This window comes from Streptomyces sp. NPDC020422 (genome assembly GCF_044386705.1).
Taxonomy (GTDB): Bacteria; Actinomycetota; Actinomycetes; order Streptomycetales; family Streptomycetaceae; genus Streptomyces.
Genome location: NZ_JBIRVJ010000009.1, coordinates 336,459 through 393,638, shown reverse-complemented (window position 1 = coordinate 393,638; position 57,180 = coordinate 336,459). Strand labels below are relative to the sequence as shown.

Annotated in this window: 51 protein-coding genes and 1 riboswitch (2 of these 52 running past the window's edge); of the genes, 8 read left to right on the top strand and 43 right to left on the bottom strand. The window is 72.3% G+C overall.

Features of this window, described 5'->3' with window-relative positions:
* Positions 1–431, bottom strand: the 5' portion of a protein-coding gene (locus ACH414_RS25935; protein ID WP_382548146.1) for a riboflavin synthase. It extends 178 nt beyond the left edge of the window; only the first 431 of its 609 coding nucleotides appear in the window; the start codon lies at positions 429–431; its stop codon lies off the left edge, out of view.
* Between the two features lie 2 nt (positions 432–433).
* Positions 434–1,516, bottom strand: coding sequence for a bifunctional diaminohydroxyphosphoribosylaminopyrimidine deaminase/5-amino-6-(5-phosphoribosylamino)uracil reductase RibD (gene ribD / locus ACH414_RS25930; RefSeq protein ID WP_398943509.1), 1,083 nt, complete (start codon positions 1,514–1,516; stop codon positions 434–436).
* A gap of 172 nt (positions 1,517–1,688) precedes the next feature.
* Positions 1,689–1,818: riboswitch (FMN riboswitch) on the bottom strand.
* Between the two features lie 254 nt (positions 1,819–2,072).
* Here ribD and ACH414_RS25925 point away from each other — a divergent pair.
* Positions 2,073–4,454: a chitinase C-terminal domain-containing protein gene (locus ACH414_RS25925; protein WP_382548150.1), complete on the top strand. Its 2,382-nt coding sequence runs from the start codon at positions 2,073–2,075 to the stop codon at positions 4,452–4,454.
* 125 nt (positions 4,455–4,579) lie between these two features.
* Here the strand turns inward: ACH414_RS25925 and ACH414_RS25920 are convergent, their stop codons facing one another.
* Positions 4,580–5,704 carry an ROK family transcriptional regulator gene (locus ACH414_RS25920; RefSeq protein WP_382548152.1) on the bottom strand — a complete coding sequence of 375 codons (1,125 nt, stop codon included), beginning with the start codon at positions 5,702–5,704 and terminating at the stop codon, positions 4,580–4,582.
* Between the two features lie 109 nt (positions 5,705–5,813).
* On the opposite strand from ACH414_RS25920, the gene ACH414_RS25915 reads away from it, so the two are divergent.
* From ACH414_RS25915 to ACH414_RS25905, 3 genes are all read left to right on the top strand, one after another.
* A complete protein-coding gene (locus ACH414_RS25915; RefSeq protein ID WP_382548154.1) occupies positions 5,814–7,013 on the top strand; it encodes an MFS transporter in 1,200 nt (399 codons plus the stop codon).
* A 78-nt stretch (positions 7,014–7,091) separates the two neighbouring features.
* Positions 7,092–8,492 (top strand): uracil-xanthine permease family protein, encoded by a 1,401-nt coding sequence (locus tag ACH414_RS25910; protein WP_386568617.1) that lies wholly within the window; start codon positions 7,092–7,094, stop codon positions 8,490–8,492.
* A 73-nt stretch (positions 8,493–8,565) separates the two neighbouring features.
* Positions 8,566–9,267, top strand: a complete 702-nt coding sequence (locus ACH414_RS25905) for a DUF5995 family protein (RefSeq protein WP_382548158.1) — start codon at positions 8,566–8,568, stop codon at positions 9,265–9,267.
* A gap of 12 nt (positions 9,268–9,279) precedes the next feature.
* Here ACH414_RS25905 and ACH414_RS25900 read toward each other — a convergent pair whose 3' ends face one another.
* The 4 genes from ACH414_RS25900 to ACH414_RS25885 form a co-directional block, all read right to left on the bottom strand.
* Positions 9,280–10,974 (bottom strand): flavin monoamine oxidase family protein, encoded by a 1,695-nt coding sequence (locus ACH414_RS25900; protein WP_382548160.1) that lies wholly within the window; start codon positions 10,972–10,974, stop codon positions 9,280–9,282.
* Between the two features lie 68 nt (positions 10,975–11,042).
* The gene (locus ACH414_RS25895) at positions 11,043–11,849 is read right to left on the bottom strand and encodes a carbon-nitrogen hydrolase family protein (RefSeq protein WP_398943506.1); all 807 of its coding nucleotides are present in this window, start codon (positions 11,847–11,849) and stop codon (positions 11,043–11,045) included.
* A gap of 648 nt (positions 11,850–12,497) precedes the next feature.
* The gene (locus tag ACH414_RS25890; RefSeq protein ID WP_030691274.1) at positions 12,498–12,953 is read right to left on the bottom strand and encodes an Lrp/AsnC family transcriptional regulator; all 456 of its coding nucleotides are present in this window, start codon (positions 12,951–12,953) and stop codon (positions 12,498–12,500) included.
* A gap of 10 nt (positions 12,954–12,963) precedes the next feature.
* On the bottom strand, positions 12,964–14,427 hold the full coding sequence (locus ACH414_RS25885) for an amino acid permease (protein WP_382548164.1): 1,464 nt from the start codon (positions 14,425–14,427) through the stop codon (positions 12,964–12,966).
* Between the two features lie 334 nt (positions 14,428–14,761).
* On the opposite strand from ACH414_RS25885, the gene ACH414_RS25880 reads away from it, so the two are divergent.
* Entirely contained in the window at positions 14,762–15,808 is a 1,047-nt protein-coding gene (locus tag ACH414_RS25880; RefSeq protein ID WP_398943503.1) for a GDSL-type esterase/lipase family protein, read from the top strand.
* 14 nt (positions 15,809–15,822) lie between these two features.
* Here ACH414_RS25880 and ACH414_RS25875 read toward each other — a convergent pair whose 3' ends face one another.
* The 7 genes from ACH414_RS25875 to fmt form a co-directional block, all read right to left on the bottom strand.
* Positions 15,823–17,265, bottom strand: coding sequence for a GuaB1 family IMP dehydrogenase-related protein (locus ACH414_RS25875; protein ID WP_382548168.1), 1,443 nt, complete (start codon positions 17,263–17,265; stop codon positions 15,823–15,825).
* Positions 17,266–17,330: 65 nt separating this feature from the next.
* Complete coding sequence (locus ACH414_RS25870; protein ID WP_382548170.1) at positions 17,331–17,711, bottom strand: barstar family protein; 381 nt, start codon at positions 17,709–17,711, stop codon at positions 17,331–17,333.
* Entirely contained in the window at positions 17,698–18,159 is a 462-nt protein-coding gene (locus tag ACH414_RS25865; protein WP_382548172.1) for a ribonuclease domain-containing protein, read from the bottom strand. The genes ACH414_RS25870 and ACH414_RS25865 overlap by 14 nt, the downstream gene beginning before the upstream one ends.
* A 79-nt stretch (positions 18,160–18,238) precedes the next feature.
* Positions 18,239–19,288, bottom strand: a complete 1,050-nt coding sequence (locus ACH414_RS25860; protein WP_382548174.1) for a sugar-binding transcriptional regulator — start codon at positions 19,286–19,288, stop codon at positions 18,239–18,241.
* Positions 19,289–19,475: 187 nt separating this feature from the next.
* On the bottom strand, positions 19,476–20,159 hold the full coding sequence (gene rpe / locus ACH414_RS25855) for a ribulose-phosphate 3-epimerase (RefSeq protein WP_382548176.1): 684 nt from the start codon (positions 20,157–20,159) through the stop codon (positions 19,476–19,478).
* Between the two features lie 118 nt (positions 20,160–20,277).
* Positions 20,278–21,693, bottom strand: a complete 1,416-nt coding sequence (locus tag ACH414_RS25850; protein ID WP_398943500.1) for an RsmB/NOP family class I SAM-dependent RNA methyltransferase — start codon at positions 21,691–21,693, stop codon at positions 20,278–20,280.
* A 108-nt stretch (positions 21,694–21,801) separates the two neighbouring features.
* On the bottom strand, positions 21,802–22,734 hold the full coding sequence (gene fmt, locus ACH414_RS25845) for a methionyl-tRNA formyltransferase (RefSeq protein ID WP_382548180.1): 933 nt from the start codon (positions 22,732–22,734) through the stop codon (positions 21,802–21,804).
* Positions 22,735–23,030: 296 nt separating this feature from the next.
* Here fmt and ACH414_RS25840 point away from each other — a divergent pair, with 296 nt between their 5' ends.
* Positions 23,031–23,549, top strand: a complete 519-nt coding sequence (locus ACH414_RS25840; RefSeq protein WP_382548182.1) for a hypothetical protein — start codon at positions 23,031–23,033, stop codon at positions 23,547–23,549.
* A 79-nt stretch (positions 23,550–23,628) separates the two neighbouring features.
* Here ACH414_RS25840 and ACH414_RS25835 read toward each other — a convergent pair whose 3' ends face one another.
* The 14 genes from ACH414_RS25835 to pyrR form a co-directional block, all read right to left on the bottom strand.
* On the bottom strand, positions 23,629–25,767 hold the full coding sequence (locus tag ACH414_RS25835; RefSeq protein WP_391769966.1) for a primosomal protein N': 2,139 nt from the start codon (positions 25,765–25,767) through the stop codon (positions 23,629–23,631).
* A 104-nt stretch (positions 25,768–25,871) separates the two neighbouring features.
* Positions 25,872–27,080: a methionine adenosyltransferase gene (gene metK / locus ACH414_RS25830; protein WP_382548186.1), complete on the bottom strand. Its 1,209-nt coding sequence runs from the start codon at positions 27,078–27,080 to the stop codon at positions 25,872–25,874.
* 339 nt (positions 27,081–27,419) lie between these two features.
* Entirely contained in the window at positions 27,420–28,637 is a 1,218-nt protein-coding gene (coaBC, locus tag ACH414_RS25825; RefSeq protein WP_398943497.1) for a bifunctional phosphopantothenoylcysteine decarboxylase/phosphopantothenate--cysteine ligase CoaBC, read from the bottom strand.
* Between the two features lie 107 nt (positions 28,638–28,744).
* Positions 28,745–29,017 (bottom strand): DNA-directed RNA polymerase subunit omega, encoded by a 273-nt coding sequence (rpoZ, locus tag ACH414_RS25820; RefSeq protein ID WP_132914500.1) that lies wholly within the window; start codon positions 29,015–29,017, stop codon positions 28,745–28,747.
* Positions 29,018–29,045: 28 nt separating this feature from the next.
* Positions 29,046–29,609 carry a guanylate kinase gene (gmk, locus tag ACH414_RS25815; RefSeq protein WP_382548189.1) on the bottom strand — a complete coding sequence of 188 codons (564 nt, stop codon included), beginning with the start codon at positions 29,607–29,609 and terminating at the stop codon, positions 29,046–29,048.
* A gap of 61 nt (positions 29,610–29,670) precedes the next feature.
* Positions 29,671–29,994: an integration host factor gene (locus ACH414_RS25810; protein ID WP_030693098.1), complete on the bottom strand. Its 324-nt coding sequence runs from the start codon at positions 29,992–29,994 to the stop codon at positions 29,671–29,673.
* 303 nt (positions 29,995–30,297) lie between these two features.
* Entirely contained in the window at positions 30,298–31,158 is an 861-nt protein-coding gene (gene pyrF, locus ACH414_RS25805) for an orotidine-5'-phosphate decarboxylase (protein WP_386568590.1), read from the bottom strand.
* Positions 31,155–32,264 (bottom strand): quinone-dependent dihydroorotate dehydrogenase, encoded by a 1,110-nt coding sequence (locus ACH414_RS25800; RefSeq protein ID WP_382548194.1) that lies wholly within the window; start codon positions 32,262–32,264, stop codon positions 31,155–31,157. The genes pyrF and ACH414_RS25800 overlap by 4 nt, the downstream gene beginning before the upstream one ends.
* Before the next feature lie 80 nt (positions 32,265–32,344).
* Positions 32,345–35,653, bottom strand: coding sequence for a carbamoyl-phosphate synthase large subunit (gene carB / locus ACH414_RS25795; protein WP_382548196.1), 3,309 nt, complete (start codon positions 35,651–35,653; stop codon positions 32,345–32,347).
* On the bottom strand, positions 35,646–36,788 hold the full coding sequence (gene carA / locus ACH414_RS25790; RefSeq protein WP_398943493.1) for a glutamine-hydrolyzing carbamoyl-phosphate synthase small subunit: 1,143 nt from the start codon (positions 36,786–36,788) through the stop codon (positions 35,646–35,648). Before carA ends, carB begins: the two co-directional genes overlap by 8 nt.
* Complete coding sequence (locus tag ACH414_RS25785; RefSeq protein ID WP_382548200.1) at positions 36,785–37,354, bottom strand: hypothetical protein; 570 nt, start codon at positions 37,352–37,354, stop codon at positions 36,785–36,787. The genes carA and ACH414_RS25785 overlap by 4 nt, the downstream gene beginning before the upstream one ends.
* Positions 37,351–38,637 (bottom strand): dihydroorotase, encoded by a 1,287-nt coding sequence (locus ACH414_RS25780; RefSeq protein WP_382548202.1) that lies wholly within the window; start codon positions 38,635–38,637, stop codon positions 37,351–37,353. The genes ACH414_RS25785 and ACH414_RS25780 overlap by 4 nt, the downstream gene beginning before the upstream one ends.
* A gap of 5 nt (positions 38,638–38,642) precedes the next feature.
* Positions 38,643–39,623 carry an aspartate carbamoyltransferase catalytic subunit gene (locus tag ACH414_RS25775; RefSeq protein ID WP_382548204.1) on the bottom strand — a complete coding sequence of 327 codons (981 nt, stop codon included), beginning with the start codon at positions 39,621–39,623 and terminating at the stop codon, positions 38,643–38,645.
* A gap of 81 nt (positions 39,624–39,704) precedes the next feature.
* Positions 39,705–40,277 (bottom strand): bifunctional pyr operon transcriptional regulator/uracil phosphoribosyltransferase PyrR, encoded by a 573-nt coding sequence (gene pyrR, locus ACH414_RS25770; protein WP_382548205.1) that lies wholly within the window; start codon positions 40,275–40,277, stop codon positions 39,705–39,707.
* Positions 40,278–40,522: 245 nt separating this feature from the next.
* Here pyrR and bldD point away from each other — a divergent pair, with 245 nt between their 5' ends.
* Positions 40,523–41,023, top strand: a complete 501-nt coding sequence (bldD, locus tag ACH414_RS25765) for a transcriptional regulator BldD (RefSeq protein ID WP_064068023.1) — start codon at positions 40,523–40,525, stop codon at positions 41,021–41,023.
* A 184-nt stretch (positions 41,024–41,207) separates the two neighbouring features.
* Here bldD and nusB read toward each other — a convergent pair whose 3' ends face one another.
* The 14 genes from nusB to ACH414_RS25695 form a co-directional block, all read right to left on the bottom strand.
* Positions 41,208–41,645, bottom strand: a complete 438-nt coding sequence (gene nusB, locus ACH414_RS25760; RefSeq protein WP_382548406.1) for a transcription antitermination factor NusB — start codon at positions 41,643–41,645, stop codon at positions 41,208–41,210.
* Between the two features lie 2 nt (positions 41,646–41,647).
* Complete coding sequence (gene efp / locus ACH414_RS25755) at positions 41,648–42,214, bottom strand: elongation factor P (RefSeq protein ID WP_382548408.1); 567 nt, start codon at positions 42,212–42,214, stop codon at positions 41,648–41,650.
* 48 nt (positions 42,215–42,262) lie between these two features.
* Positions 42,263–43,366 carry an aminopeptidase P family protein gene (locus ACH414_RS25750; RefSeq protein WP_398943490.1) on the bottom strand — a complete coding sequence of 368 codons (1,104 nt, stop codon included), beginning with the start codon at positions 43,364–43,366 and terminating at the stop codon, positions 42,263–42,265.
* A 256-nt stretch (positions 43,367–43,622) separates the two neighbouring features.
* Positions 43,623–44,435 (bottom strand): AAA family ATPase, encoded by an 813-nt coding sequence (locus ACH414_RS25745; RefSeq protein ID WP_382548412.1) that lies wholly within the window; start codon positions 44,433–44,435, stop codon positions 43,623–43,625.
* Positions 44,436–44,547: 112 nt separating this feature from the next.
* Positions 44,548–44,994 carry a type II 3-dehydroquinate dehydratase gene (gene aroQ / locus ACH414_RS25740; protein ID WP_382548414.1) on the bottom strand — a complete coding sequence of 149 codons (447 nt, stop codon included), beginning with the start codon at positions 44,992–44,994 and terminating at the stop codon, positions 44,548–44,550.
* A complete protein-coding gene (gene aroB, locus ACH414_RS25735; RefSeq protein WP_382548416.1) occupies positions 44,991–46,085 on the bottom strand; it encodes a 3-dehydroquinate synthase in 1,095 nt (364 codons plus the stop codon). The genes aroQ and aroB overlap by 4 nt, the downstream gene beginning before the upstream one ends.
* Positions 46,082–46,600 carry a shikimate kinase gene (locus ACH414_RS25730; protein WP_382548418.1) on the bottom strand — a complete coding sequence of 173 codons (519 nt, stop codon included), beginning with the start codon at positions 46,598–46,600 and terminating at the stop codon, positions 46,082–46,084. The genes aroB and ACH414_RS25730 overlap by 4 nt, the downstream gene beginning before the upstream one ends.
* Positions 46,597–47,781, bottom strand: a complete 1,185-nt coding sequence (gene aroC, locus ACH414_RS25725; RefSeq protein ID WP_391769963.1) for a chorismate synthase — start codon at positions 47,779–47,781, stop codon at positions 46,597–46,599. Before aroC ends, ACH414_RS25730 begins: the two co-directional genes overlap by 4 nt.
* Positions 47,782–47,961: 180 nt before the next feature.
* A complete protein-coding gene (locus ACH414_RS25720; protein WP_382548421.1) occupies positions 47,962–48,789 on the bottom strand; it encodes a shikimate dehydrogenase in 828 nt (275 codons plus the stop codon).
* Position 48,790: 1 nt separating this feature from the next.
* Positions 48,791–50,572 carry an endolytic transglycosylase MltG gene (gene mltG, locus ACH414_RS25715; protein ID WP_382548423.1) on the bottom strand — a complete coding sequence of 594 codons (1,782 nt, stop codon included), beginning with the start codon at positions 50,570–50,572 and terminating at the stop codon, positions 48,791–48,793.
* A gap of 101 nt (positions 50,573–50,673) precedes the next feature.
* Positions 50,674–51,138, bottom strand: coding sequence for a Holliday junction resolvase RuvX (ruvX, locus tag ACH414_RS25710; protein WP_382548571.1), 465 nt, complete (start codon positions 51,136–51,138; stop codon positions 50,674–50,676).
* A 2-nt stretch (positions 51,139–51,140) separates the two neighbouring features.
* On the bottom strand, positions 51,141–53,810 hold the full coding sequence (gene alaS / locus ACH414_RS25705; protein WP_382548425.1) for an alanine--tRNA ligase: 2,670 nt from the start codon (positions 53,808–53,810) through the stop codon (positions 51,141–51,143).
* Positions 53,810–54,154, bottom strand: a complete 345-nt coding sequence (locus ACH414_RS25700) for a DUF6167 family protein (protein WP_382548427.1) — start codon at positions 54,152–54,154, stop codon at positions 53,810–53,812. Before ACH414_RS25700 ends, alaS begins: the two co-directional genes overlap by 1 nt.
* A gap of 5 nt (positions 54,155–54,159) precedes the next feature.
* Positions 54,160–54,591 carry a DUF948 domain-containing protein gene (locus ACH414_RS25695; RefSeq protein WP_386568570.1) on the bottom strand — a complete coding sequence of 144 codons (432 nt, stop codon included), beginning with the start codon at positions 54,589–54,591 and terminating at the stop codon, positions 54,160–54,162.
* 186 nt (positions 54,592–54,777) lie between these two features.
* Between ACH414_RS25695 and ACH414_RS25690 the strand changes: the two genes are divergently transcribed.
* Positions 54,778–56,958: an ATP-binding protein gene (locus tag ACH414_RS25690; protein WP_398943486.1), complete on the top strand. Its 2,181-nt coding sequence runs from the start codon at positions 54,778–54,780 to the stop codon at positions 56,956–56,958.
* 34 nt (positions 56,959–56,992) lie between these two features.
* Here ACH414_RS25690 and rpsD read toward each other — a convergent pair whose 3' ends face one another.
* Positions 56,993–57,180, bottom strand: the final stretch of a protein-coding gene (gene rpsD, locus ACH414_RS25685; protein WP_046907488.1) for a 30S ribosomal protein S4. Its footprint extends 427 nt past the window's final position; 188 of the gene's 615 nt are visible here — the last part of the coding sequence; its start codon lies off the right edge, out of view; it ends in the stop codon at positions 56,993–56,995.

Genomic DNA, 57,180 nt, shown 5'->3' with positions numbered 1-57,180 from the left:
CTGACGCCGTCGACCGTGATGGAGCCCTTCTCGACGACGTAGCGGGAGAGGTGGGCGGGCAGCCCGACCTTGACGATCTCCCAGTGCTCGGAGGGGGTGCGCTCCAGGACGGTGCCGGTGCCGTCGACGTGGCCCTGGACGATGTGGCCGCCGAGGCGGTCGCCGACGGCCATGGGGCGCTCCAGGTTGACCCGGGAGCCGACCTCCAGGGCGCCGAGCGAGGAGCGCTTGAGGGTCTCGGCCATCACGTCGGCGGTGAACTCGCCGTCGCCGTGCTCGACGACGGTGAGACAGACGCCGTTGACCGCGATGGAGTCGCCGTGCTTGGCGTCCTGCGTGACCAGGGGGCCGCGCAGCCGGAAGCGGGAGGCGTCCGCCAGCTGCTCGACGGCGACGACCTCGCCCAGCTCTTCGACGATTCCGGTGAACACGGTCAGGCTCCCTTGGTGGTGGGGACGGCGGTGATGCGGAGGTCGGATCCGATGCGCGCGGTGTCGGTGACGTGGAGCCGCAACGCTTCGGCGATGGTGCCGATTCCGGCGTCGGCGAGGGCCGCGGGGCCCGCGCCGAGGAGGACCGGGGCGAGATAGCCGACGACCTGGTCGACGGCGCCCGCGGCGACGAAGGCGCCCGCGAGGGTGGGGCCGCCTTCGAGGAGGACGGAGCGGACGCCCCGGGTGTGGAGGGCGTCCAGGAGGGCGTCGACGGCCAGGCCGCCTCCGGCCGCCCTGGGCAGCCGGAGGACGTCCGGGAGGCTGGTCTCGGCGTCCTCGGCGACGGCGATCAGGGTGGGCGCGGCGGCGTCCAGGACCCGGGCGCCGAGCTTGACGGCGGTGGCCTCGGTGTCGACGACGACCCGCAGCGGCTGCTCGGCGCCTTCGATGCCGCGTACGGCCAGATGGGGGTCGTCGGCGCGGGCGGTGCCGGAGCCGACGACGACGGCGTCCGCCTCGGCGCGCAGCCGGTGGACGTCGGCGCGGGACTCGGGGGAGCTGATCCAGCGGGAGGTGCCGTCGGCGGCGGCGATCCGGCCGTCGAGGGTGGCGGCGTACTTCCAGCGGACGAAGGGGCGGCCGAGGCGCACGGAGGTGAGCCAGGCGATGTTCCCGGCTTCGGCCTCGTCTTCCAGCAGGCCCTGCCGGACCTCGACGCCGGCCTGCCGGAGGGTGTCGGCACCGCCGGTGGCCTGCGGGTTCGGGTCGCCGACCGCGTACACGACCCGGCTGATCCCGGCCTCGATCAGCGCCTGGGCGCAGGGGCCGGTGCGGCCGGTGTGGTTGCAGGGTTCGAGGGTGACGTAGGCGGTGCCGCCGCGGGCGAGGGCGCCTGCCTGGCGCAGGGCGTGGACCTCGGCGTGCGGGCCGCCGGCGCGCTGGTGCCAGCCCTCGCCGACCTGGTGGCCGGAGGCGTCGGTGATGACGCAGCCGACGACGGGGTTGGGGCTGGTGGAGCCGAGACCGCGGGCGGCCAGCGCGAGGGCGCGCCGCATGGCGGTGATGTCGGCGGGCGTGGCCACCGGGTCCTCCTGCCTCTTCGGGCACGGACTCCGGGGCCTGTCGATGACGACAGAGAGCGGGTAGGACGCCTCGCGCAGGGTGCGCCGAGGCCGGATCCCCGGTACGCCGATCTGTCGATACGGCGACCAGCGGACGTACGGCCGGCACACCCCTCGTCCGAGGGGTCACCCGCCGCGCACTGCCTCCCATCCGGACTTTCACCGTCGGTCCAGGAATTTCACCTGGTCAACCGGCCGCTGGCTGCGGACGGGTCGCGGACTATACCGCCGGTTCGGAATTACACCGACCCCGGAGTGCGCTGCTGCTGATACAGGGCCAGTGTGCCACGGCCGGGATCCGGCCAGAAGACCGGGCCCTGTGGGCTGACTCACAACCTGGCATGAGCATCCCACGGAATCCTTCGTTGGTCCAGACCTATTGACGCACTGGTCTAGTCCTCTTAATCTCCGTGTCACCTCCGAGGTACGGCCCGCCGGCAGTGCGCACTCCACGGGCCCAACACGACCCACCCCCTTGTTCGTTGTGTTTCTTGAACCTCCCCAGGAGGAACCGATCGTGTTGTCCCCCACGAAGAAGAGGGCCTCGCTGCTCGCTTCCGGCGCCGCCGTCGCCGGACTGCTGATCAGCTCCCTCGCCTCCGGCGGCGTCTCGTACGCGGCCGACAACGAGTCCTGTCGCCCCGACGGCCTCTACAAGACGCCCGGCGTCGACGTCCCGTACTGCTCGGTCTACGACACCGAGGGCCGCGAGAAGATGGGCGCGGACCACCAGCGCCGGGTCATCGGCTACTTCACCGGCTGGCGCACCGGGAAGAACGGCGAGCCCGCGTACCTCGCCAAGGACATCCCGTGGGACAAGATCACCCACATCAACTACGCCTTCGGCCACATCGGCAGCGACAACAAACTGTCCGTCGGCACGGACGGGCCGAACAACGCGGCCACCGGGATGACCTGGCCCGGTGTCGCGGGCGCCGAGATGGACCCGGCGTACGCCTACAAGGGCCACTTCAACCTCCTCAACAAGTTCAAGAAGCAGCACCCGAACGTCAAGACGCTGATCTCGGTCGGCGGCTGGGCGGAGACCGGCGGCTACTTCGACGACAGCGGCGCCCGGGTGAACTCCGGCGGCTTCTACTCGATGGCCACCAACGCCGACGGGTCGGTCAACCAGGCCGGGATCGACACGTTCGCGAACTCCGCCGTCGACTTCATCCGGAAGTACGGCTTCAACGGCGTCGACATCGACTACGAGTACCCGACGACGATGAAGGACGCCGGCAACCCGCTCGACTGGCAGCTCTCCAACGGGCGCCGCGCGGGCCTCGTCCAGGGTTACGCCGCGCTGATGAAGTCCCTGCGCGAGAAGCTCGACCGGGCCGGCGCCACCGACGGCAAGCACTACATGCTGACCGTCGCCGCGCCCTCCTCGGGCTATCTGCTGCGCGGCATGGAGACGTTCCAGATGCAGAAGTACCTGGACTACGTCAACATCATGTCCTACGACCTGCACGGCGCCTGGAACGAGTACGTCGGCCCCAACGCCTCGCTCTTCGACGACGGCAAGGACGCCGAGCTGGCCGCCGCCAACGTCTACGGCTCCTCGCAGTACGGCTCCATCGGCTACCTCAACACCGACTGGGCCTACCACTACTTCCGCGGCTCGATGCCGGCCGGCCGGATCAACATCGGCCTGCCCTACTACACCCGCGGCCACAAGAACGTGCAGGGCGGCACCGACGGTCTGTGGGGCAAGGCCTCCGCGACCACCTGCCCGGCCGGCTCCGGCCTGACCAAGTGCGGTGACGGCGCCTCCGGCATCGACAACCTGTGGCACGACAAGGACACCAACGGGCAGGAGTCGCCCGCCGGTTCCAACCCCATGTGGCACGCCAAGAACCTGGAGAAGGGGATCGTCGGCGACTACGTCACCTCGTACGGCTTCCCCGCGAACACCACGCTGACCGGCACCTACGCCCGCAAGTACGACTCCACGCTGGTCGCCCCGTGGCTGTGGAACGCCCAGAAGAAGGTCTTCCTCTCGACCGAGGACGAGCAGTCCGTGGCCGCCAAGGCCGACTACGTGGTCAGCCGCGGCATCGGCGGCACCATGGTCTGGGAGATGGCGGGCGACTACGCCTGGAACGCCGGCAAGGGCCAGTACGAGATGGGCTCCACGCTCACCTCGCTGATGTACGACAAGTTCAAGGCGGCGACCCCGTACGGCGCGAAGAAGTCCAACGCCGCGCTGCCGACCAAGGCCGTCAACGTGGGCGTGGAGTTCACCGAGTTCAAACTGGGCGACTCCAACTACCCGATCACGCCGAAGGTCAAGATCACCAACAACACGCAGACGACGCTGCCGGGCGGCACGGAGTTCCAGTTCGACTACGCGACCTCGGCTCCGAACAACGCCTCCGACCAGTCCGGCTTCGGCACCAAGGTGATCAGCAGCGACCACACGGGCAGCAACGTGGGCGGCCTGAAGGGCGACTTCCACCGGGTCTCCCTGAAGCTTCCGGCCTGGCAGTCGCTGGCCCCCGGCGCGACCGTGGACGTGGCGTTCAACTACTACCTGCCGGTCTCGACCCCGTCGAACTGGACGGTGAACATCAACGGCACCGCGTACGCCCTCGCCGGCGACCTGGCGCGCGGCACGACCGTCGTGGAGCCCGGCGGCTCGACGCCGACGCCGACCCCGACGCCGACCACGCCCACGCCGACGCCGACCCCGACCGGCACCACGTCGCCGACTCCGACCCCGACCCCCACGGGCGGCACCTGCACCGCCCCGGCGTACGTGGCCGGCACGGTCTACAACGCGGGCAACCTCGTCTCCCACAAGGGACACACGTGGAAGGCCCAGTGGTGGACGCAGAACGAGGAGCCGGGCACGACCGGCGAGTGGGGCGTCTGGAAGGACCAGGGCGCCTGCTAGCCGGCACCCCCTGCCCCCCCGATAAACCCCCGGCGGCGCGCTCACGGCCCTTGCCGCCGCCGGGCCTCCCGCCCGCGCCGCGTCCCCCTGTCCGGGGCGCGGCGCCGGCGCGTTCCCAGGGGCCGCTACGGGAAGAGCACGTCCTGGGCCGCGTCGCGGGCCCGCAGGAGGGCGCCCCGCAGGACCGCCGTGTCCCCGAGCGCGGTGGCACGCACCTCGGTGCGCAGCGGCGAGAGCGTGCCGAGCGCGGCCTCGACGCGGGCGGCGAGCTCCGGGCCGCCCTGATGGCCGGTCTCGCCGGCCAGGACCACACAGCCCGGGTCGAGGACGGAGGCCACGGCCGCCGCGCCGATCGCGAGGCGGTGGGCGAGGGCGTCGAGGAAGGGGCCGTGTCCCGAGGCGAGCGCCGTCGCCGGGTCGAGGCCGTGGGCCACGGCCAGGGCCTCGACGGCGGCGACACACGCCAGCTCGTGGAAGCCGCCGTCGCAGCCGAAGGCCGACGGCAGCCCCGAGGTGCCGGGCACGGGCAGGAAGCCGATCTCCCCGGCGCCGCCGGAGGCCCCGCGGCGCAGCCTGCCGTCCAGGACGACCGCGGCGCCGACCCCCTGGCCGAGCCAGAGCAGGACGAAGTCGTCGCGGTCGCGGGCCGCGCCCTCGCGCAGTTCGGCGACGGCCGCGAGGTTGGTCTCGTTCTCGACCAGGACCTCGGCGGGGAGCCGCTCCTGGAGGGTGTCGATGAGGCGGCGGTGCCAGGCGGGCAGTCCGGTGGAGTCGCGCAGTTCGCCGGTGGCCGGGTCGATGAGGCCGGGCGCGCCGACGGCGACGGTGTGGAGCCGGTCGGCGCCGGCCTCCTTCGCGGTCCGCTCCAGGAGCGTGACGGCCTTCTCCACGGCGTGACCCGTGCCGACGTGGTCGCCCACGGGCGCGGCGGCCTCGGCCAGCGTGGCGCCGAGCAGATCGGTGACGGTGACCGCCACGGACCGGGTGCGCACGTCGAGGGCGGCGAGATGGGCGCGGTCGGCCACGATCCCGTACAGCTTGGCGTTGGGGCCGCGGCGCTCGGCGCCCGCCTCGCCGACGACCTGGACGAGTCCGGAGCCGCTGAGCCGTTCGACGAGGTCGGCGACGGTGGGGCGGGAGAGTCCGGTGAGAGTCTTGAGCTGGGTCGCCGTCAACGGGCCCTCGTCCTGGAGCAGGCGCAGGGCGAGCCGGTCGTTGATGGCCCGGGCGGTGCTCGGGGATGCGGCCATGCGGTGATCCTCTCAGATGCCTGCCGGGGGCCGATCGCCGTTCACTATTTATCAGGCAGGGTTCCTGATAGTTTACGGCGCAGACACGAACCCCGGGGAGGGAACAGGAATGGAAGCACTCGGCACGGAACGGCTGCGGCGCGCCCGCTTCGCCGTCGCCGCCGTCTTCTGCGTGCACGGCGCGGTCACCGGCAGCTTCGCCACCCGCATCCCCTGGATCCAGGAGCACAGCGGCGTCAGCGCGGGACAGCTCGGGCTCGCCCTCGCCTTCCCCGCGATCGGCGCCTCCCTGGCGATGCCGCTGGCCGGGGCGATCAGCCACCGCTTCGGCGCCCGCACCGCACTGCGCGGGCTGCTCACCCTGTGGACGCTCTCCCTGACCCTGCCCTCGCTCGCCCCGAACGTCTACGGGCTGTGCGCCGCGCTCCTCGTCTACGGGGCCACCGCGGGCATGTCCGACGTGGCCATGAACGCCCTCGGCGTCGAGGTCGAGACCCGGCTCGGCCGCTCGATCATGTCGAGCCTGCACGGCATGTGGAGCGCGGGCGCCCTGCTCGGCTCCGCGGCCGGCACCCTCGCCGCCCACCTCGGCGGCGACGCGCGGCTGCACCACCTGATCGCCGCCCTGGTCCTCACCGCCCTCGGCCTGTTCTTCTGCCAGGGCGTCCTCGACCTGCGCAGCGCCCCCGAGGAGGAGGCGCCCCCGCGCTTCGCACTGCCCCCCAGGTCCGCCCTGGTGATCGGCGCCATCGGCTTCTGCGCGGTCTTCGCCGAAGGGGCCAGCCTCGACTGGTCCGCGGTCTACCTCAAGGACGAGCTGGGCACATCGGCCGGCCTGGCCGCCGCCTCCACCACCGCCTTCGCGCTGACCATGGCCGTCGCGCGACTGGCCGGCGACCGGGTCGTGGACCGTTTCGGCGCGGTGCGCACCGTACGGGCCGGGGGTCTCGCCGCCACGCTCGGCGGGCTGCTCGTGGTCACCGCCCCGCACGCGGCCCTGGCGATGGCGGGATTCGGACTGATCGGGCTCGGCGTCGCGGTGGTCGTCCCGCTCGCCTTCGCCGCCGCCGGGCGCAGCGGCCCGAACCCCAGCCAGGCCATCGCGGGCGTCGCCACCATCACGTACACCTCGGGGCTCATCGCCCCCTCGGCGATCGGCGGCATCGCGAACGCCACCTCCCTGGTCCTCTCCTTCGGCCTCGTCACCCTGCTGGCGTTCGGTCTGGTCCTCGGCGCCGGGGTGCTGCGGACGGGGACCCGGACCAGGGCCGGGGCGGCGCAGGCCGACGCCACGGAAGGGGTCCGCTGACCTGCGGCCCACTACCATGACGGCTGATATTCGACGGCCTCGAATCGGCCACGGCCCCATGAGAACGGGAGCGACCACATGAGTCTCGGCGTGCGCTGGACCCTGCACGGCGACGGGAGGACCCCCGCTCCGGGGGCCGTCGTCCGGCCGGACGAGCGGCTGTCGTGGCCCAGGACGGTCGGGCTCGGCGCCCAGCACGTGGTCGCGATGTTCGGCGCCTCGTTCGTGGCGCCGGTGCTCATGGGGCTCGACCCGAACCTCGCGATCATGATGTCCGGCGTCGCGACCGTGATCTTCCTGCTCGCCACCCGGGGCACCGTCCCCTCGTACCTCGGCTGCTCGCTCTCCTTCGTGGGCGTCGCCGCCGCGATCCGGGCCTCCGGCGGCACCAGCGCCACCGTGACCGGCGCGGTGTTCGTGGTCGGCGCGGTGCTGTTCCTGGCGGGCCTCGCGGTGCGCAGGTTCGGCGCGCGGATCATCCACGCGGCGATGCCCCCGGTGGTCACCGGCGCCGTGGTCATGCTGATCGGCTTCAACCTGGCCCCGGTCACGGCCTCCACGTACTGGCCGCAGGACCAGTGGACGGCCCTGCTCGTGATGCTCTTCACCGGCCTCGCGGTGGTCTGTCTGCGCGGCTTCTGGTCGCGGATCGCGATCTTCCTCGGCCTGATCTTCGGCTATGCGATCTCCTGGGTCTTCGACCTGGTCTTCGGCAAGATCCACTCGGTGTCCCCGAGCGGCCAGGTGACCGACCACTGGCGGCTCGACCTCTCCGGCGTCTCCCAGGCCGACTGGATCGGCCTGCCCACCCTCCACGGCCCCAGCTTCGAGTGGTCCGCGATCCTCGTGGCCCTGCCGGTGGTCATCGCGCTGATCGCCGAGAACGCCGGACACGTCAAGGCCGTCGGCGAGATGACCGGCGACTCGCTGGACGACAAGCTCGGCACCGCGATCGCCGCGGACGGCGCCGCCTCCATGCTCTCCACCGCCGTCGGCGGCCCGCCGAACACCACGTACTCCGAGAACATCGGCGTCATGGCAGCCACCCGCGTCTACTCCACCGCCGCCTACTGGGCCGCGGCCGGCTTCGCGCTGCTCTTCGGCCTGTGCCCCAAGTTCGGCGCGGTCGTGGCCGCGATCCCCGGCGGTGTCCTCGGCGGCATCACCGTGATCCTCTACGGCATGATCGGCCTGCTCGGCGCCCAGATCTGGATCAACGCCAAGGTCGACCTGCGCAACCCGCTCAACCTGGTGCCCGCCGCGGCCGGCATCATCATCGGCGTCGGCGGGGTGAAGCTCACCTTCACCGACACCTTCGAGCTCGGCGGGATCGCCCTGGGCACGATCGTCGTCATCACCGGCTACCACGTGCTGCGCGCCTTCGCCCCGGCCCACCTCAAGCAGCAGGAGCCGCTCCTCGACTCCGGCACCAGCTCCTACGAGGGCACGTCCGGCGACGAGAAGGCCGCCAAGCAGTAGCCGATTCGCCCGTTCTGGGGAAGCCGGGCGGCGGAACGCCCCCGTCCGGTCCCCCGGCTGCCACGCTGCACCCATGGCGCAGACGCAGCAGCTCCCCGTCGGGCCCTTCACCGCCGTCGACCCCGTGGTGGACCGGATGCGGGCCTTCCGCGCGGCCTGGCACCCGGCCGACGGGGTCGCGGTGTTCAACCGGGTCTATCTGACCGTCACCGAGGAGATCGGCCACGCCATCGAGGCGGGCACCTTCGCCGACCGGCGGGCCGCCGCCACCCTGGACGTACGGTTCGCCCAGCGCTATCTCGCGGTCGTCGAGGCCGTCGCCGCCGGCGCCCGGGCCCCCGCCTGCTGGCGCCCGCTCTTCCACTACCGCCGCCACCCCGGCGTACGGCCCCTGCAGTTCGCGCTCGCCGGCATCAACGCGCACATCGGCCACGACCTGGCCCTCGCCGTGGTCGACACCTGCCGGACCCTGGAGTGCGCGCCCGCGGACCTGGAGGACGAGTTCGACCGGGTCGGCGACATCCTCGTACTGCTCGAGGAGCGCATCCGGGAGGAACTGATGCCGGGCCCGGACCTCCTGGAGGTCGCGGACCCGCTGACGCATCTGCTCGGCTGCTGGAGCCTGGACCGGGCCCGCGACGGGGCCTGGCTCGCCGCCCGCTCGCTGTGGCAGCTGCGGCGGCTGCCCGACCTGGCCGAGGAGTTCACCGAACGCCTCGACCGGTCGGTGGGCCTGGTCGGGCGGATGCTGCTCACCCCGCTCGACCGGCCCTGATCACCGGGGAGCTCAGTCCTCCGGCAGCTCGATCGGGGCGATCTCGTCGTACACGTCGCCCGGACCCGGGTTGGTGGCGTCGGTCGCGCCGCCGAAGTGGTGCATCACGCCCCAGACCGCGTTGAGCGCCGTCTGCACCGCGCCCTCGGCCCAGCCGGCCGTCCAGGAGATGTCGTCGCCTGCGAGGAAGATGCCCCGCTTGTCCTCGGGCAGCCGGTCCTGCATGAAGTGGGTGAACAGGCGCCGCTGGTAGCGGTAGTGGCCCGGCAGGTTGGCCTTGAACGCGCCCATGAAGTAGGGCTCGTTCTCCCAGGACACGGTCACCGGGTTGCCGATGATGTGCTTGCGGATGTCGACGTTCGGGTAGATCTCGCCGAGCGACTTCAGCATGACCTCCATCCGCTCGTTGGCGGAGAGCGGCAGCCACTTGAGGCTGTCGTCGCACCACGTGTACGAGAGGCAGATGACGGCCGGCTTGTCCGGGCCGTCGTCCAGGAGGTAGGTGCCGCGGGTCATCCGGTCGGTGAGCGTCATCGACATGACGTCACGGCCGGTCGTCTCGTCCTTGTCGAGCCAGAACGGGCGGTCGACGGGGACGAAGAGCTTGGACGACTCCATGTAGTGGGTGCGCTCGATCGCCGTCCAGTGGTCGATCGGGAAGAGCGTGTCGTCGCAGGAGATCTTGGAGAGCAGCATCCAGGACTGGGCGGTGAAGATCGCCGCCCGGTACGTGCGGATGTCGCCGGACGCGTCGGTGACCGTGATCCGGTTGCCGGCGGTGCGGTGCAGCCGGGTGACGGCCGGCTTGGGCTCGCCGTCGTGCAGGGACTTCAGCGAGGTGCCCGGCGCCCAGTGGACGATCTTCTCCGGCTCGCGCTCCCACAGGCGCAGCGGCAGCTGCTGCGAGCCGCCGACGATGCCGCGGTGGTGGTCGTCGGCCTCGGTGTAGACGACCCGGAGGATCTCGAGGATGGAGTTGGGGAAGTCGGTGTCCCAGCCACCGGTGCCGAAGCCGACCTGGCCGAAGATCTCGCGGTGCCGGAAGGACTTGAAGGACTCCGACTCGCACAGGAAGCCGTAGAAGGTCTGGTTGTCGAGCTTCTCGACGAGCTTCGCCCAGATCTCGCGGATCCGCGGGACGTCGCGCTCGCGCATGGCGCGGTTCATGTCGGAGAAGTCGGCGCCCTCCTCCAGACAGGCGTTCCACGCGTTCATCACGTCGCGGTAGACCTGCGGCAGGTCGTCGACGGTGGTGGCGTAGTGCGACTCGCCCTTGAGGTCGACGACGGTCGACGGGGTGTCGGGCGCCAGCGGGTTCGGGAAGGGCTTGGTCTCCAGGCCGACCAGGTCGATGTAGTGCTGGAAGGCCGTGGAGGACGGCGGGAAGCGCATCGCGCCCATCTCGGCGGTCAGCTCGTCGGTGCCGGTGCCCTCGAAACCGACGGTGCGCAGCCGCCCGCCGATCTGGTCGGCCTCGTAGACGACGGGCTTGAGGCCCATCTTCATCAGCTCGTACGCGGCGATGATGCCGGACAGACCGCCGCCGATGACGGCGACCTCGGTGCCGTGCTCGGTCGCGGGTACCTGGCCGAGCCCGGCCGGGTGGGCCAGGAAGTCGTCGTAGGCGTACGGGAAGTCCGGACCGAACATGGTGATCGGCGGCTGCGCGTCGGTGTGCTGGACGGCGTTGGGCACCGTGGACGTCATGGGGTACGGACTCCTTGCACGGAAAAGGGTGAGGCAGACGGGACGGGCGGGGGGGCTCGGGGCTCAGGTCACACGAGGGAGCCGTAGAGGCCCGGCCGCCGGTCCCGGAGGTAGGGGTTGAGCTCGCGGGAGGCCGCCAGGGCGGCGGGGTCGACGTCGCCGAAGACCAGGTCCTCGCCGTGTCCGGCGCGCACCCGGGCGGTGCCGTCGGGGGCGGCGAGCGTGGACAGGCCGACGAACTCGAAGTCTCCCTCGGGGCCGGTCCGGTTGGCGTACGCGATGTAGAGCTGGTTCTCGAAGGCGCGCACCGGGACGACGGACAGCGGGACGACCTCTGCGGGGTGCATCAGCGCGGTCGGCACGAGGAGGAGGTCCGTGCCGGCCAGGGCCTGCGCCCGTACGTTCTCGGGGAACTCGACGTCGTAGCAGATCATCAGGCCGACCGTGAGACCGCCGAGCCGGGCCTGGACGACGGCCCGGTCGCCGGGCGTGAACCACTGGAGCTCGAAGTCGCCGAAGAGGTGGGTCTTGCGGTAGTGCGCGAGCACGGCCCCGTCGGCGCCGATGAGCTGGGCGGAGTTGTACAGGACCCCGTGCTGCTCGGTGTCGCGCTCCGGGTAGCCGTAGCCGACGGCCAGGCCGTGGCGGGCGGCGATCTCGGCGACGGCCTTCGCGGAGGGGCCGTCGGCCGGCTCGGCCAGCCGGGCGATGGCGTCGCCGATGGCGTAGCCGGTGAGGAAGAGCTCGGGGGCGAGCAGCACGTCGGCGCCGGCGGCGGCCGCGCGGGCGGCGGCCTCGTCGAGGAGCTTGAGGTTGGCGGCCACGTCACCGAGCTCACCGGAGCTCTGGAGCAGGGCGGTGCGCAGCGCGGCCATCAGCGATCCTCTGGGGTCGGAATACAAGGGGAAGACGTCAAAAACGGTACGGTTTCGCGCTCGCCGCGGACAAGGCGAGACCGTTGCGGACCGACCGTCGAAGCGTTGCGCGATCGGCGGGTGCGGCGACGATTCGTTGCGCGGCCCCGCGACCGCGGGCGTACGGCTCCCCCGAGGCGCGACGCAGGGCCACCCCGGCGCGTGGCGCGGGGCAGGGGCGTGGGGGCGGCCCCGGCGTGTGGGGCGGCCCCGGCGCGTGGGGCCGGGCGGAAGGGGGGCGGCCCCGGCGCGTGGGGCGGGCCCGCGCGTGGGGCGGGGCGGAAGGGGGCGGGGCGGAAGGGCGGGGCGGAAGGGCGGCGGGCGTCCGGTCGACCTGCCGAAAGCCTTCGGCTTCATGGTCACGGACGGGAAGGTGACGGGGGTGACTCCGTCCACGGCACCGCGCGGGGCAGGGACCGGCCGGGCCCCGTCGGCCCGGCCTGATCCGGCGGACACGCCCCTGGGCCGCGTCCGGAACGTAGCGCCGTCTGCCCGGAGGGCAGGGCCGGGCCGGGCGGGACCTTCAGGACACCGCCTACGGCTGAGCGGCCTCGGACGACCCGCTGGAGGGCCAGGTGGCGAAGCGCACCGGCCGATCCGCCGGACGGGTCACGCGGGTGAGCCAGAGGAGAAGCGCCGCAGCAGCGGCGAGAGCACCAGGACGGACTTGGTGCGCTCCACGAAGGGCTCGCCCGCGATGCGCTCCAGGACGCGCTCGAAGTGGCGCATGTCGGAGGCGAAGACCTGGACGACGGCGTCCGCGTCACCGGTGACGGTCGACGCGGACACCACCTCCGGATACCGCTCCAACCCCCGCCGGATGTCCTCCGGCGAGGTGTTGTGGCGGCAGTAGATCTCGACGAACCCCTCCGTCTCCCAGCCGAGCGCCGCCGGGTCCACCCGTACGGTGAAGCCGGTGATGGCGCCCTCGGCCCGGAGCCGGTCCACCCGTCGCTTGACCGCGGGGGCCGACAGACCGACCAGCGAGCCGATGTCGGCGTAGCTGCGGCGGGCGTCTTCCGCGAGGGCGTGGACGATGCGTTCGTCGAGGTCGTTGAGTCGCACTACGGGTGGATCACTTCTCTGCTGATGCCAGTCGGGAGCGGCGCATGCCGTACAGGAAGTAGAACACGAGTCCCGCGGCCATCCAGCAACCGAAGACCACCCAGGTGATGGCGTCGAGGCTGAACATGTTGTACGCGCAGAAGACGAAGCCGAGCACCGGGAAGACCGGGCCGAGCGCCACCTTGAAGGTGCGCGGCATGTCGGGGCGGGTGTAGCGGAGCACGATGACCGCGATGTTGACGAGGCCGAAGGCGAAGAGGGTGCCGATGCTGGTCGCGTCGACGAGCTTGCCGAGCGGGATGACGGAGGCGAGGGCGGCGCAGAACAGGGAGACGATCACCGTGTTGACGCGCGGGGTGCCCGTCTTCGCGCTGACCTTGCCGAAGGCCTTCGGGACGAGGCCGTCGCGGGACATCGCGAAGAGGATGCGGGTCTGGCCGTAGAGCACGGTCAGGACGACGCTGGCGATGGAGATGACGGCGCCGAGGGCGAGCATCGTGCCCCAGAAGGTCTGGCCCGTGACGTCGTTCATGATCGCCGCGAGGGTGGCCTCGGAGCCCTCGAAGTCCTTCCAGTGCCAGGCGCCGACCGCGATCGCGGCGACGAGGACGTAGAGGACGGTGACGATGAGCAGCGAGAGCATGATCGCCCGCGGCAGGTCGCGCTTGGGGTCCTTGGCCTCCTCGCCGGCCGTGGAGGCGGCGTCGAAGCCGATGTAGGAGAAGAACAGGCTGGCGCTGGCGGCGCCGACGCCACCGATGCCGAGCGGCATGAAGTCCTTGTAGTTGCCGGACTTGAAGCCCATGAAGCCGATGGCGCAGAAGAGCACCAGCGCGGCGATCTTCACCACGACCATGATCGTGTTGACCACGGCGGACTCACGGGCGCCGCCGAGCAGGAACACCATGGCGAGCAGCACGACGATCAGGCCGGGCAGGTTGATCAGGCCGCCCTCGCCGGGGGCCGAGGACAGCACGTCGGGGATGGTGACGCCGATGGTGCCGTCGAGCAGCTCGTTGAGGTACTCGCCCCAGCCGACCGCCACGGCGGCCACGGACACGCCGTACTCCAGGACCAGGCACCAGCCGCAGACCCAGGCGACGAGTTCGCCCATGGTTGCGTACGCGTACGAGTACGAGGAACCGGCGACCGGTATGGAGCCGGCCAGCTCGGCGTACGAGAGGGCCGAGAAGAGCGCCGTGAGACCGGCGATCACGAAGGACAGCGTGACGGCGGGACCGGCCTTGGGGACCGCGGAGCCGAGCACGACGAAGATGCCGGTGCCGAGCGTCGCACCGATGCTGATCATCGTCAGCTGCCACATGCCGAGCGAGCGGCGGAGCGAGCCGCCCTCACCCTGACCACCCTCGGCGACCAGGCTTTCCACCGGCTTGCGACGGATGAGGGCGGAGAGCCCGGAGGTCTTGCGGACGGTCGATTCCTCGACCGGGGGGGCTGCGCCATGGTCCAGCACTGCGGGGGCTCCTTATCGCTGCCTGACGATGAGGCGGGGACCGCGGCGGTGCGCGGGCATGCCGAGACAGCCCACGGGGGAAGGGGGAACCGCCGAGCAGGCGGTCGCCGCCACTCCTGGTACGGGGCATGAGCCTAAGGCTTGGAGCTTCGCACTCGTAATGCAGGGTTGTTGCGCAGTGCCGGATGATCATTGCGCGCTTCCGTGGCAGACGGGGAAACATTGCGCTCCCCCGCATGAATCGACACATCGGGGGCATCCGCCGACTCCGTGCGCGTGCCTTGACTCCTCGGGCCGGATGACCCACGCTGCACCCGCCTGAACGGAGGTTCTCGTGAGCTGGCTGGAGCCCGCCCCCTTCCTTCGCGGTACGGCCTGGCTGGACGGCGACCGGCCGGTGCGCGCCGACCCCGGGGACCTGCAACGGCTCCCCTGGGACATCACCGAGCGGGCCGCGCTGCCCATCGGGGTGCGGGTCGAGTTCACGGCGGCGCCCGGCACCCGGGCGGTGGAACTGCGCTACCGGGCCGCGGTCCCGCGCCCCGGGGACGAGTTGCGGGCGCTGCGGCACGGCTTCGCGCTGTGGCAGGGGCGGCGCTGCCTCGCCGAGGTCTTCGCGGAGCCGGCCGCGGAGAGCTCCGTACGGATCGGCCTCCCGCCTCGGGGCGGCGAGTTCGCGGTCCACCTGCCGGAGGGCCAGGCCCCGGTCGTGCGCGGTCTGCGGCCGCTCGGCGGCGCGCTGGCGCCCGCGCCCCGGCGCCCCCGCTGGCTGGTCCACGGCGACTCCATCACCGAGGGCTGGTGGTCGACCCGCCCCGCGCACTCCTGGCCCGCGACGGCCGGCCGGGCCCTCGGCCTCGACCCGGTCAACCTCGGCTTCGCGGGCGGCGCGCGCGGCGAGCTCCCCCTCGCCGAGCACCTCGCCCGTCTCCCCGGCGAACTGATCACCCTCGCCTTCGGCACCAACTGCTGGGCCGCCGTGCCCTGTTCGGCCCCGCTTCTCTACGAGACCACCCGCGCCTTCGTCACCCTGGTCCGCCGCGGCCATCCCGGTACTCCGCTGCTGCTCCTCTCCCCCGTGCTGCGCCCGGCGGCCGAGCGGACGGGGAACGCCCTGGGCGCCACCCTCGCCGAGCTGCGGACGGCGATGGAGGAGGCCGTACGCGACCTCGTGGCGGCCGGCGACGCCCGGCTGGCCCTGCTGCCCGGCCGGCCGCTGCTGGGCCCCGAGGACCTCGCCGACGGCCTCCACCCCAACGACCGGGGCCACCGGAGGATCGCGGCGGCGGTGGCGCGGGCGCTGCGGGCGGCGGGTTTCGTGGGCCGGGGAACGCCGCGGGCCCCCGGGAGAGTCCTCCCGGGGGCCCGCGGCCGGCTCTGAGGAGCCGGGGAGCATCAGCTCCAGCTGGCGTGCAGCGGCTTGCCCTCGGCGTAGCCGGCGGCGGACTGGATGCCGACGGTGGCCTTCTCCTCGAACTCGGCCAGCGAGCTGGCACCGGCGTAGGTGCAGGAGGAGCGGACACCCGCGATGATCGAGTCGATCAGGTCCTCGACGCCCGGACGCTGCGGGTCGAGGAACATGCGCGAGGTGGAGATGCCCTCCTCGAACAGCGCCTTGCGGGCGCGGTCGTAGGCGGACTCGTCGCTCGTGCGGTTCCGGACGGCGCGGGCCGAGGCCATGCCGAAGGACTCCTTGTACGCGCGGCCCTTGGCGTCGTGCTGGAGGTCGCCCGGGGACTCGTAGGTCCCGGCGAACCAGGAGCCGATCATGACGTTGGAGGCACCGGCGGCGAGCGCCATGGCGACGTCGCGCGGGTGCCGGACACCGCCGTCGGCCCAGACGTGCTTGCCGTACTTCTTCGCCTCGGCGGCGCACTCCAGGACGGCGGAGAACTGCGGGCGGCCCACGCCGGTCATCATGCGGGTGGTGCACATGGCGCCGGGACCCACACCGACCTTGATGATGTCCGCGCCGGCCTCGATGAGGTCCCTGACGCCCTCGGCGGCGACGATGTTGCCGGCCACGATCGGGACCTGCGGGTCGAGCGCCCGGACGGTCTTGATCGCGCTGATCATCGACTCCTGGTGGCCGTGCGCGGTGTCGATGACGAGCGTGTCCACGCCCGCGTCGAGCAGCTGCTTGGCCTTGCCCGCCACGTCGCCGTTGATGCCGACGGCGGCGGCGATCCGCAGGCCGCCCTTGGCGTCGACGGCCGGGGTGTAGAGGGTCGCGCGCAGGGCGCCCTTGCGGGTCAGGATGCCGACCAGCTTGCCCTCGCGGTCGACGGCCGGGGCGTAGCGGCGGTTGGCGGCGTCGAGGGTGTTGAAGGCCTCGCGCGGCTCGATGTCGGCGTCGAGGAGCAGCAGGTCCTTCGACATGACCTCGGACAGCTGGGTGAAGCGGTCCACGCCGGAGAGGTCCGCGTCGGTGACGACACCGATCGGGCGCCGGTCCTCGTCGACGACGACACCGGCGTCGTGCGCCCGCTTGGGCAGCAGCGACAGGGCGTCGGCGACGGTCTGGTGGGGCTCCAGGACGATCGGGGTGTCCAGGACGTGGTGGCGGCTCTTGACCCAGCCGATGACGTCGGTGACGACCTCGATGGGGATGTCCTGGGGGATGACGACCAGGCCGCCCCGGCGGGCGACGGTCTCGGCCATGCGGCGGCCGGCGATGGCGGTCATGTTGGCGACGACCAGCGGGATCGTCGTACCGGTCCCGTCGGGCGAGGAGAGGTCCACGGCCTGGCGGGAACCCACGGCCGAGCGGCTCGGCACCATGAACACATCGTCGTACGTGAGGTCGTACGGCGGCTTGACGTCATTGAGGAAACGCACGTGCTGACATCCCAGTCGTTCGGATCGGCCCCTAGGCATTTCAGCCAGGGGAAAAAGCACGTAGTTCATTCTCCCACGGCGGGGGCCGCGGGCGCTGCGGGCGGATCGTCCGAGCCTTGCGCGGGGCGGTCTGTCCGATCCTCCAAAAGGGCGGGGTCGCCGCCCAGCGAGAGGAGGACCGTGAGGCCGGCGGAGCTGGCGCGGGCCGCCGCCGAGAACACTTCCTGGGCGGTCGACCACTCGTCCGGTTCGGCCTCGGCATAAGCGTGCCAGTGGACGACCACGATCGCCATGGGTGCGCGCATATCGGCCAGGCAGTCGGCGAGGGCGTCCCAGTTGCGCCCGAACCAGACCGGCAGCGGGAGGGTGCGCACACAGCGGTTCATGAAGGCCGTCTTGTCGGTCACCCCGTGCAGGTCGAGGACGACGGCGTCATCGATCCTCATCGCTGACCACCTCCCGGAAGCTCTGGTAGTGGTCGTCCGTGTAGTACGTCTCCCCCCGTTGCCCGGTGACGATGCGCCGCGCGCCGCGGTCGCGTTCGCCCGGGGTCCTGACCGTGTACTCGTGGTAGTACCCGCGCTTGCGCTGGGGCAGCACGCGCTCGAAGTTCGAGAAGACCGCGCCGTCCTTGGCGTACGGGAAGGGCCCGCCGCTCCTGATCAGGACGAGGGTCTGCCGGGCCTCGCGGGGCAGCTCGGCCTCGCGGACGGTGGGGAGGCCGGAGGAGGGCGCGGTGCGCGTCGGGGCGGCGGTGGAGGCCGCGGTGCGGGAGGAGGGCGGGGCGTCGCCGCCCGGGGCGGTACGGTCGCCGGAGCATCCCGTCAGCCCCGTGAGGAGCAGCGAGAGCCCGGCCAGGAGGGCGAGCCCGAGCCGGGCGAAGCGGTGGATCATGCCCCGATGCTGCCACCGCCCTGCCCGGGCCGCCGCGCGGGCGCGCCCGGCGGGCGCCGCCCGCCGCCGCCCGTCCGCGTCAGATGCCGTCCGGGTCCGCGCGGTCCAGGGCCGGGCGGGGGCCGGGGCTGGACTCGGTGAGCAGGTAGTCGGCCGCCGAGCGGTCCGTCACCAGGCTGGTGACGAGCCCCGAGCGGAGCACCGCGCCGATCGCCGCCGCCTTGCGCTGGCCGCCGGCGATGGCGACGACCTCGGGGATCCGGCGCAGCCGGTCCGCCTCGACGGTGATGCAGCGCTCGCCCAGGTCGCGGCCGACCCGGCGCCCGTCCTTGTCGAAGAGGTGCGCGGACATCTCCGCCGCGACGCCCAGCGAGGCGTAGTGGGCGCGCTCCTCGTCGGAGAGCATGTCGTGGACGGTCGAGATGCCCGGCTCCCAGGAGCCGATGGAGACGCAGGCGACCGTCACCTTGTCGAAGTACTCGAAGGCCCGCGCGATCCCGGTCTGGCTGCGCAGCGCGGCCGCGGTGGCCGGGTCGGGCAGCAGCATCGGCGCGTAGATCGGGTGCGCCTCGCCGCCGGACACCTGGGCGGCACGCCGGACCGCCTCGACCGAGCCGCGCTCGGCCGTCCCCGCGTCGTACACGCCGGTGAGCTGGACGACGGTGCAGGGCGGCAGCCGGTCGAGGGCGGCCGCCATGTGGATGGTGGAGCGGCCCCAGGCCAGGCCCAGGACGTCCCCCTCGGTGACCAGCTCGCCGAGCAGGTCCGCCGCGACCTCGCCGAGGTTCTCCGGGTCGGGCGACTCGTCCTCGCCCTCCGCCGGCGACTCGACGACGACGGCGTGGCGGAGCCCGTAGCGGGCGCGGAGCGCGTCGGAGCGCTCGGCGTCCAGCTCCGCCGGTACGCGGATCTCGATGCGCACGAGGTCGCGCTCCAGGGCGGTCTCCAGGACCCGGGCCACCTTGAAGCGGCTCACGCCGAACTCCTCGGCGATCTGGATCTTGGACTTGCCCTCGAGGTAGAAGCGGCGGGCCATGGCCGCCGCCTGCACGAGCTCCGCGGGTCCCATCCGCAGGGCTGACCGTCCCGCCGACATACCCGCCACCGCGATCTCCTCACTGCTGTTCACGTACGGCTGCTCACGTGCTGCTCTTCGTTGCTGCCACTGCTTCTACTGCCGGCGCACAGCCGCTGTGCCGTGCCCGCTGCCGTTCACATCCGGACTCACCGTTCATCCTGTCAGATCCGGTGGGTCCTGTTCGGTTCTGTCGGCGGCCCGACGGACCGCGTTCATGTGCCGGAGGCCCCGCGGCGGCTCAGTGGCCACACGCCCAGGCCGCCGAGGCCGTCGCCGCGTCCGCCTTGGCGCGCAGCGAGCGCACCGCCGCGGCCGGGTCGGCGGCGCCGTAGACGGCGGAACCGGCGACGAAGACGTCCGCTCCGGCCTCGGCACACCGCTCGATCGTGGACTCCGCGACGCCGCCGTCGACCTGGAGCCACAGCTCCAGACCGTGCTTGGAGATCAGCTCACGGGTGCGGCGGATCTTCGGCAGCATGATGTCGAGGAAGGCCTGACCGCCGAAGCCGGGCTCGACCGTCATGATCAGCAGCATGTCCAGCTCGGGCAGCAGGTCCTCGTACGGCTCGATGGGCGTGGCCGGCTTGAGCGCCATCGACGCCCTGGCCCCCTTGGCCCGGATCTCCCGCGCCAGCCGCACCGGCGCGGCGGCCGCCTCGACGTGGAAGGTGACGGACCCGGCGCCGGCCTCCACGTACTGCGGGGCCCAGCGGTCCGGGTCCTCGATCATGAGGTGGCAGTCCAGCGGGGTGTCCGTCGCCCGGCTGAGCGACTCGACCACCGGCACGCCCAGGGTCAGGTTGGGCACGAAGTGGTTGTCCATCACGTCGACGTGCAGCCAGTCGGCCCCGTCGACCGCCTTCGCCTCCTCGGCGAGGCGGGCGAAGTCCGCGGACAGGATGCTGGGATTGATCTGCGCCATGTGCCAAGCCTGCCATGTTCTTGAGCACTTCTTTGCCGCGAAGGGGCCAGGTTCCGATTCCCGGCCCGAGGACGGGGTCCCGTACTGGTACAGACCAGGCGATTTCGCCGTCCGGCCGTCAGGCGGTGCGGCGGATCAGCGCCAGATACATGGCGTCCGTACCGTGCAGATGCGGCCACAGCTGTACGTCGGGACCGTCGCCGAGCTCCGGAACGCCGGGCAGCAGCGGCCGGGCGTCGACGAGCTCGGCGCCGCCCACCTTCTTCAGCACGTCGTCGACGACGACCCGGGTCTCGGCCAGGTGCGGCGAGCAGGTCGCGTACCCCACGACACCGCCGACGCGCACGGCCCGCAGCGCCTCGGTCAGCAGTCCGCGCTGGAGCGGGGCGAAGCCGTCCAGATCGGAGGGGCGGCGCCGCCAGCGCGCCTCGGGACGACGGCGCAGCGCTCCGAGCCCGGAGCACGGCACGTCCATCAGGACCCGGTCGAAGACGCCCTCGCCCCACGGCGGGCGGGTGCCGTCGGCGGCGATGACCTGGTACGGGCCGGGGTTGCCGGCCAGCGCCCGCTCCACCAGCCGGGCCCGGTGCGGCTGCTTCTCGGAGGCGAGCAGGGCGGCACCGCGCTCGGCGGCCAGGGCGCCGAGCAGGGCCGCCTTGCCGCCGGGGCCGGCACAGCCGTCGAGCCAGCGGGCGTCGGGGCCTTCGAGGGGCGCGTTGGCGAGGGCGATGGCGACGAGCTGGCTGCCCTCGTCCTGCACGCCCGCGCGACCCTCCGCCACGGCCTGGAGGGCACCGGGCTCGCCGCCCTCGGCGAGCCGGACCGCGTACGGCGACCAGCGCCCGGGCTCGGTCTCCGCCGCGGCGGCCAGCTCCTCGGTGGTGGACCGGCCGGGCCGGGCGACGAGGGTGACCTCGGGCCGCTCGTTGTCGGCCGCCAGGAGCTCCTCGATGCCGGCGCGCCCGCCGCCGAGGGCGTCCCACAGGGCGGAGACCACCCAGCGGGGGTGCGAGTGGACGACGGCGAGGTGGTCCTCGGCGTCCTCCTCGTACGGCGGCGCGACCCGCTGCACCCAGGTGTCGAAGTCGTCCTGCGCGATCTTGCGGAGCACCGCGTTGACGAACTTGGCCCGGCCGTCGCCGAGCACCACCCGGGCCAGCTCGACGCTGGCGGAGACGGCGGCGTGGCTCGGGATCCGGGTCCCGAGCAGCTGGTGCGCCCCGAGCGAGAGCACGTCGAGCACGGGCGGGTCGACCTCGCGCAGCGGCCGGTCGATGCAGGCGGCGATGATCGCGTCGTACGAGCCCTGGCGGCGCAGCGTCCCGTAGACGAGCTCGGTGGCGAGCGCGGCGTCCCGCCCGTCGAAGCCCTCGTTCTTCTCGCGGGCCTTCTTCAGCAGCGGCGGCAGCACGAGGTTCGCGTACGCGTCCCGCTCGTCCACCGCCCGCAGCGCCTCGAAGGCCAGGATCCGGACGGGGTCCTTCTTGGGGCGCCGGTAGGGCTTGGGGGTACGGGGACGTGCCTGGTCGCTCAAAGGTGCTCCGCGTGAGAAACGAACTGGTGGAGAAGGTGAGACGGGGTGCGGCCGAGGACCACGGGAGGGCCGTCCCGGCCCTCCCAGCCTACGTCCGCCGGGCGCGAGCTACGCGCCCACCCGCTCCCCGGGCGCGATGCGGACGCCGCGCGCCCAGTCGGCGGCCTTCATCGGCTTCTTGCCCTGCGGCTGCACCCACAGCAGCTCGACCGCGTGCGAGCCGGTGCCGGCGTACACGTTGTTCTTGGCGGCGGCGAGCTCGCCCGGGGCCAGGTCGGTGCGGTCCGGGACCAGCGCGACCTGGATCAGCTTGAGGCGCTCGCCGCGGAAGAGGGTCCAGGCGCCGGGGGCGGGGGTGCAGCCGCGGACGACCCGGTCGACACGGAGCGCGGGCGCCGCGAAGTCGACGTGCGCGTCCTCGACCTGGATCTTCGGAGCGAGGGTGATGCCCTCGGCGGGCTGCGGCACCGCCTTGAGGGTGCCGTCCTCGATGCCGTCCATGGTCGCCGCGAGCAGCCCGGCACCGGCGAAGGCGAGCCGGGTGAGCAGATCGCCGCTGGTGTCGGTGGGGCGCACGTCCTCGGTGACCACGCCGTAGACGGGGCCGGAGTCGAGGCCCTCCTCGATCTGGAAGGTCGAGGCGCCGGTCACCTGGTCGCCGGACATCACCGCGTGCTGCACCGGCGCCGCGCCGCGCCACGCGGGCAGCAGCGAGAAGTGCAGGTTGACCCAGCCGTGGACCGGGATGTCGAGGGCCACGCGGGGCAGCAGCGCGCCGTACGCGACGACCGGGCAGCAGTCCGGCGCGATCTCCCGCAGCCGGGCGAGGAACGCCTCGTCGCGCGGTCGCTCCGGCTTGAGCACCTCGATGCCGGCCTCCTCCGCCCGCTCGGCGACGGGGCTGGCGACGAGCCGCCGCCCACGGCCCGCGGGCGCGTCGGGGCGGGTGACGACGGCGGCCACCTCGTGCCGCCCGGAGGCGAGCAGGGCGTCCAGGGCGGGTACGGCGACCTCGGGGGTGCCAGCGAAGACGAGCTTCACGCGGGAAAACCTCGCATCTCGGGGCGGCGGGGGCACCCCCCTGTTCGAGCCGGTCGAAGGGCTCGCAGGAGGGCAGCGCACCAGTCTAGGCGGGGTCGCCGGGGTCGGCGTCCCCGCGGTGGGCGGTCCGGCCCCGAGGGGGCGTACTCGTGGACGAGCGCCCTGCGCATATGCGTGTACGCCCCCGCACCGTGACCCAACCCCCGGTAGCGCGTTGGTCAAGAGAGATTGACCGAATCGGGTCGCCCCTCCCCCAGCGGCCCGCCCCTTTTCACGCCGGTTCGAGAGGCTTTTCCATGGCCGACCACGCAACCCACGACGCCCAGGCCCGGGCGAGTCTGCACCTGCTGGTGCGGGACATCGAGCGGGTCCGGCGGCAGGTGGACGCACTGCGCACGCTGACGGCCCAGCTGGGCAATGTCTACCGCCCTCGCCGCTCCGCCCCGTCCACGGGCTTCGTCGTCTACGGGCGGGCCCCCGCCCCGACCGTCCGCCTCGCCCAGGAGCTGCGGGACAGTGTCGAGACCCTGGTGACCGCGGCGGTGGACTTCGACCGTTCCCTCGGCTTCTCGTGGGACGCGGTGGGCTCCGCGCTCGGAGTCACCAAGCAGGCGGTGCACCGCCGCTACGGCTCCCGCCGCGCCCCGCAGCCGGGCGCGGGCCTGGAGCCCGAGCGCGCGCCCGAGCAGACCGCGACCCGCACGCTGCCGGTGGTCCCCCCGGCCCGCAGCATGCCGCCGCAGCCGACCTCGGGCAGCCAGACCCTCCGCGAGGAACAGCGCCCGCCGGCCTTCCCGGCCCCGCGCAACGGCTGACCACGCGTCTGCCGCAGGCCGTCGGACGCGTCACGCGTCCGACGGCCTTTCCGCGCGCCCGAGCGGCGGGCGGGGGGGGTCACCCGATGTCCGGCGGATCCACCCGCACCCGCACCGGCTCGCCGCCGCCGCGTGCGAGCCGGGCGGCCCGGGCCTTCTTCAGGGACGTGGCCAGCGCCGCGCCGCTGCCCGGCGGGACGCGGATCAGGGCGCGGTCCCACTGCTCGCCCGGCGGGGTGTCGCCGGGGCGGCGAGGCCCTCCGGGGCGGGTCACCGGGAGCGGGACGGGCCCGAGCACCTCGGCGTCCGGGGGGAGCTCGGCGGCGGTCAGGAAGGCGGCGAGAGCCTCCGGCGGGCCGGCCACGGCCGCCATCCGCGAGACCGGCGGGAAGCCGAGCTCGGCCCGCTCGGCGAGCTCGCGCTGGGCATGGCCGACGGGGTCCCAGCGCACCAGGGCCTGGACCGGCCGCAGCGTCGGTTCGGCGACGACGACCACGGTGCCGCCGTCCTCCTGGCCGCGGACCAGGGAGGCCGCGTCGATCCAGCGGCGCAGCGCCTCCTCGCCCGCGCGCAGGTCGGGGCGGCCGAGCATGGCCCAGCCGTCGAGGAGCAGCGCGGCCGCGTAGCCGCCCTCGGCGACGGGCTCGGCGCCGGGGGTGCTGACGACCAGGGCCGGGCGGCCCGGCACCCGGTCGAGGATGTGGTCGCGCCCCGAGGTCCGCACCGGCACGGCCGGAAAGGCGCGCCCCAGCTCCTCGGCCGTGCGCCGGGCGCCGACGACCTGGGCGCGCAACCGGGTCGAGCCGCACTCCACGCAGTGCCAGTCGTCGGCACCGCGCCCGCACCAGCCGCAGCGCAGCGCCTGCTGCTCGGGGGCTTCCAGGGGGCCCGAGCAGTGCCGGCAGCGGGCGGGCGTGCGGCAGCGCTCGCAGGCGAGCCGGGGCACGTATCCGCGGCGGGGCACCTGGACGAGCACCGGTCCCGTCTTCAGCCCCTCCCGGACGACCTGCCAGGCGAGGGTGGGCAGCCGGGCGGCGCGGGCGGCCTCGTCGCGGGCGAGGTCGGTGTCGCCCACGGTGCGGACGAGGGGGGCGGCGGCCCGCACCTGGTCGCGGCCCGCGGCGAGCGGCCGGGCCCAGCCGGACTCGACGAGCTGGGCGGCCTCGACGGTGCAGCTGGTGGAGCCGAGCAGGAAGGCGCAGTGATCGTGGGCGGCGCGCAGCAGCAGCACGTCGCGGGCGTGCGGCTGGGGGGCGTGCGGCTCGCTGTGGCTGGTGTCGCCGTCGTCCCAGATGACGGCGAGCCCGAGGTCCCGTACGGGGGCGAACATGGCGGCCCGGGTGCCGACGACGGCGCGCACGGCGCCGCGCCGGACGGCGAGCCACTGCGCGTACCGCTTCTCGGGACCGGCCTCGGCGGTGAGCAGCGCGTGCCGCCCCTCGCCGAGGAGGGCCGTGAGGGCCTGGTCCACGCGGTCGGCGGCCCGCCCGTCGGGGACGACGACGAGGGCGCCGCGCCCGGAGGCGAGGGTGGCGCCGACGGCGCGGGCGATCTCCTCGGCCCAGTACGGCCCCGGCAGGGCGTTCCAGACGGCCCTGGGCGCCCCGCCGCGCGCCAGCGAGTCCAGGAAGGCGGCCCCCCGCTCGTACCGCGCCCAGCTGCCCGTCTCGGGCGCGGGCGGCGGCGGCAGCGGCGCGGGCGAGGGGCGGCTCTCCGCGCGGGCGCTGCGCGGCGGCACGGCGAGCTGGAGCACGTCGGCGAGGCTTCCGGCGTACCGGTCGGCCACCGCCCGCGCCAGGGCCAGCTGCTCGGGCCCGAGCACCGGCTCGGGCGAGACGACGTCGGCGAGCGCGGCGAGCGGCCCGGAGTAGTCCGACTGCGCGCGCCGCTCGACGAGGAACCCGTCGATGAGCCGCCCGCCCTCGCGGCGCCCGCCCCTGACCTGGTGCGCCCCGGCCCCGAACCGCACCCGCACCCGCACTCCGGGCCGCGCCGCCTCGTCGAGCTCCTCGGGCACGGCGTAGTCGAAGAACTGGTCGAGGTGGAGCACCCCCTTGTTCACCACGACCCGCGCCACCGGCAGCTCCTTGGCCAGCGCGGCCCCCCGCCAGGTCCGCGGCTTGGCCCGCGGCACCTTCGCCCGGCGCACGGTCTCCCGGATGAGCGCGAGCTGCTCAGGCTCCTCGTGCCCCTGGGACTTCTCGTTCTCGCTGCTCACAGCCTCATACCTACCAGACGCCACGGACAGCCCGGCGGAAAGGCCGAAGGCCCGGCACCCCCCAGGGGTGCCGGGCCTCCGTGCGGTGTGCGGGGCGCGTGGGATCAGATGCCCGCGGCCTTCTTCAGGGCGTCCACGCGGTCCGTGCGCTCCCAGGTGAAGTCCGGCAGCTCGCGGCCGAAGTGGCCGTAGGCGGCGGTCTGGGAGTAGATCGGGCGGAGCAGATCGAGGTCGCGGATGATCGCGGCCGGGCGGAGGTCGAAGACCTCGGCGATGGCGTGCTCGATCTTCTCGGTCTCGATGGTGTTGGTGCCGAAGGTCTCGACGAAGAGGCCGACGGGCTCCGCCTTGCCGATCGCGTACGCGACCTGGACCTCGCAGCGGGAGGCGAGGCCCGCGGCGACGACGTTCTTGGCGACCCAGCGCATGGCGTAGGCGGCCGAGCGGTCGACCTTGGACGGGTCCTTGCCGGAGAAGGCGCCGCCGCCGTGGCGGGCCATGCCGCCGTAGGTGTCGATGATGATCTTGCGACCGGTGAGGCCGGCGTCGCCCATCGGGCCGCCGATCTCGAAGCGGCCGGTCGGGTTGACCAGGAGGCGGTAGCCGTCGGTGTCGAGCTTGATGCCGTCCTCGACGAGCTGCTTCAGGACGTGCTCGACGACGAACTCGCGGATGTCGGGCGCGAGCAGCGACTCGAGGTCGATGTCGGAGGCGTGCTGCGAGGAGACGACCACCGTGTCGAGGCGGACGGCCTTGTCGCCGTCGTACTCGATGGTGACCTGGGTCTTGCCGTCGGGGCGCAGGTACGGGATGGTCCCGTTCTTGCGGACCTCGGTCAGGCGGCGGGAGAGCCGGTGCGCGAGGTGGATCGGGAGCGGCATGAGCTCCGGGGTCTCGTCCGACGCGTAGCCGAACATGAGGCCCTGATCGCCGGCGCCCTGCTTGTCGAGCTCGTCCTCGTCGCCCTCGACGCGCGACTCGTAGGCGGTGTCGACGCCCTGCGCGATGTCCGGGGACTGCGACCCGATGGACACCGACACGCCGCAGGAGGCGCCGTCGAAGCCCTTCTTCGAGGAGTCGTACCCGATCTCGAGGATCTTGTTGCGGACGAGGGTGGGGATGTCTGCCCAGGCCTTGGTGGTGACCTCGCCGGCGACGTGCACGAGGCCGGTGGTGATCAGGGTCTCGACGGCGACGCGGGAGGTGGGGTCCTCCTTGAGCAGCGCGTCGAGAATGGTGTCGCTGATCTGGTCAGCGATCTTGTCGGGGTGACCCTCGGTGACGGATTCCGAGGTGAACAGACGACGGGACACAACGCTCCCTGGGGTTGCAGCGGCTGCTGGCTAATCGAATGCGGACCGGCAGGGGGCTGCGCCCCGCGACGTTCCGAGAACAGTCTATCGGTCACGATCGGGTATCTGGCCAGGACTCCCGGCACGTGATTCCTCGACGGGAGTGGAAATCACCCTTCGCTGGAGATCAATTGTCCGGTTTCGGTCGGTTTGCTGGGGCTGTCGCAACGAAATCCGGACGGTCATTCCTCTTGACGGGGAATGATCGACACCGCTTGTGACACCCACATCACACCCGACCGTGTCGGCCGGCCGCCGAAGATGGCGCGGACACGGGAGGCCGTACGCCGGTCCGGGTGATCAGACCGCGGGCAGCACGCGCAGTCGCGGCAGCACCAGGTCCCACACGGTCTCCGCGAGCGCCTCCTTGGGCCCGTACGGGACGGGGGTCTCGGCGCCGTCGGCGGCGAGGACCACGGCCTCGTTCTCCTCGGAGCCGAAGGTCTTGCGCTCCCCCACCTCGTTGACGACGAGCAGGTCGCAGCCCTTGCGGCGGAGCTTGGTGCGTCCGTTGGCGAGGACGTCGTCGGTCTCCGCGGCGAAGCCGACCACGACCTGGCCGGGCAGCGCCCGGTCGGCGGAGATCTCGGCGAGGACGTCGGGGTTGCGCACCAGCTCGATGGTCGGGGCGCCGCCGTCGTCCGTCTTCTTGATCTTCCCTGTGGCGTAGGCGGCGGGCCGGAAGTCGGCGACCGCGGCCGCCATCACGACCGCGTCGGCGTCGGCGACCGCCTTGAGCACCGCCTCGCGCAGCTGGACCGCGGTGCCGACGTGCACGACGTCGACGCCCGCGGGGTCGGGCAGGCCGGTGTTGGCCTCCACCAGGGTGACCCGCGCGCCACGGGCGGCGGCGGCCTTGGCGAGGGCGTAGCCCTGCTTGCCGGAGGAGCGGTTGCCCAGGTAGCGGACCGGGTCCAGGGGCTCGCGGGTGCCGCCCGCGCTCACCACGACATGGCGGCCGGCCAGGTCGGGGGCGGTGACCCCGCGGGCCAGCACGCTGCGGCAGATCTCGAAGATCTCGCCGGGGTCGGGAAGCCGGCCCTTGCCGGTGTCCACGCCGGTGAGGCGGCCGACGGCCGGCTCGATGACGACGGCGCCGCGGCGGCGCAGCGTGGCCACGTTCTCCTGGGTGGCCGGGTGCTCCCACATCTCGGTGTGCATGGCGGGCGCGAAGACGACCGGGCAGCGGGCGGTGAGCAGGGTGTTGGTGAGCAGGTCGTCGGCGAGGCCGTGGGCGGCCTTGGCCAGCATGTCGGCGGTGGCGGGGGCGACCACGACCAGGTCGGCGCCCTGGCCGATCCGCACGTGGGGAACCTCGTGGACGGACTCCCACACCTCGGTGGAGACCGGGTTCCCGGACAGCGCGGACCAGGTGGCCGCGCCGACGAAGTGCAGGGCGGAGTCGGTGGGCACGACGCGGACGTCGTGGCCGGACTCGGTCAGCCGCCGCAGCAGCTCGCACGCCTTGTACGCGGCGATCCCGCCGCTGACACCCAGGACGACCTTCGGCTTGGCCACGACTTCCCCTGCTCCCCGCACTCGATGCGTACGACTCCATGAGACACCACAGGCCCGGCGGATGTTCCGCCGGGCCTGTGGTGACAAGCGTTACAAGATCTGGTGCTCTACTGCGCCGGGTCCGCGATGGCCTCGGAGGTCAGCAGGCCCGCGTTGATCTCGCGCAGCGCGATCGAGAGCGGCTTCTCGTGGACGTGGGTGTCGACGAGCGGACCGACGTACTCGAGCAGGCCCTCGCCCAGCTGCGAGTAGTACGCGTTGATCTGACGCGCACGCTTGGCCGCGTAGATCACGAGGCTGTACTTGGAGTCAGTAGCCTCGAGCAGCTCGTCGATCGGCGGGTTGATGATGCCCTCGGGCGCGGTGATGGAAGAGGACACGCTCTACCTTCCGAAGATGGAAAAAAGATCAGACAACGTTCATCAACGTTAGCAGCTCGCGCGCGACGTCCTCGACGGAGGTGTTGACGAGCGTGGTGTCGAACTCCGACTCGGCGGCCAGCTCGACCTTCGCGGCGGCCAGCCGGCGCTCGATCACCTCGGGCGACTCGGTCCCGCGGCCGGTGAGCCGGCGGACCAGCTCCTCCCAGCTCGGCGGGGCCAGGAAGACCAGCTGGGAGTCGTCCATGGACTCCTTCACCTGGCGGGCGCCCTGGAGGTCGATCTCCAGGAGGACCGGCTCGCCGGCCTCCAGGCGCTCGAGGACCGCACCGCGCGGGGTGCCGTAGCGGTTGCCCGCGAACTCGGCCCACTCGAGGAGCTCGCCGTTGGCGATCAGCTTGTCGAACTCGTCGTCCGTCACGAAGAAGTACTGGACGCCGTGCTTCTCGCCGGGGCGGGGCTTTCGTGTCGTGGCCGACACCGAGAGCCAGACCTCGGGGTGGACCTTGCGCATATGAGCGACGACCGTGCTCTTGCCCACCCCGGAGGGGCCGGAGAGCACGGTCAGCCGCGGACGTACCTCTGCTGCCATGCAGCGATTATTCCAGCTTTACCGGTGTGCCCGGGACGCGCGTCCCGGGCACGGTGCCGGGTCAGGCGCCGGTGCTGCCGAACTCGCGCTCCAGGGAGGCGATCTGGTTGGAACCGAGGCCACGGACACGGCGGCTCTCGGAGATGCCGAGTCGCTCCATGATCTGCTTGGCGCGGACCTTGCCCACGCCCGGCAGGGACTCGAGCAGGGCGGAGACCTTCATCTTGCCGATGACGTCGTTCTCCTGGCCCGACTTGATGACCTCGTGGAGGGAGGCGCCGGAGTGCTTGAGTCGATTCTTGACCTCGGCCCGCTCCCGGCGAGCCGCGGCGGCCTTCTCGAGCGCGGCTGCGCGCTGTTCAGGGGTAAGGGGCGGAAGAGCCACGCCTACGTCACCTCGGATGTCGAACTGTCGGATACGGACCGGTGGGAAGCTGCACGCCACACACCAGTGGAGCAACGACCGACGTGGAGTACGCCGAACGCCGACTCTGCCCCGGAGACTAGCGGCCAAGGCCGCTCCAGTCAGCGAGAACAGACGAAAAGTCCTGGTCAGCATCGACCGACCAGGACATTTCCGGCATAACGACTCGGTTTTGGGCCAACTTTTGTCAAGGAGTGAGACGGCGAGGACACGCCACCCGACCTGCGGCTTGGCGAGAACCGTCCGAAAACGACCCCTCGACGGCTAGCGGCCCTCGACCGCCTCGCGGATCTCGGTCGCGTAACGCTCCGCCGCGGAACGCAGCGCGGCCGCGTCCGGGCCCTCCTTCAGGACGCCCCGGCTGACGTTCGGGACCACGTTGCGCACCGCCGCGCCGAAGACCGCGGGAAGGTCGGCCGCGGTCGCGCCCTGGGCGCCGATGCCGGGGGCGAGCAGCGGGCCGTTGATGTCGAGGTCGAAGGCCGACAGGTCGCCCAGCGTGGCGCCGACGACCGCGCCGAAGGAGCCCATGGGGGCCTCCCCCGCGTTCTCCGCCGCCAGGTGCGCCAGCATCGTCGCGCCGACCGTCCGGCCGTCCTCGCGGACCGCGCGCTGGACCTCGGCGCCCTCCGGGTTCGAGGTGAGGGCGAGCACGAAGAGCCCGGCGCCGGATTCGCGGGCCAGGTCGACGGCCGGCTTCAGGGAGCCGTAGCCGAGGTACGGGGAGACCGTGAGGGCGTCCGAGAACAGCGGGGAGTCCTTGCGCAGGAAGGCCTCGGCGTAGGCCGCCATCGTGGAGCCGATGTCGCCGCGCTTGGCGTCCATGACCACCAGGCCGCCCGCCGCCCGCAGATCGGCGACGGCGCGCTCCAGGACGGCGACACCGCGCGAGCCGAAGCGCTCGAAGAAGGCCGCCTGGGGCTTGAAGACGGCGACGGTGTCGGCCAGGGCCTCCACGACCGTGTACGTGAAGCGCTCGAGGCCCGCGATGTCGTCGGCCAGGCCCCAGGAGCCCAGCAGGGCCGCGTGCGGGTCGATGCCGACGCACAGGGGGCCGCGCCGGTCCATGGCGGAGCGCAGGCGGGCGCCGAAGGGGGCCGGGTTCTCCAGGGTCGCTTCGGTCACTTCGCAGCCTTTCGGGTGTCGGCGCCGACGGCCTCGGCGAGGGTGGCGTACGGGGAGACGGCCAGGCGCGCGGCGAGGCCCTTGTGGATGGCCCGGGCGTAGAACGGCCCCTCGTAGACGAAGGCGCTGTAGCCCTGGATCAGGGTGGCGCCGGCGAGGATCCGCTGCCAGGCGTCCTCGGCGTTCTCGATGCCGCCGACGCCGATCAGGACGATGCGGTCGCCCACGCGCGCGTAGAGGCGGCGCAGGACCTCCAGGGAGCGCTGCTTGACGGGGGCGCCGGACAGGCCGCCGGTCTCCTTGATCAGCGCGGGGTCGGACTTCAGGCCCAGGCCCTCGCGGGCGATCGTGGTGTTGGTGGCGATGATGCCGTCCAGGCCGAGCTCCAGGGCCAGGTCGGCGACGGCGTCCACGTCCTCGTCGGCGAGGTCGGGGGCGATCTTGACCAGCAGCGGCACGCGGCGGTCCGTGACGGAGCGGTCGGCGGCCTCGCGGACGGCCGTCAGGAGCGGCCGCAGCGACTCGGTGGCCTGGAGGTTGCGCAGGCCCGGGGTGTTGGGCGAGGAGACGTTGACGACCAGGTAGTCGGCGTGGCGGGCGAGCCGCTCGGTGGACTTCACGTAGTCGGCGGCGGCCTCGGCCTCGGGCACGACCTTGGTCTTGCCGATGTTGACGCCCACGACGGTCCTGAAGACCGGGTTGCGGGCGCCCAGGCGGGCGGCGACGGCGGCGGAGCCCTCGTTGTTGAAGCCCATGCGGTTGATCAGGGCGCGGTCCGGGACGAGCCGGAAGAGGCGCTTCTTGGGGTTGCCGGGCTGGGCCTCCCCCGTCACCGTGCCGATCTCGACGTGGTCGAAGCCGAGCATGGCCATGCCGTCGATGGCGACGGCGTTCTTGTCGAAGCCGGCGGCCAGGCCGAAGGGGCCGTGCATGCGCAGGCCCAGGGCCTCGGTGCGCAGCTCCTTGTAGCGGGGGGCGAGGACGGCCGCGACGAAGGTGCGCAGGACCGGAACGCGAGCGGCGAGCCGGATCCAGCGGAAGGCCAGGTAGTGGGCCTCCTCGGGGTCCATCCGCTTGAAGAAGAGGTTGAAGAAGAGCTTGTACATCGTCCGAGATATCCCTCGTGCGCTCATGAAGAGGGGGACACCGCGGATCTTGCCGGTGTCCCCCTGCTTCGTACGGGCTGCTAGTCGCGGGCCGCGATCAGGTGTTCCGCGTGCTCCTGGAGCGAGCGGACGCCCACGTCGCCGTGGTTGAGGGCGTCGATGCCCTGGACCGCCGCCGCCAGCGCCTGGACCGTGGTCAGGCACGGGACGGAGCGGGCCACCGCCGCCGTACGGATCTCGTAGCCGTCGAGGCGGCCGCCGGTGCCGTACGGGGTGTTGACGATCAGGTCGACCTGGCCGTCGTGGATGAGCTGGACGATGGTCTTCTCGCCGTTCGGGCCCTCGCCCTCGGACTGCTTGCGCACGACGGTGGCGTTGATGCCGTTGCGCTTGAGGACCTCGGCGGTGCCGGAGGTCGCCATCAGCTCGAAGCCGTGGGCGACGAGCTCACGGGCCGGGAAGATCATCGAGCGCTTGTCGCGGTTGGCGACGGAGATGAACGCGCGGCCCTTCGTGGGCAGCGGGCCGTAGGCACCGGCCTGCGACTTGGCGTACGCCGTGCCGAAGACGTTGTCGATGCCCATGACCTCGCCGGTGGAGCGCATCTCCGGGCCGAGGACGGTGTCCACGCCGCGGCCGTGGATGTCGCGGAAGCGCGACCACGGCATCACGGCCTCCTTGACGGAGATCGGCGCGTCCAGCGGCAGAGTGCCGCCGTCGCCGTTCTTCGGCAGCAGGCCCTCGGCGCGCAGCTCGGCGATGGTGGCGCCCAGCGAGATGCGGGCGGCGGCCTTCGCGAGCGGCACGGCGGTCGCCTTCGAGGTGAAGGGGACCGTGCGGGAGGCGCGCGGGTTGGCCTCCAGGACGTAGAGGATGTCGCCGGCCATCGCGAACTGGATGTTGATCAGTCCGCGCACGCCGACGCCCTTGGCGATGGCCTCGGTGGAGGCGCGCAGGCGCTTGATGTCGAAGCCGCCGAGGGTGATCGGGGGCAGGGCGCAGGCCGAGTCGCCGGAGTGGATGCCGGCCTCCTCGATGTGCTCCATGACGCCGCCGAGGTAGAGCTCCTCGCCGTCGTAGAGCGCGTCGACGTCGATCTCGATCGCGTCGTCGAGGAAGCGGTCCACGAGGACCGGGCGGGTCGGGGAGATCTCGGTGGACTCGGCGATGTACGCCTCCAGGCGCGCCTCGTCGTAGACGATCTCCATGCCGCGGCCGCCGAGCACGTACGAGGGGCGTACGAGGACGGGGTAGCCGATCTCGTCGGCGATGGCCTTGGCGCCGGCGAAGGTGGTCGCCGTGCCGTGCTTGGGCGCGGGCAGGCCCGCGTCGGCGAGCACCTGGCCGAAGGCGCCGCGGTCCTCGGCGGCGTGGATGGCCTCCGGGGAGGTGCCGACGACCGGCACGCCGTTGTCCTTGAGCGCCTGGGCGAGACCCAGCGGGGTCTGGCCGCCGAGCTGGACGACGACACCGGCGATCGGGCCGGCCAGCGACTCGGCGTGGACGATCTCCAGCACGTCCTCGAGCGTGAGCGGCTCGAAGTACAGGCGGTCGGAGGTGTCGTAGTCCGTGGAGACGGTCTCGGGGTTGCAGTTGACCATCACGGTCTCGTAGCCCGCGTCGCTGAGCGCGAAGGAGGCGTGGACGCAGGAGTAGTCGAACTCGATGCCCTGGCCGATGCGGTTCGGGCCGGAGCCCAGGATGATCACCGCGGGCTTCTCGCGCGGCGCGACCTCGGTCTCCTCGTCGTACGAGGAGTAGAAGTACGGGGTCTTGGCGGCGAACTCGGCGGCGCAGGTGTCGACCGTCTTGTAGACCGGGCGGACGCCGAGGGCGTGCCGGACCTCGCGGACGACGTCCTCGCGCAGGCCGCGGATCTCGGCGATCTGGGCGTCGGAGAAGCCGTGCCGCTTGGCCTCGGCGAGCAGCTCGGGCTCGAGCTTCTCGGCCTCGGCGAGCTCGTCGGCGATCTCCTTGATGAGGAAGAGCTGGTCGACGAACCACGGGTCGATCTTGGTGGCCTCGAAGACCTCCTCGGGGGTGGCACCCGCGCGGATGGCCTGCATGACGGTGTTGATCCGGCCGTCGGTGGGGCGGACCGCCTCGCGCAGCAGCTCGGCCTTGTCGCCGGTCTCGCCGGTGAAGGCGAACTGCGAGCCCTTCTTCTCCAGGGAGCGCAGGGCCTTCTGGAGCGCCTCGGTGAAGTTGCGGCCGATGGCCATGGCCTCGCCGACCGACTTCATGGTCGTGGTCAGCGTGGAGTCGGCCGAGGGGAACTTCTCGAAGGCGAAGCGCGGGGCCTTGACGACGACGTAGTCGAGGGTCGGCTCGAAGGAGGCCGGCGTCTTCTCGGTGATGTCGTTGGGGATCTCGTCCAGCGTGTAGCCGACGGCGAGCCGGGCCGCGATCTTGGCGATCGGGAAGCCGGTCGCCTTGGAGGCGAGCGCGGAGGAGCGGGAGACGCGCGGGTTCATCTCGATGACGATGATCCGGCCGTCGTCCGGGTTGACGGCGAACTGGATGTTGCAGCCGCCGGTGTCGACGCCGACCTCGCGGATGATCGCGATGCCGACGTCGCGCAGCACCTGGTACTCGCGGTCGGTCAGCGTCATCGCCGGGGCGACGGTGATCGAGTCGCCGGTGTGCACGCCCATCGGGTCGAAGTTCTCGATGGAGCAGACGACCACGACGTTGTCGTTCTTGTCGCGCATCAGCTCCAGCTCGTACTCCTTCCAGCCGAGGATGGACTCCTCCAGGAGCACCTCGGTGGTCGGGGAGAGCGTGAGGCCCTGGCCGGCGATGCGGCGCAGCTCCTCCTCGTCGTGGGCGAAGCCGGAGCCGGCGCCGCCCATGGTGAAGGAGGGACGCACGACGACGGGGTAGCCGCCGAGGGTCTCGACGCCCTTGAGGACGTCGTCCATGGAGTGGCAGATGACCGAGCGGGCGGACTCGCCGTGGCCGATCTTGGCGTTGACGGCCTCGACGACGCCCTTGAAGAGGTCGCGGTCCTCGCCCTTGTGGATGGCCTCGACGTTGGCGCCGATGAGCTCGACGCCGTACTTCTCGAGGACGCCCTGCTCGTGCATGGAGATCGCGGTGTTGAGCGCGGTCTGGCCGCCGAGGGTGGGCAGGAGCGCGTCGGGGCGCTCCTTGGCGATGATCTTCTCGACGAACTCGGGGGTGATCGGCTCGACGTACGTGGCGTCGGCGATCTCCGGGTCGGTCATGATCGTGGCCGGGTTGGAGTTCACCAGGATGACCCGCAGGCCCTCGGACTTGAGGACCCGGCACGCCTGGGTACCGGAGTAGTCGAACTCGGCGGCCTGGCCGATGACGATCGGGCCGGAGCCGATGACCAGGACGGACTGGATATCGGTGCGCTTAGGCACGCTCGGCCTCCATCAGGGATACGAAGCGGTCGAAGAGGTACGCGGCGTCGTGCGGGCCCGCGGCCGCCTCGGGGTGGTACTGGACGGAGAAGGCCGGCTGGTCGAGCAGCTGCAGGCCCTCCACGACGTTGTCGTTCAGGCACACGTGGGAGACCTCGGCGCGCCCGTAGGGGGTGTCCGAGACCTTGTCGAGGGGCGCGTCGACGGCGAAGCCGTGGTTGTGCGCGGTGACCTCGACCTTGCCCGTGGTGCGGTCCTGGACGGGCTGGTTGATGCCCCGGTGGCCGTACTTCAGCTTGTAGGTGCCGAAGCCGAGGGCCCGGCCGAGGATCTGGTTGCCGAAGCAGATGCCGAAGAGCGGCGTCTTGCGCTCCAGGACGGCCTGCATGACGGCGACGGGGCCGTCGGCGGTGGCCGGGTCGCCCGGGCCGTTGGAGAAGAAGACACCGTCGGGCTGGACGGCGTAGACGTCCTCGGCGGTGGCGGTGGCGGGCAGCACGTGGACCTCGATGCCGCGCTCGGCCATCCGGTGCGGGGTCATGCCCTTGATGCCGAGGTCGACGGCGGCGACGGTGAACTTCTTCTCGCCGATCGCCGGGACGACGTACGTCTCCTTGGTGGCGACCTCGGCGGAGAGGTCGGCGCCCTTCATCTCGGGCTGCTGGCGCACCTCGGCGAGCATGGTGCCCTCGTCGGGGAGCGCGCTGCCGGAGAAGATGCCGACGCGCATGGCGCCGCTCTCGCGCAGGTGGCGGGTGAGGGCGCGGGTGTCGATGCCCTGGATGCCGACGACGCCCTGGCGGCGCAGCTCCTCGTCGAGGGAGCGCTGGGCGCGCCAGTTGGAGGAGACGCGGGCGGGGTCGCGGACGACGTAGCCGGCCACCCAGATGCGGGCGGACTCGGGGTCCTCGTCGTTGACGCCGGTGTTGCCGACGTGCGGGGCGGTCATCACGACGACCTGGCGGTGGTACGACGGGTCGGTGAGGGTCTCCTGGTAGCCGGTCATGCCGGTGGAGAACACGGCCTCGCCGAAGGTCTCCCCCACGGCCCCGTAGGCGCGGCCGCGGAAGATGCGGCCGTCCTCCAGGACGAGTACGGCGGGAACCTTGGCAGCTCCCCTGGTGGAGGTTGTCATCGTGCGATGCCTTCCGTCGTGTTGGTCAGGTTGTTCAGGGTCTCGACCCAGGCGGCGTGCTCGGCCGCGCGGTCGGAGCGGAACCCGGAGTCGAGCAGGGTGTCGCCGTGGGCCCAGGTGACGACCAGGAGGCCGCCCTCGGTGAGGACCTTGCCGGCGATTCCCTTGTCGAGGCGGGCCTCGCGCAGGGCCTCGACCGGGATGAGGAAGTCGTTCGCCCCGGGGCGTACGACGCTGATCCCGGCGTCCGTCAGGGTGAGCTCGGCCCGGCTGCGGGTGCCGAGGCCGTGGGCGACGATCCGGTCGAGCCACTGCCCGGCGGTGGTGGAGCCGTGGTAGCGCCCGCTGAGCGTCAGCTTGGCCTCGCCCGGGGCCTGCGGCACCTCGGGGAGTTCCGGGAGGTCGGACTGGAGGCTGCCGCGCCACTTCCATCCCTGGCGCATGAGCCAGTAGACGAAGGCGATGAAGAGCAGCAGTCCGGCGACCCAGCCGATCCGTCCGGCCCAGTCGGTGACCTCAGCGGACTTCTGTTCGGCCGCCTCGGCCAGGTGGATGAGTGGTGTCACGCCAGCTTCCCGTCGACGAGCGTTGCGCGGCCCCGCAGGAACGTGTGGGTGACGCGCCCCGGCAGCTCGCGGCCCTCGTAGGGGGTGTTGCGGCTGCGGGAGGCGAAGTCGGCGGGGTCCACGACACCACGGTATGCCGGATCGACCAGGGTCAGGTTCGCGGGCTCACCTGCCGAGACGGGGCGTCCGTGCTCCTTGGCCTGCCCGATCCGCGCGGGCTTGACGGACATCCGGTCGGCGACGCCGGCCCAGTCGAGGAGCCCGGTCTCCACCATGGTCTGCTGGACCACCGACAGGGCGGTCTCCAGGCCGACCATGCCCATGGCGGCGGCGGCCCACTCGCAGTCCTTGTCCTCGTGCGGGTGCGGGGCGTGGTCGGTGGCCACGATGTCGATGGTGCCGTCGGCGAGGGCCTCGCGCAGGGCCATGACGTCCCGCTCGGTGCGCAGCGGCGGGTTCACCTTGTAGACCGGGTTGTACGACCGTACGAGCTCGTCCGTGAGGAGGAGGTGGTGCGGGGTGACCTCGGCGGTGACGTCGATGCCGCGGGACTTGGCCCAGCGGACGATCTCGACGGAGCCGGCCGTGGAGAGGTGGCAGATGTGGACGCGGGAGCCGACGTGCTCGGCGAGCAGCACGTCGCGGGCGATGATCGACTCCTCGGCGACGGCCGGCCAGCCGCCCAGGCCGAGCTCGGCGGAGACGACGCCCTCGTTCATCTGGGCGCCCTCGGTGAGGCGGGGCTCCTGGGCGTGCTGGGCGACGACGCCGCCGAAGGCCTTCACGTACTCCAGGGCGCGGCGCATGATCACGGCGTCGTCGACGCACTTGCCGTCGTCGGAGAAGACGGTGACGCCGGCGGCGGAGTCGTGCATGGCGCCGAGCTCGGCGAGCTTCTTGCCCTCCAGGCCGACGGTGACGGCGCCGATGGGCTGCACGTCGCAGTAGCCGGCCTCCTTGCCGAGCCGGTAGACCTGCTCGACGACGCCGGCGGTGTCGGCGACGGGGTGGGTGTTGGCCATGGCGAAGACGGCCGTGTAGCCGCCGGAGGCGGCGGCGCGGGTGCCGGTGAGGACGGTCTCGGAGTCCTCGCGGCCCGGCTCGCGCAGGTGGGTGTGGAGGTCCACGAGGCCCGGCAGGAGGATCTTGCCCTCGGCCTCGACGACCTCGGCTCCGTCGGCCGAGAGGCCGGTGCCCACCGCCGCGATGGTCTCGCCGTCGATCAGGACGTCCTGCGCCTCGCCGCCGAGGACCTTCGCACCACGGATCAGGATCTTGCTCATGGGGTTCAGTTCTCCTCGGTGCGGGTGGTGGCGGGGGTGGCGGGCTCGGAGCCGCCGAGCAGCAGGTAGAGCACGGCCATGCGGATGGAGACGCCGTTGGCGACCTGCTCGACGACCGTGCAGCGGTCGGAGTCGGCGACCTCGGCGGTGATCTCCATGCCGCGGACCATGGGCCCCGGGTGCATGACGATGGCGTGCTCGGGCATCTTCGCCATCCGGTCGCCGTCCAGCCCGTAGCGGCGCGAGTACTCGCGCTCGGTGGGGAAGAAGGCGGCGTTCATCCGCTCGCGCTGCACACGCAGCATCATCACCGCGTCGGACTTCGGCAGCACGCTGTCGAGGTCGTAGGAGACCTCGCAGGGCCAGTGGTCGACGCCGACCGGGACCAGGGTCGGCGGGGCCACCAGGGTGACCTCGGCGCCGAGGGTGTGCAGCAGGTCGACGTTGGAGCGGGCGACCCGGCTGTGCAGGACGTCGCCGACGAGCGTGATGCGCTTGCCGGCCAGGTCCTTGCCGAGGCCGGCGTCGCGGCCGATCAGGCGGCGGCGCATGGTGAAGGCGTCGAGCAGGGCCTGGGTGGGGTGCTGGTGGGTGCCGTCGCCGGCGTTGATGACGGGGGCGTCGATCCAGCCGGAGGTGGCCAGGCGGTAGGGGGCACCCGAGGCGCTGTGCCGGATGACGACGGCGTCGACGCCCATCGCCTCCAGGGTCTGCGCGGTGTCCTTGAGGGACTCGCCCTTGGAGACGCTGGAGCCCTTGGCCGCGAAGTTGATCACGTCGGCGGAGAGGCGCTTCTCGGCCGCCTCGAACGAGATCCGGGTCCGGGTGGAGTCCTCGAAGAAGAGGTTGCAGATCGTGCGGCCGCGCAGGGTCGGCAGCTTCTTGATCGGCCGGTCGGCCACCCGGGCCATCTCCTCGGCGGTGTCGAGGATGAGGACGGCGTCGTCGCGGGTGAGGTCGGCGGCCGAGATGAGGTGACGCATCATCGGGTTTCTCTCCGTGGTGGGGAGGGTGAGGGCATGCGGGTGCGCAGGGCTGTGCCCCGGACCCGTCGGGGGCCGGTCCGGCTAGGAGGCGGACTTGCTGCCGAGCAGCACGGTGTCGCGACCGTCCTCCTCGGCGAGCTGGACCTTGACCGTCTCCCGCAGCGACGTGGGGAGGTTCTTGCCGACGTAGTCGGCGCGGATCGGGAGCTCGCGGTGGCCGCGGTCGACGAGGACGGCGAGCTGGACCGCGCGGGGGCGGCCGATGTCGCCGAGGGCGTCGAGGGCGGCGCGGATGGTGCGGCCGGAGAAGAGCACGTCGTCGACGAGGACGACGAGGCGCCCGTCGACGCCGTCACCGGGGATCTCGGTGCGGCCGATGGCGCGGGCCGGCTTCATCCGCAGGTCGTCGCGGTACATGGTGATGTCGAGGGAACCGACCGGGACCTTGGCGCCGGTGATCGATTCGAGCTTCTCGGCCAGCCGACGGGCGAGGAAGACGCCACGCGTCGGGATGCCGAGGAGGACCACGTCGTCTGCGCCCTTGGCGCGCTCGACGATCTCGTGGGCGATGCGGGTCAGTACCCGCGCGATGTCCGGGGCCTCGAGAACGGGCCGGGCATCGCTCTGCTGCTGTGCCTGCTGCTGTGCGTCCATATGAAAACGGACCTCCTTCTCCGCCTCACGGGACGGACCTTAAAGGACGTCGGAATTGCGCCATCCACCTTACCAGGGGCCGGCGGCTGCCCCGCTCACCACCCTGGCGCCACCCCGGGCGCCGTCCCCCGGGAGGGGGCGGTATGGACCATTCGGCTTGACGGGAGAGTGTCACGCTGCGTAACCTCACAGTGAGTTACCAGCCGCGCGGCGCCGCCGCAATCGTCACAGCGTCCGGGAGCGTTATGTCCAGCGAATACGCAAAGCAGCTCGGGGCAAAACTCCGTGCGATCCGCACCCAGCAGGGCCTTTCCCTCCACGGTGTGGAGGAGAAGTCCCAGGGCCGCTGGAAGGCGGTCGTGGTCGGCTCGTACGAGCGTGGCGACCGCGCCGTGACCGTGCAGCGCCTGGCCGAGCTGGCGGACTTCTACGGCGTCCCGGTGCAGGAGCTGCTGCCGGGCACCACGCCGGGCGGGGCCGCCGAGCCGCCGCCGAAGCTGGTCCTGGACCTGGAGCGCCTCGCCCACGTCCCCGCCGAGAAGGCCGGCCCCCTGCAGCGCTACGCGGCGACCATCCAGTCGCAGCGCGGCGACTACAACGGCAAGGTGCTGTCGATCCGCCAGGACGACCTGCGCACCCTCGCCGTCATCTACGACCAGTCCCCCTCGGTCCTCACCGAGCAGCTGATCAGCTGGGGCGTCCTGGACGCGGACGCGCGCCGCGCCGTCGCCCACGAGGAGGCCTGACCCCTCCGGGTCACATCGCCTCTGCCAGCGCAGAAACGTGCCGCCGGGCCCCCGGGAGTCACTCCGACTCCCGGGGGCCCGGCGCTTTGCTCGCCGCCTCCTGGCGGTACGGCGAAGGGGGCCCGCAGCACCGAGTGCTGCGGGCCCCCTTCGACTGCCGTACGGACGGTGCGGACGGACCGGACTAGACGTCCGCGTCCCGGCGCAGGCGCGGCTTCAGGTCCTTGAAGCGCGCGAGCAGACCGTTGACGAAGGTCGGCGACTCGTCCGTGGAGAACTCCTTGGCGAGCTGCACGGCCTCGTCGATGGCCACCGCGTCCGGCGTGCCGTCCTCCCAGATCAGCTCGTACGCACCGAGGCGCACGATGTTCCGGTCGGCGACGGGCATCCGGTCGAGGTCCCAGTCCACCGCGTAGGTCGCGATGAGCTCGTCGATCCGCGCCACGTGCGACGCGTACCCCTCGACCAGCTGCATGGTGAACTCGTTGACCGGCGGCTGACGCTCGTCCGACCGGGCGAGCCGGACCTGGTCCGCGAGGACCTCCTGGACCGAGGTGGCGCGCTGGTCGGCCTCGAAAAGGATCTGGAAGGCGCGCCTGCGGGCCTTGCTCCGAGCGGCCACGGTTAGTTGTTCACCCGGCCGAGGTAGCTGCTGTCGCGGGTGTCGACCTTGACCTTCTCACCGGTGGTGATGAAGAGCGGGACCTGGATCTCGTGACCGGTCTCCAGGGTGGCGGGCTTGGTGCCACCGGTGGAGCGGTCGCCCTGGACGCCCGGGTCGGTGTGCTGGATGGTCAGCTCGACGGCGGCCGGGAGCTCGACGTAGAGCACCTCGCCCTCGTGCTGGGCGACCGAGGCGGTGAAGCCCTCGATGAGGAAGTTGGCGGCGTCGCCGACGTTCTTCTTGTCGACGTGCAGCTGGTCGTAGGTCTCCATGTCCATGAAGACGAAGTAGTCGCCGTCCATGTAGGAGAACTGCATGTCACGGCGGTCGATGGTGGCCGTGTCGACCTTCACACCGGCGTTGAAGGTCTTGTCGACGACCTTGCCGGACAGCACGTTCTTGAGCTTGGTGCGCACGAAGGCCGGGCCCTTGCCGGGCTTGACGTGCTGGAACTCGACGACGGACCAGAGCTGGCCCCCGTCGAGCTTGAGCACCATGCCGTTCTTGAGGTCGTTCGTGGAAGCCACGGTTGCGGAGTCTCCTGGACTGACGTGGACCGGGGAGGCGTACGCGCCCTACAGCGCGAGCAGCTCCTTGGTCGTGATGGTGAGTAGCTCGGGTCCGCCGTCCGCCTCCTGGCGTACGACGAGCGTGTCATCGATCCGGACCCCGCCCCGGCCCGGGAGGTGGACCCCCGGTTCGACGGTGACCGGCACGCAAGCGTCCAGTTTACCCATGGCCGCGGGTGCGAGCTGCGGGTCCTCGTCGATTTCCAGGCCCACGCCGTGCCCGGTGAGGGGCGCGCTGGCGTCGCCGTGGCCCCCGGCGGCGAGAATCTGCCGGGCCGCGCGGTCGATGTCACGGTACCCGGCGCCCGGCGCGAGGGCCTCCCGGCCGGCCCGCTGAGCGGCGAAGACGAGGTCGTACAGCTCGATCTGCCAGTCGGCGGGGGTGGTCCCGATCACGAAGGTGCGGCCGATCTCGCAGCGGTAGCCGCGATAGTTGGCGCCGAGGCAGACGGAGAGGAAGTCGCCCTCCTCCACCCGCCGGTCGGTGGGCCGGTGCCCGGCCCGCCCGGAGTGCGGCCCGGTGGCGACGGAGGTGGGGAACGCGGGGCCGTCGGCGCCGTGGTCGACGAGCCTGCGCTCGAGCTCCAGGGCGAGGTGCCGCTCGGTCCGGCCGACCAGGATCGACTCCAGGAGCTCGCCGAGGGCCTGGTCGGCGATCTCGGCGGCGATCCGCAGACAGGCGATCTCGTCCTCGTCCTTGACGATCCGGAGCTGCTCGACCGCGCTCGACAGGTCGGCCAGGCGCAGTCCGGGAGCGGCGGAGCCCATGGCCCGGTGCCGGGCGACGGTCAGGTGGTGCTCCTCGACGGCGAGGGTGTCCGCCCCGGCCTTGCGGGCGAAGCCGACGGCCTCGACCGCCGGATCCCCGCCGCCGGGCAGCAGCTGCTGGCGGAGCAGTTCGTCGAGCCGCCCGTCGGTCGGATCGGCGCCGGGCGCGGTCGGGCAGAGCAGCACGTCCTCATCGGGCCCGAGCAGCAGCACGGCCCCGGCGGGCGAACCGCCCGTGAGATAGCGGACATTGGCGGGACGGGAGACCAGGGCCGCCGAGCTGCCCGCCGCCGCGCACCGATCGCGCAGCCGCATCCGGCGGTCCGCATACACCTCTGACATGTTCCGAGCCTACGAGCGCCCGGTCGCCCCGGCCTGTTCAGCGCCGCCGACCGGGCGGGCGGGGCGCCGCCGACGGTGCGGGCGAACGCCGCCGACCGGGCAGGCCGCCGCCGACTGTGCGGGCGAGGCGTCGCCGACCGGGCAGGCGGGGCGCCACCGACGGTGCGGGCGAACGTCGCCGACCAGCAGGCCGCCGCCGACGGTGCGGGCGAGGCGTCGCCGACCGGGCGGGCGGGGCGTCCCCTGCCGCGGCTCCTCAGCCGGCCGGCGGGCCGGCTATCGCCCGGGCCAGGACGTCGTCGAGGACCCGGGCGGTGGTCTCGACGTCGTACGTGGAGTTGTCGATGATCGGCAGGCCCGAGCCGTACCAGCCGGCCATCCGGCCGTGGATCGCCGCGACCTCCTCGTCCGACAGGCGCCGGTTGCCGCTGCGCTCGGCGTTGCGCTCCAGGACCACGTCGAGGCCGGGCAGCAGGACGACGGGGAGCAGCCCGGGGCCGACATGGCGCTTCCAGCCGCCGAGGCCGACGACGGGCCAGTCGGGGAAGACGGCGTCGTCGAGGATGCAGGAGATGCCGTTGGCGAGGAAGTTGCGGGCGGCGAAGCCGCAGGTGCGGCGGGCCAGGCGGTACTGCGCCTCGGAGTTCTCGTTCCAGCCCGCCTGGGGGTCGGCGAAGCCCGAGCAGACCCATTCGCGCACGTCGTCGAGGCTGATGTGGGCGGTCGGCGCCGGGCGGCGGCGCGCCCAGTGGCGGGCGACGGTGGTCTTGCCGGCACCGGCCGGGCCGATCAGCAGCACGGCGAGGGTGACGCCTCCGGTACCGGTCACCGCCGGCGGCACCGGCACCTGGCCGGTGACGGGGGCGCCCGTCCAGCCGTGCGGGGCGGCGGACTGCGGAGCGGCGGCCGGCGGGGGCGGGCCCTGGGGGGCCGGCGGAGCCGGGTAGGGGTGGTGCGCGGGTACGGGCGGGGGCCCGCCCTGGGCCCGGGCGCCAGGGGCCCCGACGCCCCAGTGGGTCTGGCCCGCGGCTTCGTGCGGTGGCAACGGAGCCCCCATCCCGTGCTGCATCCGGTGCCCCACTCCGTCCCTGCGCCGATTCCGTCGTTGCCGGAACGTTACCGCCCCCGGCTTCCCGAGGGGAAACGGCCGGGGGCGGATCGACGCGTCGGAGCGGTGCCGGTCAGGCGTCGAGCTCCTCCGCGAGCGCGCGCAGGGCGAGCCGGTAGGAGCCGATGCCGAAGCCCGCGATGGTCCCGGTGGCCACCGCGGCGACCACCGAGGTGTGCCGGAACTCCTCGCGGGTGTACGGATTGGAGATGTGCACCTCGATGAGCGGCGCGGTGCGCTGGGCGGCCGCGTCGCGCATCCCGTACGAGTAGTGCGTGAAGGCGCCCGGGTTGAGCACGACGGGCAGCGAGCCGTCCGCGGCCTCGTGCAGCCAGCGGATCATCTCGCCCTCGTCGTTGGTCTCGCGCACCTCGACGTCGAAGCCCAGCTCCTGGCCGAGGTTCCGGCAGGAGTCGACGAGCCCCTTGTAGGAGGTGGCGCCGTAGATGTCGGGCTCGCGGGAGCCGAGCCGGCCGAGGTTCGGGCCGTTGAGCACGAGGACCCGGCGGGCGTCGCTCACGCGGACACCTCGCCGTAGGCGGCGAGCAGGATGGCCGGGTCGGGGCCCTCCAGGACGGTGGGCTTGCCGAGGCTGTCCAGGACGATGAAGCGCAGCAGGTCGCCGCGGGACTTCTTGTCGACCTTCATGGTCTCCAGGAGCTTGGGCCACTGGTCGCCGCGGTAGGTGAGCGGCAGTCCGACCGACTCCAGGACGGCGCGGTGCCGGTCGGCGGTCGCGTCGTCGAGGCGGCCGGCGAGCCGGCCGAGCTCGGCGGCGAAGACCATGCCGACGGAGACGGCGGCGCCGTGGCGCCACTTGTAGCGCTCGTTCTTCTCGATGGCGTGCGCGAGGGTGTGCCCGTAGTTGAGGATCTCGCGGCGGCCGGCCTCCTTGAGGTCGCCGGAGACGACCTCGGCCTTGACCTGGATCGAGCGCACGATGAGCTCCGCGGTGTGCGGTCCGGCGGGCGTGCGGGCGCCCTCCGGGTCCCCCTCGATGAGGTCGAGGATCACCGGGTCGGCGATGAAGCCCGCCTTGATGATCTCGGCGAGTCCGCTGACGTAGTCGTGGACCGGCAGCGAGTCGAGCGCCGCGAGGTCGCACAGCACGCCGGCCGGCGGGTGGAAGGCACCGACGAGGTTCTTGCCCTCGGCGGTGTTGATGCCGGTCTTGCCGCCGACGGCCGCGTCGACCATGGCGAGCACGGTGGTCGGCACGGCGATCCAGCGCACGCCGCGCAGCCAGGTCGCGGCGACGAAGCCGGCCAGGTCGGTGGTGGCACCGCCGCCGACGCCGACGATGATGTCGCTGCGGGTGAAGCCGGTCTGGCCGAGCGCCTTCCAGCAGTAGGCGGCGACCTCGGCGGTCTTGGCCTCCTCGGCGTTCGGCACCTGGATGGCGACGGCCTCGTAGCCCTGGTCCGCGAGGTCGGCGCGCAGCGCCTCGCCCGTCTCGGCGAGCGCCTCCGGGTGGATCACGGCGACCCGCTTGGCGCCGGGGCCGATCAGTGCGGGGAGTTCGCCGAGCAGCTGCCGGCCGACCAGCACCTCGTAGGGGTCGGTGCCCGCCGAGCCGCCGACCTGGATGCGGGTCACTTCCTGGTCCGTCATACGTCCTTCAACTCCAGTGCGTCGAGGATCGCTTCGGCGACCTCTTCGGGCGTGCGGTCGTCGGTGGCGACGACGGCGCTCGCGACTTCTTCGTACAGGTGGCGGCGCGCGTCCATCAGCTCGCGCCACTGGCGGCGCGGGTTGACGGCGAGCAGCGGCCGTGCGGCGCCGAGCCCGACGCGGCGGACCGCCTCCTCGACGTCCATCGAGAGGTACGCGACGGGCAGCGGCGCGAGCAGGGCGCGGGTGCCGGGGTCGAGCACGGCACCGCCGCCGAGCGCGAGGATGCCCTCGTGCTCGGCGACGGCGGTGCGGACGGCTTCCCGCTCCAGGGCGCGGAAGTGGTCCTCGCCGTCCTCGACGAAGATGTCGGCGATCTCGCGTCCCTCGGCGGCGACGATGTCGGCGTCGGTGTCACGGTAGGCGGCGCCGAGCCGTTCGGCGAGGAGCGCGCCCACCGTGGACTTTCCCGAGCCCATCGGGCCGACGAGGACGACCAGGGGGCCGCCGGTCACCGGATGTGGAGGTTGTCGAGGTAGGACTGCACGTTGCGGCGGGTCTCGGGAACGCTGTCGCCCCCGAACTTCTCCAGCACCGCGTCCGCCAGGACCAGCGCGACCATCGCCTCGGCCACGATCCCGGCCGCCGGCACCGCGCAGACATCGGAACGCTGGTGATGCGCCGCCGCGACCTCCCCGGTCGCCACGTCCACCGTCGCCAACGCCCGCGGAACGGTCGCGATCGGCTTCATCGCCGCCCGCACCCGCAACAGCTCACCCGTACTCAGACCACCCTCCGTACCCCCCGCACGGCCGGTGGCACGAGTGATGCCGTCGGCACCCTTGACGATCTCGTCATGCGCCTGCGAGCCGGGAACGCGGGCCAGGTCGAAGCCGTCGCCGACCTCGACGCCCTTGATGGCCTGGATACCCATCAGCGCCGCGGCGAGCCGCGCGTCCAGGCGCCGGTCCCAGTGCACGTGCGAACCGAGACCGACCGGCACCCCGTACGCCAACACCTCCACGACACCACCCAGGGTGTCGCCGTCCTTGTGCGCCTGGTCGATCTCCGCGACCATCGCCTTCGACGCGTCCGCATCCAGGCACCGCACCGGGTCGGCGTCGAGCCTCTCCACATCGGCGGGAGTCGGGTAGACGCCGTACGGCGCCTTCGCCGACGCCAGCTCCACCACATGCGACACGATCTCGATGCCCGCCGCCTCCTTCAGGAAGGACCGGGCGACGGCACCGAGCGCGACACGCGCCGCGGTCTCCCGGGCGCTGGCGCGCTCCAGGATCGGCCGGGCCTCGTCGAAGCCGTACTTCTGCATGCCGGCCAGGTCCGCGTGCCCCGGACGCGGCCGGGTCAGGGGCGCGTTACGACCCGTCTCCTTCAGCTCCGACGGGTCGACCGGATCCGCCGACATCACCTTCTCCCACTTCGGCCACTCGGTGTTGCCGACCATGACGGCGACGGGCGAGCCGAGGGAGAGGCCGTGGCGGACGCCGCCGAGGAAGGTGACCTCGTCCTGCTCGAACTTCATGCGCGCGCCGCGCCCGTAGCCGAGGCGCCGCCGCGCGAGATGATCCGCCACCAGCTCCGTGGTCACCGGAACACCGGCGGGAAGTCCTTCGAGAGTGGCAACCAGCGCGGGTCCATGCGACTCCCCCGCCGTCAGCCAACGCAGCCTGCTCAACGATGCTCCTCATGCTCGCGCCTGGGCTCTGCTCCGGCGCGACCTGGGTGCGCGGCCCTGGTCCGCCTCCCCTGATCCTCGCACGTCCCGGCGCCTGATCGATCGCTGGTCCACAGGTCGGGACACATATCTCACGTGTCGAGTGGGGTTTCGGCCAACTCCGGCGAACCGTCCCGAGGGTCAGCGCGCGGCGAGCGCCCGCTCCCCCGCCGCGCGCATGGCGGCGAGCGGCCCGGGGGCCAGGCCGGTCATCTGCTCGACCTGGAAGACGGCCTGGTGGACCAGGAGGTCGAGGCCGCCGACCACCTTGCCGCCACGCGCCGACCAGGCGGCCGCGATCCGGGTGGGCCAGGGGTCGTACAGCACGTCGAAGAGGGTGCCCGGCGCGTCGGGCACGGCCGCGGCGAGCGCGTCCGTCGTCCCGGCCGGGGTGGTGGCGACGACCAGCGGGGCCGCGAAGGCCTCGGCTGCGTCCTCCCAGGCGGCGGTGCGCACGTCGACGCCCAGCCGCTCGCCCCAGCCGCGCATCTCCTCGGCGCGCGCCTCGCTGCGTACGTACGCGGTGACGGGACCGGAGCAGATCCTGGCGAGGGCGGCGAGCGCCGAGGAGGCGGTGGCGCCCGCGCCGAGGATCGCGGCCGAATCGACCTTCTCGACGGCCCGCTCCCGCAGGGCCGCGACGATGCCGGGGATGTCGGTGTTGTCGCCGATGCGGCGCCCGTCCTCGGTGAAGACGACCGTGTTGACGGCCTCGACGGAGGCCGCCGTGTCGGTGACCTCGTCGAGCAGCGGGATGATCGCCCTCTTGAGCGGCATCGTGAGCGAGAGCCCCGCCCACGACGCGTCGAGCTCCGCCACGAAGCCGGGGAGCGCGGCCTCGTCCACCTCGAAGCGGTCGTAGGACCAGTCGTCGAGGCCGAGCTCCCGGTACGCGGCCCGGTGCAGCACCGGGGAGAGCGAGTGCGCGATGGGCGAGCCGAGCACGGCCGCCCGCCGTCGGAGGGTCATCTCAGTTCCCTGCGTTGAACTTCTCGACGAGCCTGTCGTGCTCGGCGAGCGTCTTGGCGAATTCGGTCTTGTTCATGCCGTCCGTGGCGACGAAGTACATCCAGCCGTCCTTCGTCGGGTTGAGCGCGGCGGTCACCGCCTCGACGCCCGGGTTGCCGATCGGCCCCGGCGTCAGGCCCTTGTGCTTGTACGTGTTGTACGGATCGGGGTTGGTGAGGACCTCGTTCCGGCTGATCTTGATCTTGCTCTGACCCATCAGGTAGTTGTACGACGAGTCGAACTGGAGCAGCTGGAACGTCTCCTTGTTGTCCGGCTGGAGACGGTTGTAGATGACCTCGGCCATCTTCGTGAAGTCGTCGTGGGTCTTGCCCTCGGCCTGGACCAGGCTCGCGACCGTGAGCAGCTCCCACGGGCCCTTGAGCCCGAGCTGCCGCGACTTCGCCTCGAGGTCGAGCTTCAGGTACTCCGAGTTGGCCCGTCCGACCATCTTCCGCAGCACGTCCTCGGGCTTGTTGCCCTTGGCGACCGGGTAGCTCGCCGGGAAGAGGAAGCCCTCCAGCGGGTCCTTGACGTCGGCGTGGTTCTTCGCCCAGTCGGGCAGGCCGAGCGAGTCCGCCTGCTTGAAGGCGGTCTCCTTGGTGGTGCCGGCCTTGAGCCCGAGACGTTTGTCGATCTCGGCGTAGACCCAGGCGTTGCGCTTGCCCTCGGGGATGACGAAGTTGGCCTTGCTCGCCGGGCTGAGCATCAGCGCCACCGCGCTCTCGGCGGACATCCCCTTCCTCAGGGTGTAGGCGCCGGCCTGGATGGAGATGCCCTTGGGGTTCCTCTGCTGGGCCGAGACGAAGGCGTCGACGCTCTTGACGACGCCGGCCTTCTTGAGGATGTTGCCGATCTCGTAACCGCCGGCCTGGTCCGGGATCACGACCTGGACGTCACCGGTGCCCTCGCCCGCGTAGTCCGGCGCCGCGCCGAACTGCCCCTGCCAGAACTGGTAGCCGAAGTAGCCGATGCCGCCCACGCCGCCGCCGAGGACCAGCGCCACGACCAGGCAGGCCATGCCGTTCTTGGCCTTGCGGCCCTTCTTCGGTTTGCCGGCCTTGCGGCCACGGCGCCCGGCGGGCTCCTCGTCGTACTCGGGGTCGTGGTCCTCGTACCCGCCGTCGGGACCGTCGCCCTCGCGCTCGTCGACGGCGCGTCCGCGGTCACGACGGGCGCGGCGGTCGGGCCGCTCGCCGGCCGGAGCCTCCTCACCCGTGAAGAACGGGTGGTCCTCCTCCTGCCGGGGCTCCGCCTCCCAGTCGGTCACCGGCTGGGGCGGTACCTGGCGCCGGCCCGGGGGCTGCGGCGGGGGGTACGCCTCGGGGGTGCCGTAGAGGTCGGGCTGCTGGCCGCCGTAGGGATCGGCGGGAGGGGCGTTGTACGGCATCGCCGCCTGGCCCGTCTCCCAGTTGCCGTCGTACTGCTGTGCGGGATACCCGGGCGTGTCGTACCCGCCCGGGTTCCCGTACTGCTGTTCGCCGTAAGCCTGCGGATACTGCGGCTGCTGGTGCTGCTGATGCTGGTGCTGTTCCGGATGCTGCTGGTAGCCGCCGCCACCGTAGGTCTGGCCGTACGGGTCCTGCTGCCCCTGGTATCCCTGATGACCGGGATGGCCCTGGTGCTGCCCGTACTGCTGCTGCGCCTGCTGCGGGTACTGCTGCTGGCCCTCCCACCCCTGGTCCCCGTACAGCGGGTCCGTGGGGTGCCACGGTTCGGAGCCGGGGCTCCGGCCATACTCAGTCATCGATCCCCAAACAGCCGCGAGGCTTCCGGACGATCCGCCTCTACGTAGTGCGGCAGCTGTTCGAACACCGCCGCATCGCGCGGAACGTTACCGTATCGCGATCAGATGACCACTTCGACGCCCTCGCCGGGCGGATTACCTGATACCCGTTCGGACTCAAGAGCGTTCTGCAGGATGATCACAGCGGCGGCCTGGTCGATGACGGACCGCCCCTTCTTGGACTTCACTCCGGAGGCCCGCAGCCCCTGGGTGGCGGTGACCGTGGTCATCCGCTCGTCGACGAGCCGGACGGGGATCGGGGCGATGCCCTTGGCCATCTCGCCGGCGAAGGCGCGGACCTTGGTCGCGGCCGGGCCCTCCCGCCCGCTGAGCGAGCGGGGCAGGCCCACGACGACCTCGATCGGCTCGTACTCCTCGACGATCTGGCGCAGCCGCCGGTGGGCGGCCGGGACGTCACGCCCCGGCACGGTCTCCACCGGCGTGGCGAGGACCCCGTCGGGGTCGCACGAGGCGACCCCGATCCGGGCGTCCCCGACGTCGACCGCGATACGGCGTCCGCGACGCATCGTCACGCGGTCTCCACCACGAGACGCTCGACGGCGTCGATGGCCTCGCCGACGGCCGCCGGGTTCTGACCGCCGCCCTGCGCGACGTCGGGCTTGCCGCCACCGCCGCCGCCGAGGGTCTTGGCCGCGGTGCGGACCAGCTCGCCGGCCTTGAGACCACGCTCACGGGCGGCCTCGTTGGTGGCGATGACGGTCAGCGGCTTGCCGTTGACCGTGGTGAACAGCGCCACGACGGCCGCGCGGTCCGAGGGGATGCGGCCGCGGACGTCGAGGACCAGCTTGCGCAGGTCGTCGGCGCCGGTGCCGTCCGGGACCTGGCCGGTGACCAGGGCGACGCCGCGGATGTCGCGGGCGGAGTCGACCAGCCCGGCGGCGGCCTGCAGGACCTTCTCCGCGCGGAACTTCTCGATCTCCTTCTCGGCGTCCTTCAGCTTGCCGAGCATCGCGGAGACCTTCTCCGGCAGCTCCTCCGGGCGGCCCTTGACCAGCTCCTGGAGCTGGGCGACGACCGTGTGCTCACGGGCGAGGAAGTTGTACGCGTCGACGCCGACCAGGGCCTCGACACGGCGCACGCCGGAGCCGATGGACGACTCGCCGAGCAGCTTCACCAGACCCAGCTGGGCGGTGTTGTGGACGTGGGTGCCGCCGCACAGCTCCTTGGAGAAGTCGCCGATGGTCACGACGCGGACCTTCTCGCCGTACTTCTCGCCGAACTCGGCGATGGCGCCCTGTCGCTTGGCCTCGTCGATCGGCATGACCTCGGCGTGGACCTCGAGCTCGCGCGAGAGGACCTCGTTGATCTTCTGCTCGACGTCGGTCAGGACCGCGCCGGGCACGGCGTTCGGCGAACCGAAGTCGAAGCGGAAGCGGCCCGGCGAGTTCTCCGAACCGGCCTGGGCGGCCGTCGGGCCGAGCGCGTCGCGCAGCGCCTGGTGGGTCAGGTGGGTGGCCGAGTGGGCGCGGGCGATGGCCCGGCGGCGCTTGACGTCGATGGCGGCGTAGGCGGTCGAGCCCACGGTCACCTCGCCGACCTGCACCGAGCCCTTGTGCACGGAGACGCCGGGGACCGGCTGCTGCACGTCGCGGACCTCGATGACGGCGCCGGAGTGCAGCTTGATGCGGCCCTGGTCGGCGAGCTGACCGCCGCCCTCGGCGTAGAACGGGGTCCGGTCGAGGACGACCTCGACCTCGTCGCCCTCGGAGGCGGCCGGCGACGGGACGCCGTTGACCAGCAGACCGACGACGGTGGTCTCGCCCTCGGTGTTGGTGTAGCCGGTGAACTCGGTGGCGCCGTTGCCGTCGGCGATCTCGCGGTACGCGGTGACGTCGGCGTGACCGGTCTTCTTGGCCAGCGCGTCGGCCTTGGCGCGGTCCCGCTGCTCCTTCATCAGGCGGCGGAAGCCCGCCTCGTCCACGGTGAGGCCCTGCTCGGCCGCCATCTCGAGGGTGAGGTCGATCGGGAAGCCCCAGGTGTCGTGGAGCAGGAACGCCTTGTCGCCGGAGAGGACCGTGCCGCCGGCGGCCTTGGTCTCGGTGACGGCGGTGTCGAGGATGTTCGTGCCGCCCTTGAGGGCCTTGAGGAACGCGGCCTCCTCCGCGAGCGCGACGGTCTCGATGCGCTTGCGGTCGGTGACCAGCTCCGGGTACTGCTCGCCCATCGTGTCGATGACGGTGTCGACGAGCTCCTGCACGACCGGGCCGGTGGCGCCGAGCAGACGCATGTTGCGCACGGCGCGGCGCATGATGCGGCGCAGCACGTAGCCGCGGCCCTCGTTGCCCGGGGTGACGCCGTCGCCGATGAGCATCACCGAGGTGCGCATGTGGTCGGCGACCACACGCAGCGACACGTCGCTGTCGTGGGCCTTGCCGTAGTCGACGCCGGTCAGCTCGGTGGCCTTGTCGATGACGACCTTGAGGGTGTCCGTCTCGTACATGTTCTGGACGCCCTGGAGGATCATCGCCAGGCGCTCCAGGCCGAGGCCCGTGTCGATGTTCTTCGACGGGAGCTCGCCGAGGATCGGGAAGTCCTCCTTGCCGGTGCCCTCGCCGCGCTCGTACTGCATGAAGACCAGGTTCCAGATCTCCACGTACCGCTCGTCGTTGACGGCCGGGCCGCCCTCGACGCCGAACTCGGGGCCGCGGTCGTAGTTGATCTCGGAGCACGGGCCGCAGGGGCCGGGGACGCCCATGGACCAGTAGTTGTCCTTCTTGCCGAGGCGCTGGATGCGCTCGGCCGGGACGCCGACGACGTCGCGCCAGATCTGCTCGGCCTCGTCGTCCTCCTGGTAGACGGTGATCCAGAGCTTCTCCGGCTCGAGCCCGTAGCCGCCGTGCTCGACCGGGGTGGTCAGCAGCTCCCAGGCGAGCTTGATGGCGCCTTCCTTGAAGTAGTCGCCGAAGGAGAAGTTGCCGCACATCTGGAAGAAGGTGCCGTGCCGGGTGGTCTTGCCGACCTCCTCGATGTCCGGCGTGCGCACGCACTTCTGCACGCTGGAGGCGCGCGTGAAGGGCGGCTTGACCTCACCCAGGAAGTAGGGCTTGAACGGCACCATGCCGGCGGGGACGAGCAGCAGAGTCGGGTCGTCCGCGATGAGCGACGCCGAAGGGACGACGGTGTGCCCGCGCTCCTCGAAGAAGCTCAGCCAGCGGCGGCGGATTTCAGCCGACTCCATCAGTGGTCCTCATTCCGGTTGTACGAAAACGAATACGGGGTGGTCGTGTCCGGGTCCGCGAGCGGCCCGAGCGCGGGCCTTCGGCGCGGCGCGGGGAGCTCGTGGTCGGGGTGCACGGGGGCGTCCAGGCCGAGGGCCGAGCCGAGCTCGGCCTCCCGCTGGACCATGCCCGCCCTCACGTCGAGGGCGAAGTCCTTGAGCCGGTGCCCGGTCTCGATCGCCTTGTCGGCCGCCTGGGCGGCGAGGCTCTCGGGGGTCAGCTGCTTGAGCTTGCGGTTGACCTTGGTGGTGGCCCAGACGCCGGCGGCCGCGCCGGCGGTGAACCAGAACGTACGGCGGAACATCGTGCTCAGCCCTTCTGCTTCCGGCGCCTCGCGGAGGGCACGGTGCGACCGACGATCACAGTACGCGGGTCGGGCGCCGACGGCGCGTCCTGCCGGCCCCTGCCGAGCGCCCTGCGCACCCCGTAGCCGAAGGCCGCGACCTTCACCAGCGGGCCGCCGAAGGTGGAGGCGACGGTGGTGGAGAGCGCGGAGGCGTTGGAGGTGACCTCCTGGACGTCCGAGGCGATGGCGTCCACCCGGTCGAGCTGGGTCTGCGCGGAGCGCACGGTCGCGGACGCGTCGGCAAGCAGCGGGACGGCCTGTTCGGTCACGTCCGCCACGAGTTTGGTGGTGGCCTTGAGCGTCTGCGCCAGCCTCACCAGCACCACGGCGAGGAAGGAGACCAGGATCGCCCAGAAGACGGCCACCAGGATCCCGGCTACCTCGCCACCGGTCACTCTGCACCGCTCTCTGCTGTCGCTCTGTCGTCAGGGGCCCCGACGGGGCGTCGGACCCTTTGTTTACCAGTCCTCCGACCCTATCGCGCCGGAGCTCTCCCGCATGACCGCATTACCGCCTGTGGGAGGGGAGTTACGGGTATCCGATTGTACGGAGCGCGCGCGGATGAGTACGCTCCGTGTCCCATGCGACGGAGCAATCTCCCTGCGGAGCTCAACCGGTTCGTCGGACGGGCCGCGGAACAGGACGAACTGGCCCGGCTCCTTGAGGAGTTCCGCCTGGTCACGGTCGTCGGGGTGGGCGGGGTCGGCAAGACCCGGCTCGCCCTGCGCGTCGCGGCGGGCCTGCAGAAACGCTACGCCGACGGCGTCCGGCTCGCCGAACTGGCCGCCCTGCGCGACCCGGAGCTGGTGGCCCACGCCCTGGTCGAGGCGCTCGGCCTGACCGACCACACCCTGCGCGGCCCGCGCGAGGTGCTGACCGAACACCTCGCACAGCTCCGGCTGCTGCTGGTGGTGGACGGCTTCGAGCACCTGGTCGAGGAGTGCGCCGAGCTGCTGCGGGAGCTGCTGCGCGGCTGCCCCGGGCTCACGGTCCTGGCGGTGGGCCGGCGCCCGCTGCGGGTGGACGGGGAGGCCGTGCTCACCCTCGCGCCGATGGACGAGGACGACGCGGTGGCGCTGCTCACCGAGCGGGCCGCGGAGACGGCGGGGCGCCTCGGCGAGCCGGGGCCGGTGCGGGAGCTGTGCCGCCGCCTGGACGGGATCCCGCTGGCGCTGGAGCTGGCGGCCGGACGGCTGCCGCTGCTGTCGGTGGAGCAGGTGCTGCAGCGGCTCGACGACCGTTTCCGGCTGCTCGGCGGCGGGCGGCGCGGGGCGCTCCCGCGGCACCAGACGCTGCGCACGGCGATCGGCTGGAGCCATGAGCTGTGCACTCCCCAGGAGCGGCTGCTCTGGGCGCGGCTGTCGGTCTTCGCGGGCCCCTTCGACCTGGAGGCGGTGGAGTACGTCTGCGCCGGCCCGGAGCTGCCGGCGGACCGGGTGCTCGACGTGCTCGGGGAGCTGCTGGCGCAGTCGCTCGTGGCGCGGGAGGAGTCGGCGGCGGGGCCCCGCTACCGGATGCTGGACACGGTGGCCGCGTACGGCGCGCAGTGGCTGGCGGCGCTGGGCGACACGGAGCGGATGCGGCGCCGGCACCGGGACTGGTACATGGGGCTCGCCACCTGGTGCGAGCTGGAGTGGTTCAGCCCCCGGCAGGCGGCGGTGGCCGCGGTCACGGACACGGCGCTGCCGAATCTGCGGGCGGCACTCGAACTGTGCCTGGAGTCGCCGGAGGAGACGGCGCTGGCCCAGCACCTGGCGGGCACGCTCTGGTTCTACTGGGCGGGGTGCGGGCGCCTGTCGGAGGGGCGGCACTGGCTGGACCGGGCGCTGGGCGCCGCGGATTCCGCCCCGGTCGCGGAGCACGAGGACGCCCGGCTGAAGGCGCTGTGGGTGCTGGGCTACGTGGCGATCCTGCAGGGCGACCCGACGGCGGCGGTGGCGGCGCTGCACGAGTGCGGGGAGCGGGCGCGGGCCACGGGCAACGCGGTGGCGGAGGCGTACGCGACGCACCGGATGGGGTGTCTGGCGCTGCTCTCGGACGACATGCCGCGGGCCGAGGAGCTGATCGGCCGGGCCCTGGACTCCTACCGGGAGCTCGGCGAGCTGAACAGCAATGTGCTCATGGGCCAGGTCGAGCTGGCGTTGGCGCGGGCGTTCCAGGGCGATCTGGAGGGCGCGGTCGCCGAGTGCGCGCAGGTGCGGGAGGTCTGCGAGGACCGGGGCGAGCGGTGGACCCGGGCGTACGCGCTGTACGTGCTGGCCTATGCCGCGCTGACCGAGGGGGATCACGGGGCGGCGCGGGAGCTGCTCGCCGAGTGCATCACCATCAACCACACCTTCCACGATCTGGTGGGTCTGGTGCTCGCGATCGAGCTGCTCGCGCTGGTGACGGCGGCCGAGGGGGACGCGGCGGAGGCGGCGGTGCTCCAGGGCGCGGCGATGCGGGTGTGGGACTCGGTGGGACTGCCGTTGTTCGGCTCCGGCTATTTCAAGGGCCCGCGGGCGCTGTGCGAGCAGCGGACGGGCGAGGAGCTCGGCGGCGAGGGTTATGAGAACGCGTACCGCGAGGGGCAGGCCCTGTCGCTGGACGCGATGGTGGAGCGGGCGCTCGCCGGGAGTCGGGATCCGGCCATGCGTGCGGGCGCGGGCGGACCGAGCGCGCCGCGGCCGTTCCGTACCTCGCGGAGCGCGCGGACCCCGGTCCCCGACACGCGGAAGCCCGCCGGCTCCCCCACCGGAAAGGGCGGGGAAGCGGCGGGCTGAACACCGCGGGGGTGGTACTGCGCCGGTGCTGAAATCAGCGGGCGTAGTACTCGACGACCAGCTGCTCGTCGCAGATGACCGGGATTTCCTTGCGGTTCGGGTCGCGGTCGAGGCGGAAGGCCAGGGCCTTCAGGTTGACCTGCAGGTAGCGCGGGGTCTCACCGTCGGCGGCGAAGCCACCCTCACGGGCGACCTCGAACAGCGGCTTGGTGCGGCTGCGCT

Excerpts from the sequence above, each read along its gene's own strand:
- gmk (WP_382548189.1), bottom strand. The coding sequence starts at position 29,609 with ATGGCAGCAGAGGTACGTCCGCGGCTGACCGTGCTCTCCGGCCCCTCC.
- carA (WP_398943493.1), bottom strand. The coding sequence starts at position 36,788 with ATGACAACCTCCACCAGGGGAGCTGCCAAGGTTCCCGCCGTACTCGTC.
- ACH414_RS25910 (WP_386568617.1), top strand. The coding sequence starts at position 7,092 with ATGAGTCTCGGCGTGCGCTGGACCCTGCACGGCGACGGGAGGACCCCC.
- ACH414_RS25720 (WP_382548421.1), bottom strand. The coding sequence starts at position 48,789 with ATGACCCTCCGACGGCGGGCGGCCGTGCTCGGCTCGCCCATCGCGCAC.
- ruvX (WP_382548571.1), bottom strand. The coding sequence starts at position 51,138 with ATGCGTCGCGGACGCCGTATCGCGGTCGACGTCGGGGACGCCCGGATC.
- aroB (WP_382548416.1), bottom strand. The coding sequence starts at position 46,085 with ATGACGGACCAGGAAGTGACCCGCATCCAGGTCGGCGGCTCGGCGGGC.
- ACH414_RS25690 (WP_398943486.1), top strand. The coding sequence starts at position 54,778 with ATGCGACGGAGCAATCTCCCTGCGGAGCTCAACCGGTTCGTCGGACGG.
- ACH414_RS25900 (WP_382548160.1), bottom strand. The coding sequence starts at position 10,974 with ATGACGTCCACGGTGCCCAACGCCGTCCAGCACACCGACGCGCAGCCG.
- ACH414_RS25750 (WP_398943490.1), bottom strand. The coding sequence starts at position 43,366 with ATGTCAGAGGTGTATGCGGACCGCCGGATGCGGCTGCGCGATCGGTGC.
- mltG (WP_382548423.1), bottom strand. The coding sequence starts at position 50,572 with ATGACTGAGTATGGCCGGAGCCCCGGCTCCGAACCGTGGCACCCCACG.
- alaS (WP_382548425.1), bottom strand. The coding sequence starts at position 53,810 with ATGGAGTCGGCTGAAATCCGCCGCCGCTGGCTGAGCTTCTTCGAGGAG.
- ACH414_RS25870 (WP_382548170.1), bottom strand. The coding sequence starts at position 17,711 with ATGAGGATCGATGACGCCGTCGTCCTCGACCTGCACGGGGTGACCGAC.
- ACH414_RS25840 (WP_382548182.1), top strand. The coding sequence starts at position 23,031 with ATGGCCGACCACGCAACCCACGACGCCCAGGCCCGGGCGAGTCTGCAC.
- ACH414_RS25915 (WP_382548154.1), top strand. The coding sequence starts at position 5,814 with ATGGAAGCACTCGGCACGGAACGGCTGCGGCGCGCCCGCTTCGCCGTC.
- ACH414_RS25700 (WP_382548427.1), bottom strand. The coding sequence starts at position 54,154 with ATGTTCCGCCGTACGTTCTGGTTCACCGCCGGCGCGGCCGCCGGCGTC.
- ACH414_RS25905 (WP_382548158.1), top strand. The coding sequence starts at position 8,566 with ATGGCGCAGACGCAGCAGCTCCCCGTCGGGCCCTTCACCGCCGTCGAC.
- rpe (WP_382548176.1), bottom strand. The coding sequence starts at position 20,159 with ATGGCGCAGATCAATCCCAGCATCCTGTCCGCGGACTTCGCCCGCCTC.
- pyrR (WP_382548205.1), bottom strand. The coding sequence starts at position 40,277 with ATGGACGCACAGCAGCAGGCACAGCAGCAGAGCGATGCCCGGCCCGTT.
- ACH414_RS25800 (WP_382548194.1), bottom strand. The coding sequence starts at position 32,264 with ATGTACAAGCTCTTCTTCAACCTCTTCTTCAAGCGGATGGACCCCGAG.
- ACH414_RS25745 (WP_382548412.1), bottom strand. The coding sequence starts at position 44,435 with ATGCAGCACGGGATGGGGGCTCCGTTGCCACCGCACGAAGCCGCGGGC.
- ACH414_RS25865 (WP_382548172.1), bottom strand. The coding sequence starts at position 18,159 with ATGATCCACCGCTTCGCCCGGCTCGGGCTCGCCCTCCTGGCCGGGCTC.
- ACH414_RS25775 (WP_382548204.1), bottom strand. The coding sequence starts at position 39,623 with ATGATGCGTCACCTCATCTCGGCCGCCGACCTCACCCGCGACGACGCC.
- bldD (WP_064068023.1), top strand. The coding sequence starts at position 40,523 with ATGTCCAGCGAATACGCAAAGCAGCTCGGGGCAAAACTCCGTGCGATC.
- ACH414_RS25920 (WP_382548152.1), bottom strand. The coding sequence starts at position 5,704 with ATGGCCGCATCCCCGAGCACCGCCCGGGCCATCAACGACCGGCTCGCC.
- ACH414_RS25780 (WP_382548202.1), bottom strand. The coding sequence starts at position 38,637 with ATGAGCAAGATCCTGATCCGTGGTGCGAAGGTCCTCGGCGGCGAGGCG.
- ACH414_RS25895 (WP_398943506.1), bottom strand. The coding sequence starts at position 11,849 with ATGGCCGCGCTGCGCACCGCCCTGCTCCAGAGCTCCGGTGAGCTCGGT.